At 44.7% G+C, this 57671-nt stretch carries 56 protein-coding genes and 2 other annotated features (2 of these 58 running past the window's edge); of the genes, 22 read left to right on the plus strand and 34 right to left on the minus strand.

Annotation, left to right across the window (positions count from 1 at the left end):
- The 4 genes from narJ to arfM all read right to left on the minus strand — a co-directional run.
- Positions 1 to 132: the 5' end (the start) of a nitrate reductase molybdenum cofactor assembly chaperone gene (gene narJ, locus GYO_RS41120; protein ID WP_014115536.1), read on the minus strand. 423 nt of this gene lie to the left of the window's left edge; 132 of the gene's 555 nt are visible here — the first part of the coding sequence; its start codon is at positions 130 to 132; the stop codon falls past the left edge of the window.
- Positions 133 to 157: 25 nt separating this feature from the next.
- Positions 158 to 1621, minus strand: coding sequence for a nitrate reductase subunit beta (narH, locus tag GYO_RS41125; protein WP_014115537.1), 1464 nt, complete (start codon positions 1619 to 1621; stop codon positions 158 to 160).
- A complete protein-coding gene (locus GYO_RS41130; RefSeq protein ID WP_014115538.1) occupies positions 1611 to 5297 on the minus strand; it encodes a nitrate reductase subunit alpha in 3687 nt (1228 codons plus the stop codon). The genes narH and GYO_RS41130 overlap by 11 nt, the downstream gene beginning before the upstream one ends.
- Positions 5298 to 5514: 217 nt before the next feature.
- Complete coding sequence (gene arfM, locus GYO_RS41135) at positions 5515 to 5991, minus strand: Crp/Fnr family transcriptional regulator ArfM (protein ID WP_014115540.1); 477 nt, start codon at positions 5989 to 5991, stop codon at positions 5515 to 5517.
- Positions 5992 to 6134: 143 nt separating this feature from the next.
- Between arfM and GYO_RS41140 the strand changes: the two genes are divergently transcribed.
- Positions 6135 to 6854, plus strand: a complete 720-nt coding sequence (locus GYO_RS41140) for a YwiC-like family protein (RefSeq protein WP_014115541.1) — start codon at positions 6135 to 6137, stop codon at positions 6852 to 6854.
- 33 nt (positions 6855 to 6887) lie between these two features.
- Here the strand turns inward: GYO_RS41140 and fnr are convergent, their stop codons facing one another.
- The 4 genes from fnr to GYO_RS41160 form a co-directional block, all read right to left on the minus strand.
- Positions 6888 to 7604 carry a fumarate/nitrate reduction transcriptional regulator Fnr gene (fnr, locus tag GYO_RS41145; RefSeq protein WP_014115542.1) on the minus strand — a complete coding sequence of 239 codons (717 nt, stop codon included), beginning with the start codon at positions 7602 to 7604 and terminating at the stop codon, positions 6888 to 6890.
- A 97-nt stretch (positions 7605 to 7701) separates the two neighbouring features.
- Positions 7702 to 8889 (minus strand): nitrate transporter NarK, encoded by a 1188-nt coding sequence (narK, locus tag GYO_RS41150; protein WP_014115543.1) that lies wholly within the window; start codon positions 8887 to 8889, stop codon positions 7702 to 7704.
- A 134-nt stretch (positions 8890 to 9023) separates the two neighbouring features.
- Positions 9024 to 10694, minus strand: a complete 1671-nt coding sequence (gene argS / locus GYO_RS41155; protein ID WP_014115544.1) for an arginine--tRNA ligase — start codon at positions 10692 to 10694, stop codon at positions 9024 to 9026.
- Entirely contained in the window at positions 10691 to 11119 is a 429-nt protein-coding gene (locus GYO_RS41160) for a YwiB family protein (protein ID WP_014115545.1), read from the minus strand. The genes argS and GYO_RS41160 overlap by 4 nt, the downstream gene beginning before the upstream one ends.
- A 312-nt stretch (positions 11120 to 11431) precedes the next feature.
- On the opposite strand from GYO_RS41160, the gene sboA reads away from it, so the two are divergent.
- The 8 genes from sboA (at position 11432) to GYO_RS41200 (ending at position 18370) form a co-directional block, all read left to right on the plus strand.
- Complete coding sequence (gene sboA, locus GYO_RS41165; RefSeq protein WP_003222002.1) at positions 11432 to 11563, plus strand: subtilosin A; 132 nt, start codon at positions 11432 to 11434, stop codon at positions 11561 to 11563.
- A 131-nt stretch (positions 11564 to 11694) separates the two neighbouring features.
- On the plus strand, positions 11695 to 13041 hold the full coding sequence (gene albA, locus GYO_RS41170) for a subtilosin maturase AlbA (protein WP_014115546.1): 1347 nt from the start codon (positions 11695 to 11697) through the stop codon (positions 13039 to 13041).
- Positions 13042 to 13053: 12 nt separating this feature from the next.
- Positions 13054 to 13215, plus strand: a complete 162-nt coding sequence (gene albB / locus GYO_RS41175; RefSeq protein WP_014115547.1) for an antilisterial bacteriocin subtilosin biosynthesis protein AlbB — start codon at positions 13054 to 13056, stop codon at positions 13213 to 13215.
- A complete protein-coding gene (locus GYO_RS41180) occupies positions 13212 to 13931 on the plus strand; it encodes an ATP-binding cassette domain-containing protein (RefSeq protein WP_014115548.1) in 720 nt (239 codons plus the stop codon). The genes albB and GYO_RS41180 overlap by 4 nt, the downstream gene beginning before the upstream one ends.
- Complete coding sequence (albD, locus tag GYO_RS41185) at positions 13924 to 15234, plus strand: antilisterial bacteriocin subtilosin biosynthesis protein AlbD (RefSeq protein ID WP_014115549.1); 1311 nt, start codon at positions 13924 to 13926, stop codon at positions 15232 to 15234. The genes GYO_RS41180 and albD overlap by 8 nt, the downstream gene beginning before the upstream one ends.
- Positions 15224 to 16384, plus strand: a complete 1161-nt coding sequence (locus GYO_RS41190; protein WP_079287694.1) for an insulinase family protein — start codon at positions 15224 to 15226, stop codon at positions 16382 to 16384. Before albD ends, GYO_RS41190 begins: the two co-directional genes overlap by 11 nt.
- A 4-nt stretch (positions 16385 to 16388) precedes the next feature.
- A complete protein-coding gene (locus tag GYO_RS41195; RefSeq protein ID WP_014115551.1) occupies positions 16389 to 17672 on the plus strand; it encodes a M16 family metallopeptidase in 1284 nt (427 codons plus the stop codon).
- On the plus strand, positions 17669 to 18370 hold the full coding sequence (locus GYO_RS41200) for a bacteriocin biosynthesis protein AlbG (RefSeq protein WP_014115552.1): 702 nt from the start codon (positions 17669 to 17671) through the stop codon (positions 18368 to 18370). The genes GYO_RS41195 and GYO_RS41200 overlap by 4 nt, the downstream gene beginning before the upstream one ends.
- Positions 18371 to 18507: 137 nt before the next feature.
- On the opposite strand, the gene GYO_RS41205 is transcribed toward GYO_RS41200, so the two are convergent.
- The gene (locus tag GYO_RS41205; protein WP_014115553.1) at positions 18508 to 19863 is read right to left on the minus strand and encodes a YncE family protein; all 1356 of its coding nucleotides are present in this window, start codon (positions 19861 to 19863) and stop codon (positions 18508 to 18510) included.
- A gap of 226 nt (positions 19864 to 20089) precedes the next feature.
- Here GYO_RS41205 and rapF point away from each other — a divergent pair, with 226 nt between their 5' ends.
- The 8 genes from rapF to GYO_RS41250 all read left to right on the plus strand — a co-directional run bounded on the left by rapF (position 20090) and on the right by GYO_RS41250 (position 25667).
- A complete protein-coding gene (rapF, locus tag GYO_RS41215; RefSeq protein ID WP_014115555.1) occupies positions 20090 to 21235 on the plus strand; it encodes a response regulator aspartate phosphatase RapF in 1146 nt (381 codons plus the stop codon).
- Positions 21219 to 21338 (plus strand): phosphatase RapF inhibitor PhrF, encoded by a 120-nt coding sequence (phrF, locus tag GYO_RS41220; RefSeq protein WP_009968329.1) that lies wholly within the window; start codon positions 21219 to 21221, stop codon positions 21336 to 21338. Before rapF ends, phrF begins: the two co-directional genes overlap by 17 nt.
- A 240-nt stretch (positions 21339 to 21578) precedes the next feature.
- Positions 21579 to 22058 carry a DUF2712 domain-containing protein gene (locus tag GYO_RS41225; protein ID WP_041521094.1) on the plus strand — a complete coding sequence of 160 codons (480 nt, stop codon included), beginning with the start codon at positions 21579 to 21581 and terminating at the stop codon, positions 22056 to 22058.
- 149 nt (positions 22059 to 22207) lie between these two features.
- Complete coding sequence (locus GYO_RS41230) at positions 22208 to 22996, plus strand: membrane protein (protein ID WP_014115557.1); 789 nt, start codon at positions 22208 to 22210, stop codon at positions 22994 to 22996.
- Complete coding sequence (locus GYO_RS41235) at positions 22983 to 23657, plus strand: hypothetical protein (protein ID WP_014115558.1); 675 nt, start codon at positions 22983 to 22985, stop codon at positions 23655 to 23657. The genes GYO_RS41230 and GYO_RS41235 overlap by 14 nt, the downstream gene beginning before the upstream one ends.
- A gap of 9 nt (positions 23658 to 23666) precedes the next feature.
- Positions 23667 to 24464 (plus strand): hypothetical protein, encoded by a 798-nt coding sequence (locus tag GYO_RS41240; protein ID WP_238528886.1) that lies wholly within the window; start codon positions 23667 to 23669, stop codon positions 24462 to 24464.
- A 2-nt stretch (positions 24465 to 24466) separates the two neighbouring features.
- Complete coding sequence (locus tag GYO_RS41245) at positions 24467 to 25114, plus strand: ABC transporter ATP-binding protein (protein WP_014115560.1); 648 nt, start codon at positions 24467 to 24469, stop codon at positions 25112 to 25114.
- Positions 25107 to 25667 (plus strand): hypothetical protein, encoded by a 561-nt coding sequence (locus GYO_RS41250; protein WP_014115561.1) that lies wholly within the window; start codon positions 25107 to 25109, stop codon positions 25665 to 25667. The genes GYO_RS41245 and GYO_RS41250 overlap by 8 nt, the downstream gene beginning before the upstream one ends.
- 46 nt (positions 25668 to 25713) lie before the next feature.
- Here the strand turns inward: GYO_RS41250 and speB are convergent, their stop codons facing one another.
- Positions 25714 to 26586, minus strand: a complete 873-nt coding sequence (speB, locus tag GYO_RS41255) for an agmatinase (protein ID WP_014115562.1) — start codon at positions 26584 to 26586, stop codon at positions 25714 to 25716.
- A 60-nt stretch (positions 26587 to 26646) separates the two neighbouring features.
- Complete coding sequence (gene speE, locus GYO_RS41260) at positions 26647 to 27477, minus strand: spermidine synthase (RefSeq protein ID WP_003222027.1); 831 nt, start codon at positions 27475 to 27477, stop codon at positions 26647 to 26649.
- Positions 27478 to 27678: 201 nt separating this feature from the next.
- Here speE and GYO_RS41265 point away from each other — a divergent pair, with 201 nt between their 5' ends.
- On the plus strand, positions 27679 to 29754 hold the full coding sequence (locus GYO_RS41265; protein WP_014115563.1) for a transglycosylase domain-containing protein: 2076 nt from the start codon (positions 27679 to 27681) through the stop codon (positions 29752 to 29754).
- A 321-nt stretch (positions 29755 to 30075) separates the two neighbouring features.
- On the opposite strand, the gene GYO_RS41275 is transcribed toward GYO_RS41265, so the two are convergent.
- Positions 30076 to 30594, minus strand: coding sequence for a YwhD family protein (locus tag GYO_RS41275; protein ID WP_014115565.1), 519 nt, complete (start codon positions 30592 to 30594; stop codon positions 30076 to 30078).
- A gap of 12 nt (positions 30595 to 30606) precedes the next feature.
- Positions 30607 to 31266 carry a site-2 protease family protein gene (locus tag GYO_RS41280; RefSeq protein WP_014115566.1) on the minus strand — a complete coding sequence of 220 codons (660 nt, stop codon included), beginning with the start codon at positions 31264 to 31266 and terminating at the stop codon, positions 30607 to 30609.
- A gap of 108 nt (positions 31267 to 31374) precedes the next feature.
- On the opposite strand from GYO_RS41280, the gene thmT reads away from it, so the two are divergent.
- Complete coding sequence (gene thmT, locus GYO_RS41285) at positions 31375 to 31563, plus strand: 2-hydroxymuconate tautomerase (RefSeq protein WP_003222038.1); 189 nt, start codon at positions 31375 to 31377, stop codon at positions 31561 to 31563.
- A gap of 42 nt (positions 31564 to 31605) precedes the next feature.
- On the opposite strand, the gene GYO_RS41290 is transcribed toward thmT, so the two are convergent.
- From GYO_RS41290 to GYO_RS41315, 6 genes are all read right to left on the minus strand, one after another.
- Complete coding sequence (locus GYO_RS41290; RefSeq protein ID WP_014115567.1) at positions 31606 to 32025, minus strand: MarR family transcriptional regulator; 420 nt, start codon at positions 32023 to 32025, stop codon at positions 31606 to 31608.
- Between the two features lie 119 nt (positions 32026 to 32144).
- Positions 32145 to 34061 carry a threonine--tRNA ligase gene (thrS, locus tag GYO_RS41295; protein ID WP_014115568.1) on the minus strand — a complete coding sequence of 639 codons (1917 nt, stop codon included), beginning with the start codon at positions 34059 to 34061 and terminating at the stop codon, positions 32145 to 32147.
- A 53-nt stretch (positions 34062 to 34114) separates the two neighbouring features.
- Positions 34115 to 34336: a binding site (T-box leader), on the minus strand.
- 31 nt (positions 34337 to 34367) lie between these two features.
- Positions 34368 to 34589, minus strand: a binding site (T-box leader).
- 79 nt (positions 34590 to 34668) lie between these two features.
- Positions 34669 to 34824, minus strand: a complete 156-nt coding sequence (locus GYO_RS43840) for a hypothetical protein (RefSeq protein WP_014115569.1) — start codon at positions 34822 to 34824, stop codon at positions 34669 to 34671.
- A 135-nt stretch (positions 34825 to 34959) separates the two neighbouring features.
- On the minus strand, positions 34960 to 35460 hold the full coding sequence (locus GYO_RS41305; protein WP_003222046.1) for a YwgA family protein: 501 nt from the start codon (positions 35458 to 35460) through the stop codon (positions 34960 to 34962).
- A gap of 35 nt (positions 35461 to 35495) precedes the next feature.
- A complete protein-coding gene (locus GYO_RS41310) occupies positions 35496 to 36797 on the minus strand; it encodes an HD domain-containing protein (protein ID WP_014115571.1) in 1302 nt (433 codons plus the stop codon).
- A 160-nt stretch (positions 36798 to 36957) separates the two neighbouring features.
- Entirely contained in the window at positions 36958 to 37182 is a 225-nt protein-coding gene (locus tag GYO_RS41315) for a YuzB family protein (RefSeq protein WP_003222050.1), read from the minus strand.
- Positions 37183 to 37396: 214 nt separating this feature from the next.
- Between GYO_RS41315 and rsfA the strand changes: the two genes are divergently transcribed.
- Positions 37397 to 38176 carry a prespore-specific transcription regulator RsfA gene (gene rsfA / locus GYO_RS41320; RefSeq protein WP_014115572.1) on the plus strand — a complete coding sequence of 260 codons (780 nt, stop codon included), beginning with the start codon at positions 37397 to 37399 and terminating at the stop codon, positions 38174 to 38176.
- Between the two features lie 143 nt (positions 38177 to 38319).
- Here the strand turns inward: rsfA and GYO_RS41325 are convergent, their stop codons facing one another.
- The 4 genes from GYO_RS41325 to pta form a co-directional block, all read right to left on the minus strand.
- Complete coding sequence (locus GYO_RS41325) at positions 38320 to 39210, minus strand: carboxylate/amino acid/amine transporter (RefSeq protein ID WP_041521207.1); 891 nt, start codon at positions 39208 to 39210, stop codon at positions 38320 to 38322.
- 169 nt (positions 39211 to 39379) lie between these two features.
- Positions 39380 to 40225, minus strand: coding sequence for an octanoyl-[GcvH]:protein N-octanoyltransferase (lipL, locus tag GYO_RS41330; RefSeq protein ID WP_014115574.1), 846 nt, complete (start codon positions 40223 to 40225; stop codon positions 39380 to 39382).
- Positions 40226 to 40272: 47 nt separating this feature from the next.
- Positions 40273 to 41172 (minus strand): cysJI operon transcriptional regulator CysL, encoded by a 900-nt coding sequence (gene cysL / locus GYO_RS41335; RefSeq protein WP_014115575.1) that lies wholly within the window; start codon positions 41170 to 41172, stop codon positions 40273 to 40275.
- 146 nt (positions 41173 to 41318) lie between these two features.
- Complete coding sequence (gene pta / locus GYO_RS41340; protein WP_014115576.1) at positions 41319 to 42290, minus strand: phosphate acetyltransferase; 972 nt, start codon at positions 42288 to 42290, stop codon at positions 41319 to 41321.
- A gap of 269 nt (positions 42291 to 42559) precedes the next feature.
- On the opposite strand from pta, the gene hemQ reads away from it, so the two are divergent.
- Together hemQ and bacG are read left to right on the plus strand one after the other, a co-directional pair.
- Positions 42560 to 43324 (plus strand): hydrogen peroxide-dependent heme synthase, encoded by a 765-nt coding sequence (gene hemQ / locus GYO_RS41345; protein WP_014115577.1) that lies wholly within the window; start codon positions 42560 to 42562, stop codon positions 43322 to 43324.
- A 131-nt stretch (positions 43325 to 43455) separates the two neighbouring features.
- A complete protein-coding gene (gene bacG, locus GYO_RS41350) occupies positions 43456 to 44235 on the plus strand; it encodes an NADPH-dependent reductase BacG (protein ID WP_014115578.1) in 780 nt (259 codons plus the stop codon).
- A gap of 14 nt (positions 44236 to 44249) precedes the next feature.
- Here bacG and bacF read toward each other — a convergent pair whose 3' ends face one another.
- The 11 genes from bacF to rocG all read right to left on the minus strand — a co-directional run.
- On the minus strand, positions 44250 to 45449 hold the full coding sequence (gene bacF / locus GYO_RS41355; protein WP_014115579.1) for a transaminase BacF: 1200 nt from the start codon (positions 45447 to 45449) through the stop codon (positions 44250 to 44252).
- Positions 45450 to 46634, minus strand: a complete 1185-nt coding sequence (gene bacE, locus GYO_RS41360; protein WP_041521096.1) for a bacilysin exporter BacE — start codon at positions 46632 to 46634, stop codon at positions 45450 to 45452.
- Positions 46631 to 48049, minus strand: coding sequence for an alanine--anticapsin ligase (gene bacD, locus GYO_RS41365; protein WP_014115581.1), 1419 nt, complete (start codon positions 48047 to 48049; stop codon positions 46631 to 46633). Before bacD ends, bacE begins: the two co-directional genes overlap by 4 nt.
- Positions 48050 to 48067: 18 nt before the next feature.
- Complete coding sequence (gene bacC, locus GYO_RS41370; protein ID WP_014115582.1) at positions 48068 to 48829, minus strand: dihydroanticapsin 7-dehydrogenase; 762 nt, start codon at positions 48827 to 48829, stop codon at positions 48068 to 48070.
- A 2-nt stretch (positions 48830 to 48831) separates the two neighbouring features.
- Positions 48832 to 49539 carry a 3-((4R)-4-hydroxycyclohexa-1,5-dien-1-yl)-2-oxopropanoate isomerase gene (bacB, locus tag GYO_RS41375; protein WP_003222084.1) on the minus strand — a complete coding sequence of 236 codons (708 nt, stop codon included), beginning with the start codon at positions 49537 to 49539 and terminating at the stop codon, positions 48832 to 48834.
- Positions 49529 to 50143 carry a prephenate decarboxylase gene (bacA, locus tag GYO_RS41380; RefSeq protein ID WP_014115583.1) on the minus strand — a complete coding sequence of 205 codons (615 nt, stop codon included), beginning with the start codon at positions 50141 to 50143 and terminating at the stop codon, positions 49529 to 49531. The genes bacB and bacA overlap by 11 nt, the downstream gene beginning before the upstream one ends.
- A 150-nt stretch (positions 50144 to 50293) precedes the next feature.
- Positions 50294 to 51532: an MFS transporter gene (locus GYO_RS41385; protein WP_014115584.1), complete on the minus strand. Its 1239-nt coding sequence runs from the start codon at positions 51530 to 51532 to the stop codon at positions 50294 to 50296.
- 213 nt (positions 51533 to 51745) lie between these two features.
- Positions 51746 to 53158 carry an amino acid permease gene (locus GYO_RS41390; protein ID WP_014115585.1) on the minus strand — a complete coding sequence of 471 codons (1413 nt, stop codon included), beginning with the start codon at positions 53156 to 53158 and terminating at the stop codon, positions 51746 to 51748.
- Entirely contained in the window at positions 53158 to 54858 is a 1701-nt protein-coding gene (locus tag GYO_RS41395) for a M20 family metallopeptidase (RefSeq protein WP_014115586.1), read from the minus strand. Before GYO_RS41395 ends, GYO_RS41390 begins: the two co-directional genes overlap by 1 nt.
- 72 nt (positions 54859 to 54930) lie before the next feature.
- Entirely contained in the window at positions 54931 to 56478 is a 1548-nt protein-coding gene (pruA, locus tag GYO_RS41400) for an L-glutamate gamma-semialdehyde dehydrogenase (protein ID WP_014115587.1), read from the minus strand.
- A gap of 239 nt (positions 56479 to 56717) precedes the next feature.
- Positions 56718 to 57671 carry the 3' portion of a glutamate dehydrogenase gene (rocG, locus tag GYO_RS41405; RefSeq protein WP_014115588.1) on the minus strand. It continues 321 nt past the right edge of the window, so only the last 954 of its 1275 coding nucleotides appear in the window; its start codon lies off the right edge, out of view — the gene reads right to left on this strand; it ends in the stop codon at positions 56718 to 56720.

A 57671-nucleotide genomic window follows, 5' to 3' on the forward strand; every position in this document is an offset into this window, starting at 1 on the left:
CCGGATTTGCTGGTTGCTGATTTCATGGATAAGAGCCTTCCAATCGGGAAGCTCGGCTCTCCACTCTTCATCCGGATAGGAAAGAAGACAGGAAAGAGCGGAGAACGTGATTTGCCGGTCTGTGGTGTTCATCTTGTTACACCTCGTTTATCAAAAGTTACAAACAAGAGCCGGGGCCGCCTGAAAATGATAAGCCGCAGCTCCCTTGTTCAGCGTATAAATCAGACACTTCTTCTCGGTGGCTGCTCGGAATTACAAAGCGGTCATCATATTTGGCAATCGCAAGCAGCCGATACATGTCTTCAATTTGCTGTTCTGTTAAGCCGACACTGGAGATCAGTGCCGGGTCGATGGATTTATTCGTCTGGACTGCTCTCATATACTGGCGCATGACAGACATTTTCTTTAACGTTGACCGAATATGATCCGTATCACCGGCCGTTAATAGCTGCGCCAAATAGTCAATTGGAATTCTCATTTGGTCGATAGCCGGAAAAATATCTTCCGCAGATTGCTGGCTGCCTTTTCCTTCAAAGAGATTCATAATCGGGCTCAGCGGCGGAATGTACCAAACCATCGGCAGCGTACGATACTCAGGATGAAGCGGCAGCGCAATCTTCCAGTCGATGATCATTTTATAGATCGGCGATTGCTGTGCAGCCTCTATCCACTCAGCCGGGATGCCTTGTTCTTTTGCCAGTTTGGCAACCTCAGGGTCCTTCGGATCAAGAAAAACGTCCAATTGGGAATGGTAGAGATCCTTTTCATTTTCAACAGATGCCGCTTCCTCCACTTTGTCCGCGTCGTACAGCATGACGCCGAGATAGCGGATTCTACCTACACAGGTTTCGGAGCAGATGGTCGGCAGTCCCGCCTCCAAGCGCGGAAAACAGAGGGTGCATTTTTCCGCTTTGTTCGTTTGCCAGTTAAAATAGACTTTTTTATAAGGGCAGGATGAGACACAATATCTCCATGAACGGCATGCGTTTTGATCCACAAGCACAATGCCGTCTTCCTCGCGTTTGTACATGGCGCCGGACGGACAAGAGGAAACGCACGCCGGGTTGATGCAGTGCTCACAAATACGCGGCAGATACATCATAAAGACCTCATCGAATTCTGTTTTGATCGATTCCTCCATCTTTTGCACGTTTGGGTCCTCAAGCCCCGTAATGTGGCCGCCTGCAAGATCATCCTCCCAGTTCGGGCCCCATTCGATATTCATGAAATCCCCCGTCAAGGATGATTTCGGGCGCGCCACAGGCTGGTGCTTTTTCTGTGGGCTGTTTGTTAATGTTTCATAATCATAGTTCCAAGGTTCATAGTAATCATCAATCGACGGCTGATTCGGGTTATAGAAAAGGCCAGCAAGCCGATTGGTTTTCGGGCCTGATTTCAGCTCGAGCTTTCCTTTTTTCAATGTCCAGCCGCCTTTATATTTGTCCTGGTCCTCCCATTGCTTCGGGTAGCCGATGCCCGGCTTTGTTTCTACATTATTAAAGTACATATATTCCGCACCGGCACGGTTTGTCCACGTGTTTTTGCAGGTAACGCTGCACGTGTGGCAGCCGATGCATTTATCCAAGTTCATGACCATACCGATTTGCGCTTTAATCTTCAAGCCAATCGACCTCCTTCAGCTTGCGGATGACGACGTTCAGGTCGCGCTGATTCCCTGTTGGACCGTAATAGTTAAAGCCGTAGCTGAGCTGGGCATAGCCCCCGATCATCTGAGTCGGCTTGACGTGTATCCTTGTCGGGCTGTTATGGGTGCCTCCTCGGTTATTCGTTAGTTTTGTGCCGGGCACGTTGATGTGGCGGTCCTGGGCATGATGCATAAACGCCATTCCTTTAGGAATCCGGTGAGACAAAACCGCTCTTGCGACGACAACACCATTTCTGTTAAAGCATTCAATCCAATCGTTATCTTTGATATCTGTGTCCTCTGCATCATCTTTATTCATCCACACAGTCGGCCCTCCGCGGAATAGCGTCAGCATCGGCAAAGAATCAAAATACATGCTGTGGACAGACCATTTATTATGCGGCGTCAAATAATTGAGGACGATTTCTTTGCCCTCTTGATCAGGCCGCTTGCTCAGAAACGGACGATGCTGGAGGATCGGTTTAAATGTCGCCATTGTTTCACCGAATTCCATCATCAGTTCATGATCGACATAATAAGATTGCCTTCCGGTCAGTGTTCGCCACGGGATTAATTTTTCTACGTTCGTTGTAAACGGCGAGTACCTGCGTCCGCCTTTTTCTGAGCCTGTAAATGCCGGAGACGTGATGACCGTTTTCGGCTGGGCTGTAATTTGCTCGAACGTAAAGCATTCTTCCTCCCGTTCTTCCGCCAGGTCTTTCAGCTTCAGGTTTGTGATGTCTTCAAGTGATTCCCATGCTTTCACGGCGACTTTTCCATTTGAAGTGGACGAAAGGGTTAAAATCGCTTCTGCCGCCTGCTTTGCTTCACTTATATTCGGACATCCCTTTGCAACGCTGTCCGAGGTGATTTCTCCCAGTCTCTTTTTGAGTGATTCATATTCATCGGCTATCGACCAGCTCATCCCTTTTGTGCCGCTCGGTTTTAAACCGGCCTGAGGTCCGAGCGCGGTCATTTTATGAAAAATGTGCTTGTAATCCCGTTCAACGACTTGGATGTTCGGCATCGTTTTTCCCGGAATGGCTTCACATTCACCCCTGCTCCAGTCATTGATTTTGCCGAACGGCTGGGCCAATTCCTGCATGGTGTCATGGAGGAGCGGTGTCGCTACAACTTCTTTCACCGGCTCCATATCGACTTCTTCTGCCAGATCAGAAACGGATTTTGACAGTGCTTTAAAAATATCCCAGTCTGACTTCGATTCCCACGGAGCCGAGATCGCCGGAGCAAAAGGATGAATGAACGGGTGCATATCTGTGCTGCTGAGATCGTGTTTTTCATACCATGTCGCCGCCGGCAGCACGATATCGGAATACAGCGCCGTACCGGCCATTCGAAAATCGAGATTGATTAACAAGTCGAGCTTTCCTTCCGGTGCCTGCTCCCTCCAATTGATTTCTTCAGGGCGGATGCTGTCGCTGTCGTCATTCATCAAGCCATTCGTCGTCCCCAGCAGGTGCTTGAGAAAATATTCATGCCCTTTTCCTGAGCTGGAAATCAGATTTGCCCGCCATACAAAGAGATTTCTTGGGAAATTCACTTCATTGTCAGGATCTTCAATTGCAAATTTCAGCTTTTTCTCTTGAAGCTGTGAGGCCACGTACGCACCAACGTCTTCAGGTGTTGTTGCACCCGCTTTTTCAGCTTCTTTGTACAGATCAATGCCATTTTGATTGAACGTCGGATAAGACGGCAGCCACCCTAATCGCGCTGCCAGCACATTGTAATCGGCGTGATGCTTGTAGCGGGATGAAGCAGCGATCGGTGAAGCCAAGTCACTGATCGGCTGGTCCTCGTAACGCCACTGGTCTGTCGCAAAGTAGAAAAATGAGGTGCCGTTTTGCAGCTTGGGCACGCCCTCCCAGTCCTTTGCATTTGCAATCGTCTGCCACCCTTCAGCAGGACGGAGCTTTTCCTGCCCCACATAATGGGCCCAGCCTCCGCCGTTTACGCCTTGGGCGCCTACCAGTAATACGAGATTTAACACTGCCCGGTAGATCGTGTCGGAGTTGAACCAGTGGTTAATCCCCGCCCCTACGATAATCATGGATCGGCCGTCTGTATCGATCGCATTTTGGGCAAACTCTCTGGCTATCTTAATGACGGCTTCTTTTTTGATTCCTGTCATCTGTTCCTGCCAGGCAGGTGTGAACGGCTCAGGATCATCATAAGAGACAGCTGATTGTTCGCCGAAGCCTCGGTTCACGCCGTAGTTGGCCAGTATCAAGTCAAACACGGTCGTGACACAAACCTCTTCGCCGTTCAGGTTCAGTTTTTTTATAGGAAGATCCCGCTCAAGCACTTTGTTTCCGTCATTTGAAAAATATGGGATGCGCACCGTGCCGATTTCGTCCTCTATTCCCAGCACAGAGAGACGGGGTTCAATCGGGTCCCCGGTTTCTTCATCGATCATGTGCAGGTTCCATTTCTGCTGTCCGTCCCAGCGGGAGCCCATTGTCCCTTGCGGTATGGCAAATGCGCTTGTCTGTTCATTCCAGACCGCAGGCTTCCACTGATCATGCTTTGTCTGCCGCCCGATGTCTTTCGCATGCAGAAAACGCCCCGCTGTGTATACGCCATTTTCTTTTGACAGGGTGACGAAGAACGGAAAATCCGTGTATTGCTTTGCGTACTCAATGAAACGTTCCGTCTCTTGGTTCACGTAAAATTCCTGTAAAATGACGTGGCCCATCGCCATCGCAAGCGCACCGTCAGTCCCTTGGCGGATACTCAGCCAGTCATCCGCGAACTTTGAGGATTCCGCAAAATCCGGACTGATCGAAATGACTTTAGCGCCTTTATAGCGGGCTTCCGCCAAAAAATGCGCGTCAGGCGTTCTCGTTAACGGAACGTTGGAGCCCCATGTGATGATATAGCCTGAATTGTACCAATCACTGCTTTCCGGAACGTCCGTCTGGTCCCCCCAAATTTGCGGGGACGCCGGAGGAAGATCCGCATACCAGTCATAAAAGCTGAGCATAGGGCCGCCGATTAAAGACATAAAACGGGAGCCTGACGCGTGGCTGATCATGGACATGGCCGGAATCGGGGAAAAGCCGACGTTCCGGTCAGGCCCGTATTTCATGACTGTATAGAGCAGAGAGGCTGAAATCAGCTTCAGCACCTCCGGCCATTCAGCGCGTACAAAACCGCCTTTCCCTCTCGCCTGTTTATAGGACTTTGCTTTTTCAGGATTTTCAACGATCGATTTCCAAGCATCCAATGGATTTTGATGGGCCTGCAGTGCTTCCCGCCATAAATTGATCAGCACACCGCGCACGTATGGATATTTCACACGGAGCGGGCTGTAGATGTACCATGAAAAACTTGCCCCCCGCGGACAGCCCCTCGGTTCGAAATCAGGCATATCCGGGCCTGTTGATGGATAATTCAAGTTTTGTCCTTCCCACGTGACAATTCCGTTTTTCACATAAATATTCCAGCTGCAGGACCCCGTGCAGTTGACGCCGTGGGTGGAGCGAACGACTTTGTCGTACTGCCATCTGTTTCTGTATACATTCTCCCAATCGCGATCTTCGCGGGTGGTTTGGCTATGTTTATTTGAATGGTGTTCTATAGGAGAGAAATAGTTCAATCTCCTAAACAACGGACTCATTTTCTTTTTCTTCATGAGAGTTCACTCCTTCCGAGTCAGGTGATGCTAAGTTCACTATAAACAGAGACAGCGTGTTTCCTTGTGAACTATGTCACACACTTTGCTTTTTTCACAAAATGTTCACATAAAGGAGAAGGAAGGGCTTTCACAGCATGTGATGAAGGCGGCGTTCAGGCAGGACGCCTGAGTCATTAGCCGCCTTTCATTCAAAGATCAAAAAAACCGGCTCTGTTTAAGAACCGGGCTCGGCATTTTCATCCTGTGATGTGTGCAGATAACGCAAAAATAATTGATAGGAACAAAAGACATTTTGCTGAAGCATGCCCAAAAAATTCATTTGCAGCTGCGGATTGTAAGACATCATTTTTTTAAATGTGCAGTAAGGGATATTGAGAATCAGAATGTCTGAAGTGGCATTGACTGAGATAAAAGGCGATAAATACAGCCCGCCTTTTTCATCAATCGGAAACACATCGCCTTTTTCCCACAGCGCAACGGTTTTCGATCCTTCAGGGAGCCTGCTGTCCATAAAACGGACACTGCCTTTTAATACAATATAAACGGATTGAGAATGAAGAAAGGATGGAGACTGCTCAGATGTTCCGCGGATAAACGTCCCGTTTTTCAGCAAGGTTTCGACAATGGATAGAGGCACTTCATTAAACATAGGAAGTTGTTTCAGAAATAATAAATAGTCACACTGATTCATAGGAAAGCCTCCTGTGCTAAGGATAGCTTTAGTGTAGCTCGATTGAGCCTGTACAGCAGTGATGTATTTCACAGCCTGTATGATGAATGTCACTTATCGGGAGGATGACTGCATCTATAATGAAATAAAAAAGGAGGATTTCGATGAAGGCGCTGATTCCGAAGCAGCACGGCGCATGGGCAATGCTGCTGATTCCATTTTTACTCGGGATGATCAAGGGAGGCCCCGTTTTCTGGCATATTCCGCTCTTCTTAGGCTGGCTTTTCCTTTACTTGGCAGTTTATCCCATCACGCTTGCTTTGAAAAAGAGGCAGATCAAATCCTATCAAAAGTGGATATATTATTACAGTGTTCCGGCCTGCTGTTTTTTGATTATTCCTGTCTTTCATAAGCCGCCGCTCATCTGGGTTGGCGTTTCTTTATTGCCGCTGTTCCTCATTCATATGTATTATGCCCGCCGAAAAAACGAACGGGCGCTAGTGAACGATATTGCGGGTGTCTTGTTCTTTTGTTCAGGCGGGCTTGCGAGCTGCTGGCTGGGGACGGGAACCCTTGACGGCTGGGCTTGGTTTATTTTTTCTCAATCTGCTTTATTTTTTATCGGAAGTTCCTTTTATGTGAAGTCGGTGATCCGGGAGAGAAAAAACAGCGTATTTGCATACTGGTCATGGGGATACCATCTGCTGCTCCCCTTTCTATCCGCTCTTCTCGGAGCAGGATGGGCATTTCTTGCTTTTATCCCAAGCAGTTTGCGGGCATGGTTTTTTCACGGAAGGGACTGGCCCGCGAAAACGATCGGCATTCTAGAAATCGTGAATGCTTGCTTCTTTTTTGCCGTCATTTGTATGTTTATCACTAGATAAAAAACCAAGGACCGCCGGCGGTCCTTGGTTTTTTCAGTCAATATTGCAAATCTCCAGCGGACAGTTTTCACACTCGATCTCGCATCGCAAATAGTCCCGCTTGTGCAAAATAATTTTTCCGGATTCTTCTATCGAAATCACCCCTTGTTTGCGGAGGTCCCCCAGCATACGGTTGACGCTTTCCCTTGCCGCTGCGCAAAACTTTGCCAAATCTTGATTTGTCAGCACAATGTTAATCAGAATGCCATCGCTTCGTTCCACACCGTAGCTGTTTGATAAGCGGATAAGGGTGGAGTAGAGCGCCCCCTTTTTGCCGTGAAGAAGCAGATCCCTTATTTTGGACTGGATTTTCCGGAGGTGAGTGCTCATCCATTTCATAAATTCAAATGTCAAAGCACCGTTTTGGATTAATTCCTTTTCCAGCTTGTTTTTATTAATGACGAGCACCTCGCCATCCTCTAGCACTTTTGCACTGAGCATATATCTCGGCTCTTCAGTGAAAAGTGTTAATTCCCCGACGATATCATGCTTTTGGCAGATTCTAAGTGTCAGGTCTTTTCCGTCAGATGTCAGCTTGCCGATTTCAATGAGTCCTGATTGAATCAGATAAAGCTCTTCTGCATCCATTCCTTCCCGAAACAAATACGTGTGTTTTTCCATTTTTCTTTTCGTACTAATCGATTCCAGCAATTCATGCAGATCGCTGGAAATAAGATCACTATCAGATGGTCGAACAGAGAGAAAATTCATGAGCTCACCTCGAAGAAAGTCACGTTGTGTATTTATTGTAACGTGAATTGATTTGCACCCATCCAGAAAAAACTAACAATCTTGTGAATGCCCAGTGTTAGTTGACGCTCTGACTGTTTCTCTCCGTGTGCGTTTTCATTCTTTCCTGCCAATACATCCATATGACAAGGACAAAGCTGGCTAACGCCACTTCCGAAAGCGCCATAAAACCGATCGCGTATTGGCCTGTTGCCTGAAATACACTCGCCAATATCAGCGGAGGGAAAAAACCGCCTAATCCGCCCATAGCAGACACAATACCATTGGCAATCCCCGCTTGCTTCGAAAAATAGAAAGGCACCAGTTTAAAAACGGTCCCGTTTCCTATGCCTGAGCAGACGGCCACCGTTAATGACCCAAACGTATAAAGGCCGATCGTCGGCGAGAACGATAAGATAATGCCTGATAATGTAAGTCCCGCAAAAACGAACATCAAGATGCGGAGCGGGCTCATTTTATCAGCCAAGAGTCCTCCCACAGGCCTGAGCAGCGTTGATACGGCAATAAAGCCAGCCGTCCGCAAACCGGCGTCCGCAGGATTCAGCCCAAAGTACTCCACCAGAAAGTTCGGCAGATAGATGGTGAAGGCGACAAAGGCGCCAAACGTAATAAAATAAAACAGGCTCAAAAACCACAGGATATGATTTCGGTAAACGACTTTGATTTGAGTTTTTACGGAAACATTCACTTTCTTCTCATGCCGGTCGCCGAACAATACGTGCAGCAATGCAAAGACAGCCAGCAGAACCATATACATCTGCACGGTTGCTTTCCATCCCACAGCTTGAGCGATAACCGGCGCCGCAAATGTGGTAATGGCGGTTCCGATGTTTCCGGCCCCGTAAATCCCATTGACGACACCGTGCTTTTCTTTCGGATAATATTTCGGAAGGGATGTCACCCCAATGGAGAATACCGCTCCCCCGATCCCTAAGAAAAAACCGCCCGCGATTAAATCAAACAGAGAATCCGCGATACTGATCCAAAAGACAGGAAACAAAAGCAGGATGAAGCTGATCATAAACATCAGCCGCGCGCCAAACCTGTTCGTTAAATACCCTAAAGGAATGCGAAGAAGCGACCCGAGGATAACGGGAATCGCCGTCACCAAAGAAATCTCGCCTTTGCTTAAATGAATATCTAATGTAATTTGGGAAATGAGTGATGAAATCAGCACCCAAACCATAAACCCTGCCACCAAGCTTAATGACTGTAACGATAATTGAATGTGTTGACGGTTGATCATTTGGCTTGCCCCTTTCAATGATTCAATAATCAGTCTTATCATACAAAAACTCAGCAAACAGGATTGTGAATTACATCACACGTTTTACGCATAAAAAAAAGACAAAGTCCGAAGACTTTGCCCTTTGATCATGATTACATTTTTTCCGGAGCCGATACGCCGATCAGCTGAAGCGCATTGTTCAGCGTAATTTGCGTTGCCTTCATTAAAGCCAGGCGCGCGCGGCTTTTCTCTTCATTTTCAGGGTCGATGACTTTCTCTGCGTTGTAGAAGCTGTGCAGTGAAGAAGCCAGATCATAAATATAGTTTGTGACACGGTGCGGAATTCGTTTTTCCGCTGCTTCCGCCACCGCCTCTGGGAAGCCGCCGATTGTTTTCAGCAGGTCATACTCTTTTTCTGATTGAATATGGCTGAAATCAAGGTCCGCCGCAGGCTTAAGTCCCTGCTCTTCCCCTTGGCGAAGCATGCTGCAAATACGGGCATGTGCGTATTGTGCATAATACACAGGGTTTTCGTTAGATGTTGATACAGCAAGATCTAAGTCAAAATCCATATGCGTATCAGCACTGCGCATCGCAAAGAAGTAACGCACGGCATCCAAGCCGACTTCTTCAATCAGGTCGCGCATCGTTACCGCTTTACCTGTCCGTTTGCTCATTTTCATTTTCTCGCCGTTTTTGTAAAGGTGAACGAGCTGAATGATTTCTACTTCAAGCGTTCCATTTTCATAGCCCAGCGCTTCAATTGCTGCTTTCATACGCGGGATGTAGCCGTGGTGATCGGCGCCCCAAACGTTGATCAGCTTATCAAAGCCGCGGTCAAGCTTGTCCTTATGATACGCGATATCAGGCAGCAGGTACGTATACGTGCCGTCCTTCTTGATCAATACGCGGTCTTTATCATCGCCAAACGTCGTAGAGCGGAACCAAGTCGCGCCGTCTTCTTCATAGACATGGCCTTTTTCGCGGATCGCTTCAAGCGCCTTATCGATTTTTCCGTTTTGGTACAGAGACGTTTCGGAATACCACACATCAAACGGCACACGAAAGTTTTCCAAGTCCTTGCGCAGCTTTTCTAGCTCGTATTTCAGACCGTATTCACGGAAAAATGCGAGGCGTTCGCTTTCCTCTTCATTGACGAAACGGTCGCCGTATTCCTCAGCGAGACGCTTTCCGATCGCAATGATATCCTCGCCGCGGTAGCCATCCTCAGGCATCGGTTTTTCCAAGCCGAGCGCTTCAAAGTAACGGACTTCAACAGATAGCGCCAGGTTATTGATTTGGTTTCCGGCATCGTTAATGTAGTATTCGCGGCTCACATCGTAGCCCGCTTTTGAAAGCACATTGCACAAAGAATCGCCGACAGCCGCACCGCGGGCATGGCCGAGGTGAAGGTCTCCCGTCGGATTCGCTGATACGAATTCCACCTGGACTCGTTCACCGTTTCCGATGTTCGTTTCCCCGTATGCTTCCCCTGCTTCTAATACAGACGGAATCAGCTTCGTTAAATATTGATTGTTCATATAAAAATTGATAAAACCCGGGCCAGCGATATCTAGTTTTTCAATCGAAGCCTTTCCTTTATCAAAATGAGAGACAATCTCTTCAGCAATTTGGCGCGGCGCTTTTTTTGCGATTCTTGCCAGCTGCATCGCCATATTTGTTGAATAATCGCCGTGTGTTTTATCTTTCGGTGTTTCTAAAACGACATTAGGAATCTGGCTTTCTTCAGCCAGTCCCGCTTTCAGAACGGCCGCTTTGATTTCTTCTTTCAGCACGTCCTTCATTTGTTCCGCAATGTTCATGCGTGAGTTCCTCCCTCATACGTGATCGTCATATTATGTAAATGCTGCTGTTCGTCTCCGACATGCATGTCATATGCGATGCTGACACGGCCTTTTTCTTCACCGAGATCAGATTGAATCGATTTTGTGCTTGTTTTCAGCTCAAGCTCACCAAATGACATTTTATATTTAGCAATTGTGGAAGCTCCCGTTACGAAACGCTGATTCATTTTGACAGCGCCTGACCTCATGACCAGGACTTCGCCTTCGCTTACTTTCACAATCGTTTTTACTTTGCCTAAGTCGTGTTCTTCATAATAAGATAGATACACTTTATTTTGTTTTACATAGTAAAATCCGGTGGTGCGGAATTCGATGACTTCCTGGTTTCCGTCATCCTCGATCACAGACTTCACATGGAGTGTTATCGGTGTCTCTTGCTTCATTTTGACACGTCCTTTTCATCATTCCACTTTGACTTGAATAGTATAATCATTCCGTTTGTAAACTTCAACTGCTTCTATCTTACCATCATTGCTCAACAGATTTGAAGATAAACCTCATAAAAAGCATTTCCTTAATAGAAGAGAAAATGATATCACTAATTCCCTTTAGGAAATGTTACATTTTTCCGAAATCTATCATTTCTATTTCACATTTTCTTCAAAATATATGTATTGAATTGGTAATTTAATAGTTTTATCATAAAAGTACAACATAGATCTGCTAGAAAAAACAAAAAAAGGGAGGATTCAATTATGAAAAAAGCTGTCATTGTAGAAAACAAAGGTTGTGCAACATGCTCGATCGGAGCCGCTTGTCTAGTGGACGGTCCTATCCCTGATTTTGAAATTGCCGGTGCTACAGGTCTATTCGGTCTATGGGGATAAGATTCTCCAAAAGGGCATAGTCATTCTACTATGCCCTTTTTAGTAAATTACAATTTTTAACTAAAATCTACCTCTTGGTTATACATACACAATCGTTTTTTATTTGAATCATATGTATAGGGGATGGTATTTTGTTTATAGAGCAGATGTTTCCATTTATTAATGAAAGTGTAAGAGTTCACCAGCTCCCTGAGGGCGGCGTGTTAGAAATCGACTACTTGCGCGATAATGTCTCCATTTCTGACTTTGAGTATTTGGATCTTAACAAAACGGCTTACGAGCTCTGCATGCGAATGGATGGGCAAAAAACGGCTGAACAGATTTTAGCGGAACAATGCGCCGTGTACGATGAATCACCGGAAGACCATAAGGATTGGTATTACGACATGCTCAACATGCTCCTGAACAAGCAGGTCATCCAGCTTGAAAATCGGTCTAGCCGTCATGCGATCACCACGAGCGGAAGCAACGAATTTCCGATGCCGCTGCACGCCACCTTTGAGCTGACGCACCGCTGTAATTTGAAATGCGCCCACTGTTATTTGGAAAGCTCGCCGGAAGCGCTCGGCACCGTGTCGATTGAGCAATTCAAGAAAACGGCTGATATGCTGTTTGACAACGGTGTATTGACATGCGAAATCACGGGCGGAGAAATTTTTGTCCACCCGAACGCCAATGAGATTCTTGACTATGTGTGCAAAAAGTTCAAAAAGGTCGCTGTCTTAACAAACGGAACACTCATGCGAAAAGAGAGCCTGGAGCTTTTGAAAGCTTACAAACAAAAAATCATTGTTGGCATTTCTCTCGATAGTGTGAATTCCGAGGTCCATGACTCCTTTAGAGGGAGAAAAGGCTCTTTTGCCCAAACTTGTAAAACGATAAAATTGTTGAGTGACCACGGTATATTTGTCAGAGTCGCCATGTCTGTTTTCGAAAAAAACATGTGGGAAATCCACGATATGGCCCAAAAGGTTCGGGATCTCGGGGCAAAGGCGTTCTCTTACAATTGGGTTGATGATTTCGGAAGAGGCAGAGATATTGTCCACCCCACAAAAGACGCCGAGCAGCACCGCAAATTTATGGAGTACGAGCAAAATATCATTGATGAGTTTAAAGATCTGATTCCGATTATTCCTTATGAGAGAAAACGCGCGGCAAATTGCGGCGCTGGCTGGAAGTCCATTGTGATCAGCCCGTTCGGAGAAGTACGTCCGTGCGCGCTCTTTCCGAAGGAGTTTTCATTGGGAAATATCTTTCATGATTCATATGAAAGCATCTTTAACTCCCCTCTCGTCCATAAACTGTGGCAAGCGCAGGCGCCGCGGTTCAGCGAGCATTGCATGAAAGACAAATGCCCGTTCAGCGGCTATTGCGGAGGCTGTTATTTAAAAGGGCTGAACTCTAACAAATATCACCGGAAAAACATTTGCTCTTGGGCGAAAAATGAACAATTAGAAGACGTGGTCCAGCTTATTTAGGAGGGAAACGATTTGTCACCAGCACAAAGAAGAATTTTACTGTATATCCTTTCATTTATCTTTGTCATCGGCGCAATCGTCTATTTTGTCAAAAGCGATTATCTGTTTACGCTGATTTTCATTGCCATTGCCATTCTTTTCGGGATGCGCGCGCGGAAGGTTGACTCGCGATGAGCATTTTGGATATACACGATGTATCCGTTTGGTATGAACGGGACAACGTCATCTTAGAGCACGTGGACTTACACTTAGAAAAAGGCGCCGTTTACGGATTGCTTGGGGTAAACGGTGCCGGAAAAACAACACTGATCAATACGCTTACAGGAGTGAACCGCAATTACAGCGGGGGCTTTACGCTGTGCGGCATTGAAGCGGAGGCCGGCATGCCGCAGAAAACATCAGATCAACTGAAGACTTACCGTTACTTCGCCGCAGATTATCCGCTGCTGTTTACAGAAATTACGGCGAAGGACTATGTGTCTTTCGTCCATTCGCTTTATCAAAAGGATTTTTCAGAGCAGCAGTTTGCCAGTTTGGCTGAGGCCTTTCATTTTTCAAAATACATCAACAGGAGAATCTCGGAGCTGTCCTTGGGGAACAGACAAAAGGTTGTGTTGATGACAGGGTTATTGCTGCGGGCTCCCCTGTTTATTTTGGATGAGCCGCTCGTCGGTTTGGATGTGGAATCAATAGAGGTCTTTTATCAGAAAATGCGGGAGTACTGTGAGGAAGGCGGAACCATTTTGTTTTCTTCCCATCTGCTCGATGTCGTGCAGAGATTTTGTGACTTTGCGGCCATTCTTCACAACAAACAGATCCAAAAGGTCATTCCGATTGGAGAGGAGACCGATCTGCGGCGGGAATTTTTTGAGGTGATCGGCCATGAATAACATATTCCCCATCATGTCTTTGCTGTTCAAACAGCTTTACAGCCGGCAAGGGAAAAAGGACGCTATCCGCATTACTGCAGGGCTTGTGATTCTCGCCGTGTTTGAAATCGGGCTGATCCGCCAGGCCGGCATTGACGAATCGGTGTTGGGAAAAACATATATCATACTCGCGCTTCTCTTGATGAACGCATATATGGTGTTTCTTTCCGTGACATCTCAATGGAAGGAATCCTATATGAAGCTGAGCTGCCTGCTGCCGATTTCTTCACAGAGCTTTTGGGTCGCCCAGAGTGTCGTTCTGTTTGTCGATACCTGTTTGAGAAGAACGTTATTCTTTTTTATTTTACCGCTGTTCTTATTTGGAAACGGAACGCTGTCAGGGGTGCAAACATTGTTTTGGCTTGGCAGATTTTCGTTTTTTACCGTTTACTCGATAATATTCGGAGTTATGCTAAGCAACCATTTCGTCAAAAAGAAGAACTCGATGTTTCTGCTGCATGCGGCGGTATTCGCCTGTGTATGCCTCAGTGCCGCTTTTATGCCGGCCGTCACGATCCCGCTATGCGCGGTTCACATGCTGTGGGCAGTGATCATTGACTTTCCGGTCTTTCTGCAGGCGCCTCCGCAGCAGAGCAAGATGCATTCTTTTATGCGGCGATCTGAATTTTCGTTTTACAAAAGAGAATGGAACCGATTTATTTCTTCTAAAGCGATGCTGTTAAATTACGTGGTGATGGTGGCGTTCAGCGGATTCTTTTCGTTCCAGATGATGAACACCGGCATCTTCAATCAGCAAGTGATTTATATTGTGATTTCCGCCCTTTTGCTAATTTGCTCGCCGATCGCCCTTTTGTACTCTATTGAAAAAAACGATCGCATGCTGCTCATCACGCTTCCAATTAAACGAAGAACGATGTTTTGGGCGAAATATCGCTTTTATTCAGGCCTATTGGCAGGCGGATTTCTCCTTGTCGCTATCATTGTGGGCTTCATCAGCGGCCGCCCGATTTCAGCCCTAACTTTTGTGCAGTGTATGGAATTGCTGCTGGCGGGCGCGTTTATCCGGTTAACCGCAGATGAAAAAAGGCCGTCCTTCGGCTGGCAGACGGAGCAGCAGCTCTGGAGCGGATTTTCAAAATACCGGTCTTATCTATTTTGTCTTCCCCTTTTCTTAGCCACATTAGCCGGCACCGCTTTCTCCTTGGCGGTGATTCCAATTGCGGCGCTGATCATAGTTTATTACCTGCAAAAACAGGATGGTGGTTTCTTTGATACAAGCAAAAGAGAACGGCTTGGAAGTTAACCTGCTGAAGACTCATCAATTTTCAACAATCTCAATCGCCGCGAGCTTTCTGAAGCCGATCGAAAGCGCGGCGGAGCCTGAAGAAGAAACAATCTATTTTTACGGCGCGGCTGCACACCTGAAGCAGCAAATCATTGACGCTTTCGGTTACGCCGCCGGCAGCCGCTTTATGTATTCAGCGAATCTCTTTTTTGACCAGCAGCTAAAAACCTGCGGAACCCGTTTGATTCACCCGTCATTTAACAAGAATCTTCAAGTTGATGCCCTGATGAAGACATTTGCAGACATGACTTTTCCTTCTTCTCTTTCAGCAGATGCTGTTGAAAAGTCAAAGGATGAACTGCTGCTCAAAATCGAAAAGAAATTCGCTGACCCCTTCTCCTACTCGGCCGCCCGCTTGGCGGAGGAAGCATTCGGAAACCCGATGTACGGCACAGCCATGTTTGGCCGAAAAGACAAGATACAGGCAATCCATCCACAACGGTTTCTTAATGCAACGGATTTCATCGTTGATTTATTGTCCCAACAAAAACAGCTGAACATATTGGGACATGTACAAGCATGTGATATTCCGGGACATGCATCGCAAACGTCCGCCGTAACGGCCGGAAGATTCCTCGTGAACCGGCATGTTTTTGAAACAGAGACACGCAGCGCAACAGGTCCTTCCGTCTTGACTCTCGGATTTGACTGCGGGGAGTTGAAAGATGCCAGCGATTATATCAAAATCCAGCTAATAGACGGATTGCTCGGAAAGTACGGACATTCCGCTTTATTCAAGCATTTCCGCGAAAAGGATCTGGCAGTCTATCATGTCATCACCCGATACGACATCATGAACAATTTGCTGCTTGTTTCAATATGTACGGATCAGCTTCATGAGAAAGAGATTCCCCCGCGCGTTTTGGAAGCTGTCTCACATTTTTCAGCCGATGAGCGGGAACTAGAACAGGCAAAGCAATTTTTACGCAATGAAATGCTGCTGCAATTCGATTCTCCCGAAGGGCTTTTAGCCTATATGGGAATCCTGCGCCGCTTCTCCTGCACGAAAGAAGACTTGCTGGATGGCATCTCAGCGGTTACGTGCCGCGATGTATTGCCATTCATAGCGACTATCAATTATATCGGAGCTCATGTAGTAAGGGGATGAAGAGATGGAAAAGAAAGCCTTTTTTCAACAACTGGATGAACGAACCGATATCAGATACACAGACAGCGGGCTGAAAATATTCAGATTGAAGTTCCCCCGCGCCCATTTGCGGCTGTGCAATGTGAAAATCGATTTTGGAAGCCGGGATATCCGCTTACAGGCAGAATCAGGTGACACGCTTCTCCCGTATGGCACAGCGCATTTTTTAGAGCATCTTCTCTTCTGGCATAATGGCCGCAATCTGTACAGTGATTTTTTTGCGCATGGCGCGCTTTTAAACGCGTTCACCACCTACACCGATACCAATTTCATGTTTACCTCATTGCCGGATCGGCTCAGACAGACGATCCCCATCCTGCTTGATGCGTTATGGAACCACTCATTTGACAAGAAGATGATCACTCAGGAAAAAGCTGTGATTACAAGTGAAATTCAAACAGCACACCTCAATCATCGACTCTCTTACCATTATCAGCTGATCAGCATGCTTTCTCCCGCCTCACCTGCTGCCGTCTTCCCCGCAGGCAGAATCGAGGACATTAAGGCGCTGGACATCTGTGATTTACAAAAAGCCTACAATGCCGCCTATCAGCCCCAGCGGATGACGCTGTTTTTGATCGGAGGCTCAGAAGACACGGAAGCCCTTTTGCCTCCTCACCTCCGGCTGGAAAAGCGTCCAGATCATAAAGCAGAAAGAAAAATCATCTCCGTTTCCTCTCCACCAGCACTCTCACAAAAAATGGTGCTTGGTAATGAGGAGCGGATGGAAGACACATGGACCGGATTACAGATCGGCGCAATTCCCGGGGAAAACAATCTGTTGACGTTAAAGCTTTATTGGGACATCGCGTCTCGTATTCTATTTCAATTAGATTCACCGTTTTTTCAAGAGATTCAGCAAACGTACCGTCTGGAAGTCGATCGCTTATCGGCCGAGGCTCACATGTATGAGAATGGCGGTTTTTTGATCCTTCACAGTCAAGGGGCGCATTCTTCGGCTTATATTGATGTCGCTTCCTACTATGTCACACAGCAAAAACAACAGATTGAGGCCTGGCTCCAATACGGCAAGGATTCTTTGACTGACGCGATCATTTATGACAGCGATTATGTTCGTAAATGCTTCGAATGGGCGGCAGAGTGTGACAGGTGCGATTGCACGTTTCTCGACATGTACCGAATCATTCACGGTATGAATAGTCAAGATTTCTTGTCTCTCATTGATGCATTGGCATCTTCTAAAAAAGCGGTCATTCATGTTTCTCAGAAAGAGGCGATCGGACAATGAGAAAAAGCAATGTCTTTACCGTGTTGCTGCTGCTCTTAGGTATGGCGGCTTATTCCTTCGGCTGGGTTCAGGCCGTCGCCGAAGCCGCAGCGCAATATGTACAGATATTTAATAACGATGCTTTGCAGCTCGGACTGCTGGCTTGTATCGCTGCCGTTCTGATGCTGCCTGCTTTTCTCTATCTTCACTATGTCATCCAATCCGTAAAAAACATGACAGCAGCTTTTCAGAAACTCACACAGTCTCATCAAAGCTGCTGTGACTTCCAGCATCACAGATTGTGCAGCCGCTATGCAGAAGACGTCAAATCGCTGCGTGACAGCTATAAAAATGTCCGCCAAACATACGTGATGGCTGCTGTATTATGTCAAGTCATCATATTCGGCTGCATGTTCGAAATCGTTAAAGCCGTCCCTTTCCGCCTTCACACGCCCCCTGCCGTTTCAATGGGACTGGCATTGTTGCTGATTTTATATTTATTGTTTTACATGCGAACATACTTGCTGCAGCTTTTCCAGCATGGTACCCTGTTCAAAAAAATTCTTGCGGGAGTGCTGACAGGAGCCGGCATTTGGTGGATGCTAAGTTTCACCATAAGTGAACTGCTGTTTCTGATCTTCCTGGCTGCCATCCAGCAGATCGGATCATTTATTTATAAACGATTCTCTAATCGCGGATTCGCTTCTCTCGATCTGTGAAATAAGCTACATCACAATCACAGACGGACCCGTGCCAACCAGAATCACCGTCACAGCTGTATCATCACTTGTGCGGTACACGGTTACGGTATTATCGTTAGGCTGTGCCGCATAAATATACTGATTGTAGGTGTTGATTAAATTGCAATGGCACCCGGTGAAACCCCAAGAGATATCACAGTTTCCTCAGAATAATCATCTGTGTTGTAAACAATGATGCTCTGCTCTATAAAACGAGTTGCATACAGAAATTCGCCATTCGGGGTAAACGCATAGTCTGTTGCTGATTGCGGAAGATTTCCAATTACGCCTGCTCCATTCGGACTGACAGAATATAAATTGCCAGTGAAGCTGTCATGTAAATACACCTCTGATCCACTCGTAAACATTACATATAGCCCGTCAGGCTCCAGCTCTTGGGTATTGCTGATCGTAAACGTATTTAAATCAATAACCGTCAAATAATTGAATAAGAATTCTTGTTCTAATACATACGCATACCGCTCCGGAGAATCTGTTTCTATGGATGATACGATAAGCTCTCGTTCAATCGTTCCTGTGACTTCGCCGGTGAATAGGTCCACTTTTTGCACTAAACCAAAATTAAGAACATAGGCGAATAACCCATTGGGATCAATTGCAATATCAAAACCTTCTACAGGAATAGACCTCTCGACAGCCAACGTATCAATTCTAATCACATAAATGACAGTGCCGGCGAAAGCATAAGCAAATTCATGATTAGGGATAAATGTAATCGATTGAGGCTGCTGATCCAGCAAAATAGATGCTGTCACCGTTAATGTCTCATAGTCGATGACAGAAATCACATTATTGTTGAAATGCAAGACAAACACAGCGCTTTTATCCGGAGTTATTTCAATACCTGTCGGCCGGTACGGAAGAGCAATCGTTGTCACAACAGTATGAGTGTTTGTATCAATCACAGAAACTGATTGATCATTTGGATTCGCTGTAAACGCATAAACAGGCTCCGGTTCCGGTACAAGCACAATCGTCCCCGTCACCGATAAAGGACTGCCGTAGAACGGCGGAACGACAACAAGGTTCTCGATCGTGATGCCACTGAAATCCGGGCAATCATCCGGGTTATCAGAATAATAGACGACTTGATCGATCTCTGCATTGTGAATGACAGAAACGGCCCCGTCCCCTTGTCCATATTGATTTCGCACTGGTGAGACACTGACGAGAAGCGTAACGGTTCCCTGCAGGCGTACTGCAAATTGAACACCGATTTCATCAGGCTCAGGCCCCGTCTCAATTAAGCAACGTTCACTGACACAAGAAAGGCTGTCTGCATTCCACGTGACGTTTGCAACAGCTTCAGCCGGATCAACAACAAACCCCTCAGGCAATTCAATCGGCGCTTGAAACATTGCTTCACGGCTAGCTTCTTCCTCACAAAAACATAAACATTCTTCTTGTGTGGCTCTTGCTTTTTCTTTAAAGGAAAGCTTGTTTTTTCTCATACCTTCACTTCCTTTTCAGAAATACACTGCTCACGCAGATACAACAGAATATGGAAGGTGAATGTGTTTGCTTGTACAAATTGCTGAGGGCAAAAGCAGTTTTTGAAAAAATCCCCATCAATGCGGTGTAACGAAAGAAAAGATTGCGGTTTTTTTGCGCTTCTCACAAGAATGATGATGATAAAATATGACATATATAGAATAATGAAGGGAGGGATTTACAAACGTGACAGGTGTCATATCTTCTTCTTCCGTCGGAGAAAAGATTAACGAATGGTATATGTACATACGCCGATTCAGCATACCCGATGCAGAGTATTTGCGAAGAGAAATCAAACAAGAGCTGGATCAAATGGAAGAAGATCAGGATCTTCATTTGTACTATTCACTGATGGAATTCCGGCACAACCTGATGCTTGAGTACCTTGAACCACTAGAGAAAATGCGGATCGAGGAACAGCCGAGATTGTCAGATTTGCTGATTGAGATTGATAAAAAACAGGCGCGTTTAACTGGAGTCCTTGATTATTACTTTAATTTCTTCAGGGGCATGTATGAGCTAGACCAGCGGGAATATCTGTCGGCTATTAAATTTTTTAAAAAGGCCGAAAGCAAGTTGGTATTTGTTAAGGATCGGATAGAGAAGGCTGAGTTTTTCTTTAAGATGTCTGAATCTTATTACTATATGAAACAAACGTATTTTTCAATGGACTATGCACGGCAGGCATATGAAATATACAAAGAACATGAAGCTTATAATATAAGATTGCTGCAGTGTCATTCTTTATTTGCCACCAATTTTTTAGATTTAAAACAGTATGAGGATGCCATCTCACATTTTCAAAAAGCTTACTCTATGGCAGAAGCTGAAAATCAGCCCCAATTAATGGGAAGAACATTGTACAATATCGGGCTTTGTAAAAACAGCCAAAGCCAATATGAGGATGCCATAACTTATTTCAAAAGAGCAATAGCTGTTTTTGAAGAATCAAATATTCTTCCTTCCTTACCTCAAGCGTATTTTTTAATTACACAGATCCATTATAAATTAGGAAAAATGGATAAAGCCCGTGAATATCATAGTAAGGGAATGGCTTATTCTCAAAAGGCCGGAGATTTAATATATTTATCGGAGTTTGAATTTTTGAAATCTTTATACTTATCAGGCCCTGATGAAGAAGCAATTCAAGGATTTTTTGATTTTCTCGAAAGTAAAATGTTGTATGCTGATCTTGAAGATTTCGCTCTTGATGTGGCAAAATATTATCATGAACGTAAAAATTTTCAAAAAGCTTCTGCTTATTTTCTGAAGGTGGAACAAGTGAGGCAACTTATTCAAGGAGGAGTGAGATTGTATGAAATTGAAGTCTAAACTATTACTCTCTTGTCTGGCTCTAAGCACTGTGTTCGTGGCAACAACTATTGCAAATGCACCTACACACCAAATTGAAGTTGCACAACGAGGAATGATTTAATGATAACAACCGGTTTTTACCGGTTGTTTTTTGTTAAATAAAAGGCCAAAACAAAAGTTTTGTAAAATATTAATTACTAAGTTATTTTAAATTGGTTTTCCAACCCAGAAACATAATATATAAGATAATTTTTATTATCATAAATGAAAAACCTGTTTACTTTTCCTTTTTATTGAATTATTATATATAAGACTTAAGTTCAGTACAACTTCAATTGAAGGTTAAAATGGAGGATTTATTTTGAAAGTTCAATTCAAAAAAAGGATTAGTTTACTCATCATCATGTTTGGGCTTGCTGTTTCCTCACTAGGTGTTTCACAGGTGGTTCATGCAAAAGCCAATACGAGCGATTCAAGGGTACATTTTACTTTCAGATGGTACAGCCCTTACGACTATACAACTGCTCGAAGAAAACAAAATAGAAGTTACATGTATATGCATCTCCTAAAGAAAGATGACGGAGGTAAATTTGATGTATGGGCAGAGGCAGATAAAAACGTTCACTCTGGCGGGCGCGACTGGCACAACGTATCCGGTGGTGGAACTCACGAAGGAACAGTACACCCGGGTCATACATACTTATTTTCCAACACTGCTGTTGAAGATTACGGGAGAAATGTACCCGTAAGGTTTGGTGGCTACAGCCGCAGCAATGATTCCTTTTCAACTGATTGGAGTCCTGACAGCGTAAAACCTAAGGGAAATTACACAATCTATTAATACCTTTCTCAAAACAAAGCGATCTTACATTAAACAGTAAGATCGCTTTTTAAGGTAAAAATAATATCCATTCTTAAAAATTTTTTATTAAAATAAAACTATCCAAAACTCACATAGAGTTTTAATAAAAAAAAACAGGAGCATTGCACATGATTTCTTTCTTTTTAAAGCGTTTATTAAAAAATAAAGAGATTTATTTCTCTTTATTCATTAGTATCGTTCTTATGATCGTCAGTTATCTAGGTATTCTCTTCTTTCATAAGAAGATCAATCTTCCTTATGAAATACATAACTCACCGTTTTTATCGAATATTGCAGAAGGAAATACAACCTCAGCTCAGACTGTCTGGATTCTCATTCTTCCGTTATTAGCATCACTTCCAATGTCCGGTATGTACCGTGAAGATAAAAATACCGGATTTTTTATGAATGTTATAACAAAAACAACTAAAAAGAAATACTTCACAGTATTATTCGGGTTCAACTTTGTAATTTCGTTTTTCGTCATTATCTTACCATTATTATTAAATCTTTATTTGCTATCGATGACATATCCTTCGGTAAACCCAGACGGGATCGTCAATTACATGGACCCAATCGTTACAGGCGGAACAGACTTAGCAAATCTGTATTACGAACACTCATTAATATATACTCTTATTCTTTTTGCATTAAATGGGATGTATGGAGCTGTTCTTTCTTCCATTGGATTGGCTTTATCATTTTTTATTAAAAAGAAATATTTTGTTTATATCACACCTTTCTTAATCAATTTAATAGGCTTTACTTTACTCAACAACAATTACAATCCAATGAAATATATCGTTAATGATGGAGGGTTTTTGAGTTTAGATAAGTTTATATATTTGAACCTTAGCGTGTTCATTGCAACTACTTTACTTTATATGTGGGGAAAAAAACGCCGTGTTTTATTATAATACTCTAAAATCAACATTAAGAATGAAGTGGCCGGGTATCATCGCCGCTTTACTGTTACAGTTAATTGCTGTTTATTTCTTTTTTTATCAAGAAAATGGTAGTGGTGATGGTTTTGTACTGGAAAATATTTTTTCCTATTGGCATCTCGTTTCTATTTTATGCCCTGCTGCCGTTGTATTTTCTGTTTTGATCTCATCCGATTACTTTTCAATTTATACTGTAATTCGAGTAAACAATGCACCTTATCTAACACTAATATACCTGTTCAAAACACTTTTATTTTCAACAGTATATGGGATTATTATTATGGGTGAATTGTATACTTTATGTGTATTCAATAATACGGGACTATTGTATTTAACCCCTATATCTTTTATCACTCATGTGTTTGCATTTATTTTCATTTGTTATGTTGTTTCATTTACTTTACTGTACTTGAATCAAATCATCGTAGTTTTTCTTTTCATTCTTTTATTTTTGATTGATTACCTTGTATGTAATGGTATGCTCTTTTTAAATGGTTTTGTGCTGGAATTTAGTGATTTGGCTGAATTATTATTGTTTAGATTAGGGATTATGTTGTTATTATTCGGAATTTCTATAGAATCTGTAAAGCGACGTAATTATTTACAGCAGGTTGAAGAGAAAGGAGCAAACTGATTGTCTTTTATGAATATGCTTAAACGTGATATTGTCATGCGTTTCAATGAAAGTAAGATTACATACTTTGTCATTAGCTTAGCTATCGCCCTCCTTCTTTTATGCTTCCTCTGGAATAGCAATAAGACGGGACAGCTAGGCCATCAAAGTTTTTCAGACAGCCTGACCACACTATTTCATTCGATGAATTTCTTTGATCTACATATCTTGTATACACAGCATAGATTATCTATCCCTCTACAATGGATTAGTTTTCAAGTGCTGCCTTTGATGATTGTGGGTAATTTTATGTTTCGTGACATTCAAATTTCTGGAGCTTATATCCTTCCGAAACTCCCCAAAAAAGGAGTATTTATATTCAGCAAACTTTTATCACTGTTTGTTCTGATTGTATCTTTATGGTGCGTATGGCTTTTTATATACATTATGTTATTTACCTCATTTAAAGGCTTTACAGCAGAACTGAACAGCAAGGTAATATTATTTATGTTAATTCAAATCTTAGTCTCGTTTATGTATGCAGTTTTGCTAGAAACCTTAACTTTCATGATATCTTTTATATCAGCATTTATTATTATTGTTGCTTATGTTGTAATATCTATTTTTTTTCACAGCTCTTTATTCATTGCTTCATTTGCTATGGCTGGAAAGTGGGCTTTTATTGATTATTCGCGCATGAACATTAACTACTCAGATGGCCGTTTTTTTCATGCCTCCGATTTTTTATTAATTGCATTTATTTTCTGTGCAGCTTGTACCTTTATCAGCCTAGTTTTTATTAAAAAAACAGATATTTTAGGAGAGTAATTATGACGTCGTATATCGAATGTAAAAATATAGTTAAAAAATTGAAGGGAAATCATGTATTAAATGATATCAGTTTTTCAATTAAAGAAAACGAATTTGTCGTGTTAAGAGGCCATAACGGATCTGGAAAGACAATGATTTTAAGAGCCATCGCCGGACTGTTAACATTAACAAAAGGCGAAGTTTCTGTTAACGGCCTCGTGATCGGAAAAGATATTGACTTCTCTGAACATACAGGTCTGTTAATTGAATACCCAAGCTTTATCCCTGTCTATTCAGGATTTCAAAATCTGAAATTCCTTGCTTCAATCAAGAAAAAAGTATCTGATGAAGAAATAAAAGAAGTAATACGAAAAGTTGGGTTAGACCCTGAAGATAAGCGTAAAGTCAAACGATACTCATTAGGAATGAAGCAGCGCTTAGGAATTGCTCAGGCAATAATGGAAAAACCCAAATTACTTCTTTTAGATGAACCGACAAATGCCTTAGACAAAAAAGGGATTAATCTTATACTGGATATTCTAAAAACCGAAAAAGAAAACGGCACAACAATTGTAGTGGCTAGTCATGATGATACACTATGTGAAAATAGTGTTGTCGACAGAATTATTGATATTAGTGAAGGTAAACTGGAGGATGCAGATGAATAAGCGTTGGATTTTCTTTATTGTTTTATTAATAATAGTAACATTCAGCTGTGTTCGTATCTATACAGTGAACGCTCAAAATGATAAATACACTCCAAAAAATATTAATATTGTTGCAAACCAAACAATCGATACAGGGAAAGGAATAAAATTACATATACTAAAACCATTAAAGCCAATCAAATCATTTGATAAAGAAACAAATTCCATAAAATATATATACATTTTGCCTTTTAATGCTGAAAATACTTCTAATCATAAAATTACTCTAGAGGAGCTTTCACCGGACGGAAAAAACTTTTTATTTTTTGGTCAGTATCAATATAATAAACAATTGATGCCTTATAATTATGATTTGCCGGATAAGTATCAATTCAATACAGAGATTCCATCAGGGAAAACAGTACTAGGATATGTAGGATTAAGTTTGTATCCCGACGAAAAAGTAAATTATAAAAATTTCAATCCTGAATCATCAAAAGTATTTGCTTATTATACTGTAATAGACGACGAATCTAATAAAAGAATTTCTTATAAAATGACTTTAAATAATTAAAAGATGAAAAAGGGTCTGAATTACATTCAGGCCCTTTTATTAAAAACTATTTCACAAACCCAAGCAGCATTTCACGGATGATTTTGCTGGCTGTGTTTGCCGTTTGTTCTGAGTGGTCATACACCGGTGCGACTTCCACTAAATCAGCGCCTTTCACGTTTACCTCTGAACGCGCGATTTCATGAACAGACGCAAGCAGTTCTTTAGACGTGATGCCCCCGGCGTCAACGGTGCCCGTTCCCGGTGCGTGTGCAGGGTCTAATACGTCAATGTCGATTGTGACATATACCGGACGGCCCGCAAGCTTCGGAAGCACTTCTTTCAGCGGTTCAAGCACTTCAAATTTTGAGATGTGCATGCCGTTTTCCTTCGCCCATTCAAACTCTTCCTTCATGCCGGAACGGATTCCGAATGAATACACATTTTGCGGTCCGATCAATTCTGCCGCTTTGCGGATCGGCGTGGAGTGAGAAAGCGGTTCTCCCTCATAGTCAACGCGAAGATCTGTATGTGCATCAAAATGGATAATCGCAAGGTCTGGGTATTTCTTGTGCATTGCTTTAATGACAGGCCATGACACAAGGTGCTCCCCGCCCATGCCCATTGGGAACTTCCCTTTTTCTAAAATACTGTCCACATATTCCTCAATCATATCAAGGCTTCGCTGCGGATTTCCGAACGGCAGCGGAATGTCGCCGGCATCAAAGAAGTTCAGATCGGCCAGATCACGGTCTAAATACGGGCTGTACTCTTCAAGGCCGATTGACACCTCGCGGATTCTGCTTGGGCCAAAGCGTGAGCCCGGGCGATAGCTGACCGTCCAGTCCATCGGCATGCCGTAAAGGATGGCGTCCGCCTCCTCCCACTCGGGACGGCTCGCAATAAATACTTTTCCTGAATAAGCTTCATCAAATCTCATCTATAATACCCTCGCTTTCCTGTAAAAAAGCGCAAGATTCGCTCCTGCGCCATACCAACATTATTTAATCAGGTCACTCACAAATTTCGGCAGAACAAAGGCCGCTTTATGAATATCTTTTGTGTAATATTTCGTATCGATTTCAAAGAAACGGCTATCTTCTACTGCAAGTGGATCATATTTTTTCGAACCGATCGTAAATGTCCACAAACCGCTTGGGTATGTCGGAATGTTCGCCGTATACAGCTTCGTAATCGGGAAGATTTCCTTCACGTCTCGCTGTACATTTGTGATTAATTCCGGTGTAAACCATGGGTTGTCCGTCTGAGCGACGAAAATACCGTCTTCTTTCAGCGCCTTCGCGATTCCCGCGTAGAATCCTTTTGTAAACAGATTTACAGCTGGTCCGACAGGTTCAGTTGAATCTACCATGATCACGTCATATTGATTTTCAGATTTCGCAATGTGCATAAATCCGTCATCCACCTGCACGTCAACGCGCGGATCATCCAGTTTTCCTGCAATAGAAGGAAGGAACTTTTTAGAGTATTCGATGACCTTGCCGTCAATATCAACTAGTGTCGCTTTTTTCACGCTCGGATGCTTCAGGATTTCTCTGATGACGCCGCCGTCACCGCCGCCGACTACAAGAACGTGCTCCGGATTAGGATGCGTAAATAATGGGACATGCGCTACCATTTCGTGATAAACGAATTCGTCTTTTTCAGATGTCATCACCATGCCGTCCAAAAACAGCATGTTGCCGAACTCTTCTGTTTCCACCATTTCTAAATGCTGAAACTCCGTTTGTTCTGTATGTAACGTTTTGTTAACCTTCATTGTAATGCCAAAGTTTTTCGTCTGCTTTTCTGTGTACCAAAGTTCGCTCAATTGTCATCTCCCTTTCAAGGCTGTATTTATTTATTGTAAGCGTCTTATCAGCTTTTATTCTCGGTTGAAATCTCATTTTCACCTAAGGAAAAAGTATAGAGGATGGCGGGGAAAAAGTAAAGATACGTCCTGTTCTGCGATGTTTAAAAATGATCTTTTTTTCTCATAATAGTAGAAACATAAAAAAAGGGGGAACCCGTTGTGGATGCAATGACAAATAAACGGCTGAGACTGACGCTGAAAACCGTTCGCGCCTTTATCTTTTTAGGGGCTTTGGCGGCCTTAGCGGCAGCTGCTGTGTTTATGACTGTCATTTTGATAGCCAAATACCAGGGCGCTCCCTCCGTGCAAGTGCCGCAATCCACGATTTTGTATGCGAGTGACGGCTCAAAGCTCGGGGAAACGAATTACGGTGAAAAGCGCTATTGGGTCCCCTTAAAGGACATGAATCCGACGATTGTAAAAGCGACAGTGGCGGTTGAAGACCAGAATTTCTACGATCATCACGGCTTTGATTATAAACGCATGGCCGGTGCGGCGCTTGCTGACCTGAAAGCATTTGCCAAGGTTCAAGGCGCAAGCACCATCACCCAGCAATATGCGAGAAACTTATATCTTGAACACGATAAAACGTGGAAACGAAAATGGAATGAAGCGTTCTACACGATCCGTCTGGAACAAAACTATTCTAAGGACGAGATATTAGAAGGCTATTTAAATACGATTTACTACGGCCATGGTGCCTACGGCATTGAAGCCGCTTCCCGCCTGTATTTCGGCAAGCATGCGAAAAATCTGACAGATGCGGAGGCGGCGCTTTTGGCGGGTATCCCAAAAGGCCCTTCCGGCTATTCGCCGTATGTCAATGAAACAAAGGCCAAGGAGCGCCAGAAAACGATTGTGCGGATGATGGAAAAGCAGCGGATGATCAGCCATAAGAAAGCGGATGAACTGATGAAAGAACCTCTTTCCTATCAGCCTTTGAATAAACAAGTTTCCAAGAGAAAGGCCCCTTATTTCTATGACAATGCGATGAGAGAGCTGGAGAAAAAGCTCGGCCTGACGAGGGAGCAAATTGAAACGAGCGGGTTAAACGTCTATACGACAGTAGATAAACGGATGCAGCGCATCGCCGAGGAGACCATTACCGAAACGGTTAACGCCGGCTCTGACATTCAAGTCGGATTTTCAGCTATTGATCCCCGCACAGGAAACGTTCTCGCCCTTGTCGGCGGCAGGGATTATCAAAAAAGCCCGTTTGACCGGACGACGCAGGCGAAGCGCCAGCCTGCTTCGACGATCAAGCCGTTACTGTACTATAAAGCGATCCAGAGCGGATTTACACCAGTCACCTTGATGAAAAGCGAAGAAACCGAGTTTCAAATTGATGCAAAGGGAGAAACCTATTCTCCAAGCAACTATAACGGATACTACGCCAACAAGCCGATTACGCTTCTGCAGGCGCTGGCGCTTTCCGACAACATTTACGCTGTGAAAACACATCTCTTTCTTGGCATGAACAAGCTCGTACAGGCGGCAAAGGAATTCGGTATCACTGCGCAGCTTCAAGCACTGCCGTCCCTGGCGCTCGGCACCGAACCCGTGCGCCCAATTGAGATGGTCAATGCCTATGCCATGCTCGCAAATGGCGGGAAGCAAATCGAACCGACCTTTATTTCGAGGGTCACGGACGCAGCGGGACATGTGCTGTATGAAAGCCCTAATCAGCATAAACAAGTGCTCGATGAAAAAGCCGCTTTTGTCACGGCGAGTATGATGACAGGCATGTTTGATACGGATTTAAACGGCTATACGTCGGTAACCGGACGGACGATCGCCAACCGCCTGACAAGAACGTATGCGGGAAAATCAGGAACCACCAGCGCAGACAGCTGGATGATCGGCTTCAATCCAAAGCTGGCTGCAGGTGTTTGGACGGGCTATGACAAAAACAGCACCATCGACTCGGTCGAAGAAAAGAGCTATGCCAAAACGATTTGGGCTGACTTCATGGAGAATGCGCTCAAAGGAGAACCGGAAACTGCATTCAAACCGCCAAAAGGCGTAACCGGCGTGTACATTGATCCGGCAACGGGCTACACGTCCGGCCCCGGCTGCACAGCCAAGCACTACACGTATTTTGTGAAAGGCACTGAGCCATCAAACGTATGCTATGGGGCAGAACCTGCAAAACAAACAAAAGACCTGCATCCAGTCAAAGAGAAGCCTGCTTCACCGAAAAAGTGGTGGGACAAATGGCTGGGGCGAAATCATTGAAAATAACCCGTCTCCTCGGAGGCGGGTTATTCGTATGGTTCCTTCATAATGGATGGAAGCAATGTTACGCAATCGAGCTAAACAATCAGTTCCGGGAATCCTTCGAGGATAAAGTGGTGATTTCTCATTTCTTCGACGTCGGCTTTAATCTCCCAGTCACCGACTCGAATGGTTTCGTACATCATCTTACACTTGAAAATGAAAAACCCCGAGTCTTGTTTCGGCTCGGGATTTTCCATGTCCTATTTCTGTATCACCAGTTTACTCAATGTTTACGAAAAATAGTTCAAATTTTCTAAAAGTTCACAGAAAGTTCACAAATTAATTGTCTTCCGGAAGCAGGCCTGTTTTTAATTCATCTGAGGACCGGTCCCATAGGTCCTGATCATGATTTTTCAGAAACTCGCCGAGCACACGCTTCGAGCTGTCGTCCATTTTATCAATGATAATTTTCCGTTTCATTGATTTATCCATTAGATTCACATGCTCAGGCAGCGATTTGTAGCCTCTTCTGATGCTTCTGTCGACCGTCAGTTCACAAGCTGTCACCCCTGCGTAATAAGGCCCCTCTTCTCTTCTGTCAATCGTCACCCACACAAGCCAGTATGGTTTGCCGTTTGGAACTTCTTCTTTATTCGGCAGAAATTTAATTCCTTTTTCAACGGTGCTGCGGGCGTGCATAGCACCGATGTCAACGAACGCTTCTTTTTCCTCTACATCGACGAATACAGGGGAAATGTTATCGAGGCTGAGTGCCCCTACACCGAAACCGCCGTGTCCGTCTGTCGGATCACTTTTGATAATATTAAACCCGATTGATTTTTTCTTTTTTTCTTCCATGAGTTCTACCTCCTACAAAAGCGGTTGAAATATCGCTGAAAACAGCTCTAAAATCGAATCTCTTCCGGCATTGAGCATCGGCCAAAGCACGTAAGATCCGAGCGGTGTCACAAACAGAACCAAAAAGACGATAAAGCCGTAGTTCTCCGCCTGCGTCATCTTGGCACGCACCCCCGGCGGAACAAGATCTTCGATTATTCGATAGCCATCGAGCGAAGGAAGCGGCAGCAGATTAAATAAAAACAAAACAAGATTCAGCTGTATCCAAATGGAAAAGAACTGATCAAGTCCCGTGCTGAATGCCGCAAGCAGCTCCATTCCGTATGCATGCATCAACACTAACAAAAAGAAACCGATAAACGCAAGAATCAGGTTACTGACGGGTCCGGCAATAGATACAAGCACGCCGGCAAGCCGCGGTTTCTTAAAGAAGCGGCGATTGACGGGAATAGGGCGCGCCCATCCGAAGCCGGCCACCAGAATCAAAATGGTTCCGAACGGATCAAGGTGTTTAATGGGATTGAGTGTCAGTCTTCCTTGTTTTTTCGCCGTATCGTCACCGAACTTGTATGCGACATAAGCGTGGGCAAGCTCATGCACCGTAAACGACACAATTAACGTGATGACGAGGTATGGCATTAAAGATAACGGATAATATAAAAAACGGTCCAAGTGAGATATCCCTCTTTCTAAAAATGCAAGAATTTACTTTATTCAGTATACTATAAGAAGCCTCTTTTTCTAAAGAGAGGAAACGAGATAAAGGAGGATTCAGCACCCATGCCATACGTAACCGTCAAAATGCTCGAAGGCCGTACAGACGAGCAAAAACGCAATCTTGTCGAGAAAGTAACAGAAGCCGTAAAGGAAACAACCGGTGCTTCTGAAGAAAAAATTGTTGTATTTATAGAAGAAATGAGAAAAGACCATTATGCCGTCGCAGGCAAACGCCTGAGCGATATGGAATAATCTCTATAAAGCCGGCGCTTCGCGCACCGGCTCTTTCTATCCCTATTGGGCCAGCTTCCCAATAATCGCTAGGAACGTCTTTTTCTCTTCGATTGTTAAACGTTCAAACATGCTGTCAATCAGCTGCTGGCGGTTTTCGATCATTTGCTCAGCTGTTCCCCGGCCCGATTCAGAAAGCGTAATCCATACAGTACGGCGATCATTGTTATTTCTGGATCTCTTAATAAACCCCTCCTGTTCTAAATGATTCAGGGCGGTGGTTGTAGCAGAGGGAGACAGTGTGACCTCCTTCAGAATATCCTTTATGGTGCAGCTCCCATGTCTGTATATAATCCGCAGAATAAATCCTCTTACATTATTCACGTGTTTCGGAACAGTGGCTTCATCTAATTGCTTCGTGCTTTTCAAGTATTTTGTAAGTGCGTGATCCAGCAAATTTGCTTCCAGTTTGTCATGGTCCATGTAGATTTCCCCATTTCGAGATGCATTCATAACATACGAACGATATGATTTACTTATTATTTTACTGATTCCGGATAGGGAAAGTCAAAAAAGCAAAATGAGAATTTACAGCTTTTCTCCTAGATACTGCGATTTTTCACCTGTTTGACCAGTTTATCTTTAAACGACTGAAAAGGAACGTGTTTATTCTGCTGATCTCCGAATTGGCGGACGTTTACCGCACCTTCCTGCTCTTCATGATCCCCAAGCACCAGCACGTACGGGATTTTCTGCACCTGCGACTCTCTGATTTTGTAGCCCAGCTTCTCATTGCGCTCATCTATGCAGGCTCTTATCCCCAGCTGCTTCAGCTCTGCCTGCACCTTTCTGCAATAGTCCAAATGAACGTGCGAAACCGGTATGATTTGAACCTGGATCGGTGCAAGCCAGACTGGGAATGCCCCGCCGAAATGCTCGATCAAAATGCCGAAGAACCGGTCGATCGAGCCGAATATTGCTCTGTGTATGACAACAGGACGAACTTTTTCATTGTGTTCATTGATATATGATAAATCAAATTTTTCCGGCATTTGAAAATCAAGCTGTATTGTCGCGCATTGGTGGCTTCGTTTCAGGGCATCTTTTATGTGAAAATCAATTTTCGGCCCGTAAAACGCCCCGTCACCTTCATTAACCTCATAAGACAGGCCAAGCTCCTCAAGGACGTATGCTAAGGCACGTTCCGACGCTTCCCAAAGGCTGTCATCGCCTAATGAATCCTCCGGGCGAGTCGAGAGTTCGACCGAATACTCGAAGCCAAAAGTACGATATACCTCGTCAATCAGCCGAATCGCTTCTTTGATCTCACTCTCAATCTGATCCTCTCGAACGAAGATATGGGCATCATCCTGGCAGAACGTCCGGACGCGAAGCATTCCGTTTAAAGCACCGCTGTACTCATGGCGATGCACCTGGCCGAATTCCGCCATTCGAATCGGCAGATCCCGATACGAATACAGGCTGTTTTTAAAGATGAGCATATGGCCGGGACAATTCATCGGCTTCATTGCGAATCTTGTATCATCCACTTCTGAAAAATACATATTGTCGCGATAATGATCCCAGTGGCCTGACTGCTCCCATAACCGCTGATTCATCATAAACGGCGTACGGACCTCCTCGTAGCCAGCCTTTGTTTGCAGCTCACGCGAGAAGCATTCCAGCTCATTGCGGATAATCTGCCCTTTCGGCAAATAAAACGGCATCCCCGGCGCTTCTGCAGAAAACATAAACAGCTCTAATTGTTTGCCCAGCTTGCGATGGTCTCGTTTTGCCGCTTCTTCCAGCATATGAAGATGTGCATCGAGATCTTTTTTCTTATGAAACGCAACCCCGGACACCCGCTGCAGGACTTCATTTTCGCTGTCTCCGCGCCAATAAGCGCCCGATACTCTTGTCAGTTTGAACGCCTTGATCATTCCTGTAGAAGGAAGATGCGGCCCGCGGCACAGGTCAACGAATTCTCCCTGCTGATACAGCGTGATATCCTCTCCGCGCGGAATATCCTTCAAAATCTCCAGCTTAAACGGCTCGCCTTTTTTGGCAAACAGCTCTTCAGCCTCTTCGTAAGAAACCTCAATTCGTTTGATTTCAAGGTTCTCATTTATAATATTCTTCATTTCTTTTTCGATGGCCTCTAAGTCTCCTGATGTCAAGCTTTGCTCCAGCTTCATGTCATAGTAGAAGCCGTCTTCAATCACTGGACCTATCCCCAATGACACTTCTCCGTACAGACGTTTCACTGCTTGAGCCAGTACGTGCGCTGATGTGTGGCGAAGCACCTGCAAGCCTTCTTGGGAATCAAGTGTGACAATCGAAAGCTCAGCATCCTCCTCCAGCTTAAAGCTGAGATCAACGAGCTTGCCGTTGACCCGGCCCGCAGCCGCCTTCTTTTGCAGACTGGAACTGATAGAACCAGCCGCTTCTTTGATTGTGATGCCTTTCGGATATTCCTTGATCTGTCCGTCCGGAAGCTGAATGTGCACTTGTTTACTCATTTTTAAACACTCCTTCATAATTGTTGGATATAAAAAAACACACCCGTCCCGCTGTAAGGGACGAGTGTGTGATGTACCCGTGGTTCCACCCAAATTCCCGACAAACGCTATGTTGTCGGCTTGGTGCTGTAACGCAGCATAGACGGCATTGGATACTTCAGTTCCCCAATGCTGCTCCAAGGCGGTAAATGATCATCCTAAGCTGGGAAGCTCCCACCTTTCCTTCCCTCTCTGAAAACCGTAACGATCATTCATGTCCTTTTCATCGCATGTATTCAATTCATAAAAAAACACACCCATCCCTCTAAAAGGGACGAGTGTGTGATGTACCCGTGGTTCCACCCAAATTCCCGACAAACGCTATGTTGTCGGCTCGGTGCTGTAACGCAGCATAGACGACATTGGATACTTCAGTTCCCCAATGCTGCTCCAAGGCGGTAAATGATCATCCTAAGCTGGGAAGCTCTCACCTTTCCTTCCCTCTCTGAAAACCGTAATGATCATTCATGTCCTTTTCATCGCATGTATTTAGTTCATAAAAAAACACACCCATCCCTCTAAAAGGGACGAATGTGTTTATCATCCGTGGTTCCACCCAAATTCCCGATCAACACACATGGTGTATCGGCTTTGAGGTGCTGTAACGCAGCATGACGGTATCAGATACTGGATTTCCCCGATACGGCTCAAAGGCGGTAAGCTGCTTCCCCTGCGTTAGGAAGATCTCAGCTGTCCTTCCCTCTCTGGAAACCGTAAAAAGCATCTCATGTCCTTATCAGTGCCTGTATACATTACTGATTGTTTATGATTTCATATATTTTACAATACATTTTCTGAGACCGCAATCTGTTTTGTAAAAAAAGCAAAAGAAACGGTTCATTTCTTTTGCTTGGTATGGTTAACAAATCTGCTTCAGTTCTTCTATGTATTGAAGCGCTTCGTCATATTCTTCATTTGTATATTTTTGCTTGCTTTTGATTGTAAAGACTTTTTCTTTCTTTTCCTCAGCCTCAAGCCCGTCAAAGTAAAGGATCGTGGAAACCAGCTCTAAAAACCGTGATGAACGGCTGTTTACACTGTCGATATAGCCTTTGATATCCGGCATATCCAGATCAGCATGGTCTAAAAATGCAGAGCCTGTCTCAGTCAGCGAATAACGGTATTGAAAGTAGCCGCCCTTTTTTTCCTTCACCTCATGCAGAAATCCAAGGTTGCACAGCTCTTCAATCTGGAGCGTCAGTTCCTCTGAATACGGTCCATAAAAGTGAAAATCATATTTCTCATAGAAAGGAAACTGCATTTTCTTTGCGATATAAATCATTTTCTGCAGCTTCTTCCGCCCGATGATTTCTCCAGAATCCGAGAACACCTTCATCAGTTTTGCATGTTCTTTCAACAAATTCCCGACATCTCCTTTTTCCTTCTTTCCAATTTCTATGTCAGTCCCAGCAGCTGCCGGATTTTCATTTTCGTTTCCGGATGTTCAGAGCCGTCACAAATCAGGTCCTTCGGATAGTACAGCTTGTGGTCCGTCCGACGTTTCCCGGAGATGGATTCCACAATAGCCGACTGTCTGGACAGCTCTTTAATTTGGCCGTTTTGCGTCAAGAGATGGATCGGCAGACGCTCCTCTTCCTCTCCAGGACGGTAAAAATCGTATGGCAGATCTGAAGAAGAATCGACGACCAAATAGTAACTCGGATCGATTCCCGCCTCTTTGAACAATGAAGTCAGCTCAAAATAAGCCGACATTTCTTCATTCGGATTGAATTCAACGTATTGGAACAGCTGGCGGTTAATGAATCTTCGGCACAAATCAGATAAAATCGCGTCTTCTTCATCCTCCCAGGCCTGGAAGTAATACAAAATAATAGATTCATCAAGCTTCAAATAATCCTCCAGCGTCAATTTCCCTTCAAAAATAGAATAGAAATGAACCGGAGCATGAGTGAAGACATAGCCTTCATCGTGCAGCTGCTTCGCCCTGTGAAGAATCTTCGTTAAAATAACCTCTGCGCTTCTTGTCACAGGATGGAAATACACCTGCCAGTACATTTGGTAGCGGCTCATGATATAGTCTTCGACAGCGTGCATCCCGCTTTCTTTAATGACGATCTGATCCTCGCGCGGTCGCATCACCCGAAGAATCCGCTCCATATCAAAATGGCCGTAGCTGACGCCCGTATAATATGCGTCGCGCTGCAGGTAATCCATGCGGTCTGCGTCTATCTGACTCGAAATCAGGCTGACCACTTGCTTGTTTTTATATGTTTTGGCAATGACTTCAGCAACATCCTGCGGGAAACGCGGGCTCACCTTTCTGAGCACCTGATTGACCTCTGTGTCCCCCAAAATGATATCTCTTGTAAAATCTTCGTGGTCAAGGTGAAAGACTTTTTCAAATGAATGCGAGAACGGCCCGTGCCCGAGATCATGAAGCAGCGCCGCGGCCAAACAGAGTTCGCGCTCACTGTCATCCCATTCAGGGCGGCCTTTAAAGACGTCATCAACCATTCTCCTGACAATTTCATAGACACCGAGAGAATGGTTGAACCGACTATGCTCAGCGCCGTGGAACGTCAAATATGTCGTGCCGAGCTGCTTAATTCTGCGGAGACGCTGAAATTCGCGGGTTCCGATCAAATCCCATATCAGCTTGTCCCGAACATGAACATAGCGGTGCACCGGATCTTTAAACACTTTTTCTTCTGATAATTTTCCATTTGGATACGCCATCGTCATTCCCTCTTTTTTTTAGCCGTGTTTCTATTATATCGACTCTATTCTTTGAAAACATCCTTGAATTTGCCCGGCGATTTGTTCCATCTTTACGAAAAACACGTTATGTGAAGCAAAAAAGCCTGACCTGAGGGCCGAGGCTATAAAAAATATGTTTTTACTTTTTTATTTTCTTTTTTACTTTGTCAATCAGCTCATCCTCTGTCGGAGCTGACAGCGGGCGATTGTTCACAAAAGCAAATGATTTTTTCCGTCCGGGTCCGCAATAAGATTGGCATCCTACCTCAACTTTTGCGTCCGGGTCCACTTCTTTTAAACGCGGCAGCAATGTTTTGATATTAGTGGCTTGGCAATCATCACACACTCGAAATTCATTAGCCATGACGTACGCTTCCCTTCATTTCTATGTTCATCTATGTGAATAACCTAAAATCGCTTTTCAAAAAAAATCACATCACTCTTCATTTTACAAGGATTCGACTGTTCCTGCAAGCCGCTCCATCCTTCGTATCTCCTATTCTTTCAGCCAACTTGTATAAATATTTTCCAAACTGGACATTCTAATACCATGAAAAGAAAAATGGGAGTTGAGATAAATGACAAAACAGCGACAAGACGCTTGGTCAGAAGAAAATGATCTGCTTTTAGCCGAAACAGTGCTTCGGCATGTGAGGGAGGGCAGCACTCAGCTGAACGCCTTTGAAGAAGTCGGTGATAAATTAAACCGGACATCTGCAGCCTGCGGATTCAGATGGAACGCGGTAGTCCGCCATCAATATGAAAAAGCGCTTCAGCTTGCGAAAAAACAGCGAAAACAGCGGATGAGAGCGCTCGGAAACGGGCAGCCTGCGAAAAAAAGGCTATTATATCAGCCTCCTGCGGTTGATCCTGAAATCGTTCAAGAAACCGCTGCAGAGGAGCCGGTTAAAACAGACGCACCATCAGCTGAAAATGAGCAGCAGCCTTTCATGTCAGGCGAACACATGCCTTTTGTGGATGAAAGCTTTAAGGAAGAGTTAGCTAGTCTATCACACTTATTGTCTCCCCAAACACCTGCAGCCGCGCCAGAGATGACGATGAATGATGTGATCCGCTTCCTGCAGAATTACGAAGGCAATAACGAGCAATCATCGGCATTAAAAATGGAAAATGAGCGTTTAAAGAAAGAAAATCAGGAATTGCAAAGCAAAACGGAACAGCTTGAGGCAGAAGTACAAAAGCTTGAAAAAGACCAAAAAACGATCCAAGAAGATTATGAAACCTTGGTGAAAATTATGAATAGAGCCAGAAAGCTAGTTTTATTTGAAGAAGATGAACATGCCTCTCCGTCCTTCAAAATGGACCGAAACGGCAATTTAGAAAAAATGGCAGAGTAAGTTAGAAAAATCCCAAAACAGCTGTTGGTTTTGGGATTTTCACCATGTACAAAATCCCCTTTTCCATTGAGAAAAGAGGATTTTATTATTTTGCAGCCGGCTCCGCTATTCTTGTAAAATGAGGCCAAGCTTATGTGAATCTATCAAGACATGTGAGCTGCCCCGGCCGTTTTTTGTTTCCGAGGCGCAGCGGAAATGACCAGAAGCCCTAGCATCATCAGTGCAATGCCGAGCCACGAGGAAAGTGAAAGCATTTCCCCTATGAAAAACACGCCCAGCAATGAGGCCGTCAGCGGTTCAGCTAAAGACAGCGTGACCGCCGCCGAGGCCGGAACCCCGGTAAGCCCTTTCGCAAACAAAAAGTATGCGGCGCATGTTGCAATTAACCCGATGTAAAGGCTCGTTCCCAATCCTCTCGGTGTCAATATCCACGAGATATCTGACTGCCATAAAAGCGGCGTCAGCAGGATGGCACTGATCATAAAGACAACGGCTGAAGTCGCTCGCGGAGGCTGGGTTTTCATCATCGCTTTACTGATGAGCGTATAGCCCGCAAAAGAAGCACCCGCTCCGAGCGCCATAAGAACGCCAGCCACATCAATCCGAACATTCGAACCGTCGGAAAACAGGAGCCAGCAACCGGCTAAAGCCAGTACAGTCGCGATCCACCAAGAGTTTCGCGGACGTTTTTTCAATACGGCCCATTCCATGCTTCCGGCAATGATAGGTGCACTGCCGATCGCAATCACTGTCCCCACTGCGATTCCGGTTTCTTTAACGGCTGTGAAAAACAGCGGCTGGTAACACGCCATACAAACTGCAGCTGATAATACGAGCGGCCATGACCAATTTTTCACGTGAAGCTCCCGGCTGATCCAAACCGCAAGCAGCATGGCGCTTCCTCCTATTAATAATCTGAACGCTCCGAATGCCAGCGGTGTGGAGCTTTCTGGAGCCATCGCCTGAACGGTTCCCGTGGTTCCCCAGAAGAAAGCCGCGATCAGCACAAACAGGCTGTAAAAATTCCCTTTCATCTGCCTCTCCCCTTTGTATATGGATGCTGAGGTCATTTTATCGTTTTTCTTTTTGTCAGGGTTATCTGAATGTAAGAAGGATTTATCTGAAAATAAGATTGTTGAGGATAAAATACCGCTTGAAATAAAAATTGCATGCCGGCCGATACAGCTGGCATGCGAAGAACGTTCACCCAAATACCTTTGCATTCCGCTCAGCCATCCGGACGAGGTTTTTCTCAAATGCCATTTCCTCATCAATGGACAGTCCGGCTGAGTATAGATGGGTGCTTAACGCTTTTAATTCTGTCAGTAAAGCGAACATTAAGTCTTGTACGGAGATGTCTGTTTGCAGTAGCTCGCTTAAGGACGCCATCGTTTCGGGACGTATCTCAGGATAGACGCCTTTTTTATCGTTTCGTTTGTCCTTCAGCGCCGCTTGGTAGAATCGTCTGATCAAATCGGCTCTTTCACTGCCGCTTTTATCTGCGCAGAGATAAATTTGAACAGCAACTCCGCCGCGAACGCGTCTTTGAGAAATGCCGGCGAATTTTTTGCCATTTATGCTAAGGTCATAGCTGCCGGGACAATAAGATCCTTCAATTTCATAGGCTTCGATCTTTGCATTGTACGGTTTTAGCATTCGTCTCATCAGCTCAACCATCGCTTCATATCCTTTGTCTATATCGATGCCTTTCTTTTCGTCTTCGAATATGAGAGAAATATTTAAAACGCCTTCATCCAAAACGACGGCAAGACCGCCGGAATTGCGTACAATCACACGGTATCCTTCGTTTTCCAGCAAGGAGATTCCATCCTGCAAAAACGGGAGACGCGTATCCTGTATTCCAAGGACAATTGTATTGTGATGAACCCATGAGCGCGCTGTCGCCGGCGACACGCCTTTTCCGACGGACATGCACAGCGTATCATCCATTGCGAAGGATTGCTTCGCATCAAATAAAGGGCCGAGACTGGATTGGTCAATGACTCTCCATGTCGGCTGCATCAGTAAATCAATCGGTTGGTTTGCCATCTATGTAAAACCCTTTCATGTTAGGCTTATAAACGAATACTATTATATCATTTCAGCCGCTGTGATTGATAATTGCTTTTCAGCATCGTAATGAAAATTTCTTTATTTTTTGTATTCTCCATGAGAGGAGAATGAATGTAAGACAGCTTGCGCTTTAACGAGAAATCTTTTATATGGAGAATTGAAATTTCACGGTGGATCAAATCCTTATGCAGCACGCTTCTGGATAAAACCGACAGTCCCATGCCGTTGATCACCGCTTCTTTTACACCTTGATTGCTGCTGATGGTGAACATCGACTTTGGCCGCAGCCCGTTTGAGCTGAGAACATGATCGAGATATTCTCTCGTCCCGGAGCCTTTCTCTCTTGTCACCCATGCTTCGTTTTGCAAATCGCTGATCGAAATATCTCTCCGTCCGGCCAGCGGATGCTGATTCGGCGCGGCAATGCACATTTCATCCTCCATGAACGGTTCAATTTCCAGTTCATTCTCGTTTGTATGTCCTTCAATCAGTCCGATATCAGCCTGAAGCATCCGCACACGCTCGCTAACCTCCTCCGTATTGCCAATCATGACATCGAGATTCAGCTCTGGATACAGCTTTTGCAACTGGGCCAAGAGCGGCGGAAGAATATACTCTCCGATCGTAAAGCTGGCAGCAATTTTCAATTCGCCTTTCACATAGTGATGATGCGCATAGATTTCAGCCTTTGCTTGCTCGTAGAGAAATACCATTTGCTTTGCTCTTTGATACAAAATGTCTCCTGTCGGCGTTGTCGTAAAGTGTTTTGGCGACCGATTCAGGAGAGCCGTTTGAAATTCTTTCTCAAGATTTTTGATATGCAGACTGACGCTGGGCTGGGAGATCATCAGCTTTTCCGCCGCTTTTGTGAAGTTTTTTTCTTCTACTACCGCTATAAACGTTTTCAGCACGTCGTAATACAAAAACCCCACCCCTGTCATTAATGAAATATATGGTTATGATCAGTTTTCTTTATTGTACTCATATCATCTGTCTTGGTAAAGAAGGCTATACGGAGACGCAAAAAAGACAGCCCTCCGGAAGAGAGCTGCCATCGTCTTCATTTTTCTTACAGTGCTTGCGCCGCTGTAATTAATGCAAGATTGTAAACATCTTCAGCGTTACATCCTCTTGAAAGGTCGTTTACAGGCATATTTAAACCTTGCAGGATTGGTCCTACCGCTTCAAAGTTGCCCAAACGCTGAGCGATTTTATAGCCGATGTTTCCTGCTTCAAGGCTTGGGAATACGAATACGTTAGCATCCCCTTTGATCTCGGAATCCGGCGCTTTTTTCTCAGCTACAGATGGAACAAATGCAGCATCGAATTGGAATTCGCCGTCAAGTGTCAGTTCAGGCGCTTTTTCTTTCGCGATTTTCACCGCATCCGCTACTTTTTCTGTTTCATCAGATTTTGCTGAGCCTTTTGTAGAGAAGCTGAGCATTGCCACGCGAGGCTCAATGTCGAACATTTTTGCCGTATTGGCACTTTCGATCGCAATCTCGGCAAGATCTTGGCTGTCAGGCGCAATGTTGATCGCGCAATCTGCGAATACGTATTGCTCTTCTCCGCGAGCCATGATGAAGACGCCGGAAGTCTTTTTCACGCCTTCTTTTGTTTTGATGATTTGAAGAGCCGGGCGGACAGTGTCGGCTGTTGAATGAGCCGCTCCGCTTACAAGTCCTTGTGCAAGGCCTTTGTACACCAGCATTGTACCGAAGTAGTTCTCATCTAATAATGCTTTACGAGCCTGTTCTTCTGTTGCTTTGCCTTTACGGCGTTCTACGAATGCTTGTACAAGGTCTTCCATGCCTTCATATGTATGAGGATCATAAATCTCAACGCCATCTAGCGTCAGGTTCAGTTCTTTTGCTTTTGTTTGGATCTCATTTTCATTGCCGATCACAATCGGATTCAGCACTTTGTTTCCTGCAAGCTTGCTGACCGCTTCTAAAATACGCTCGTCTAAGCCTTCAGGAAATACAATTTTAACGTCTTTTCCAGCTACTTTTTCTTGCACTGTTGAAAATAAATCTGCCACAATAAAACCTCCTCAAAAAGTTACAAAAACGCTTTCTTTTACTAGCATACTCTTCTTCCAATCAAATTCAAACAGCCAACTTTCATTATAGCGCTTTCATAAAAAAATCTTATTTTTCTAATTAATTTAAGTGACTCATTCTTTCCTTATAGCTTCTCTTATTTTTATGGAGTTATACGAAAGGGATGTTCAAGGTTTCTCCACAGTAGAATCGGATAAACTATGGTATAGTGAAGGCAACAATGAAAAGATAATAGGAGTGAAGATAAATGAGTGAACAGCAAATGACCAATGAAGCGGCGAAAACGCTTGACGGCTGGTATGCGCTTCATGATTTCCGCACAATGGACTGGACTTCCTGGAAGCTGCTGTCCAGTGATGAGCGCCAATCTATCATACATGAATTCACAGGATTGCTTGAAAAATGGGGCGTTGCCCAAAAAGAAGGAAAAGGATCGCAGACCCTTTACAGCATCGTCGGCCAAAAAGCTGATTTTATGCTGATGATTCTTCGCCCTACAATGGAAGAATTAAATCAAATTGAGCTCGAATTCAACAAATCAAGACTTGCTGAGTTCACCATTCCGGCTTACTCCTACGTATCAGTGGTAGAGCTGAGCAACTACTTGGCAAGCGGCGACGGCGACCCTTACGAAAATCCGCATGTGCGTGCGCGCCTTTACCCTGAATTGCCTGAGTCAAAATATGTATGCTTCTATCCAATGGATAAAAGAAGATCCGGCAATGACAACTGGTACATGCTTTCAATGGAAGAACGCAGAAACTTGATGAGAAGCCACGGCTTAATCGGCCGCAGCTATGCGGGCAAAGTCAAACAGATCATCACCGGCTCCGTCGGTTTTGACGATTACGAGTGGGGCGTTACATTGTTCAGTGATGATGTGCTCCAATTCAAAAAGCTTGTGTATGAAATGCGTTTTGACGAAGTCAGCGCTCGCTACGGCGAATTCGGTTCATTCTTTGTCGGCAACCGCCTTTCGCTTGATACACTTCCTCAATTCCTATATGTATAATATCTCTCCCGCCCAAGCCGGCGGGAGTTTTCCGATCCTCCTTTATCAGAATTTAAATAAAATTTGCTATTTTCTCTGTTTTTTCTTACGATGTAGTTAATAATCCATTTTTTTCAAAGGGGTGCTGTTATTTGTCAAAACGAACCGCATTTATTATGGGAGCCAGTCAAGGGATTGGAAAAGCAATTGCTCTGAAGCTAGCAGACCAGCATTTTTCCGTCGTCATTAATTCGCGAAACTTGGACAATATTGAATCTGTCAAAAAAGACATTTTGGCCAAGCATCCTGAAGCGAGTGTCATTGTCCTTGAGGGTGATATGTCTGACCAGCATACGAGAGCCGATATTTTTCAAAAAATCGAATCTCAATGCGGACGGCTTGATGTTCTGATTAATAATATCCCGGGCGGCGCGCCTGACACATTTGATAATTGTAATATAGAGGATATGACGGCCACGTTTACACAGAAAACCGTCGCCTATATTGACGCTATCAAGCGTGCCGCTTCACTGATGAAACAAAACGAGTTTGGCAGAATCATCAACATTGTCGGAAACCTGTGGAAAGAACCCGGCGCCAATATGTTCACGAACAGTATGATGAATGCTGCTTTAATTAACGCCAGTAAAAATATTTCCATCCAGCTTGCTCCTCACAACATTACTGTCAACTGCCTGAATCCTGGTTTTATCGCTACAGACCGTTACCATCAATTTGTGGAAAATGTGATGAAAAAGAACAGCATATCCAAACGGGAAGCAGAAGAACAGATTGCTTCCGGGATTCCGATGAAGCGTGTCGGATCAGCTGAAGAAACCGCAGCACTCGCCGCGTTTCTTGCCTCTGAAGAAGCCTCCTATATCACCGGACAGCAAATTTCCGCTGATGGCGGAAGCATGAAAAGCATATAAAAACATCCCGCTTTTTAGCGGGATGCTTCTTGTAATGATGCAAACGGCAGGTTCAGCTTTTGAATCCGCATGACAAACTCCCGCAAATCCTCCTGCTTCGACACCATCGATATTCTGACATGCCTTTTTCCGTTGCTTCCGAATATTTCGCCCGGTGTGACAACGACATGGGCATGCTCCAGCAAGTAATCGGAGAATTGGTGAGATGTCTCAAACGTTGTCGGAATTTCAGCCCATACGTAAAACGTTCCTTTTGGCTTTTCCATCTTCCAGCCCAGTTCCTTTTCACACAGCTCCGTAAAAAAGTCAATTCGTTCCTCGTAGATTCGTTTTAAGGATTCCGTTTGCTCCGGATCTCCTGAAAGCGCGGCACTTGCCGCCTGCTGCAATCCGCCGAACATGCCGACAAATACATGATCCTGAAATTCATTGACGGCCTGAATGATCTTCTCATTCCCGACGGCAAACGCCATTCTCCAGCCGGCCATGTTAAATGTCTTTGAAAATGAATAAAGCTCTGCTCCGACAGCTATGGCATCCTCTGCCTCAAGAAAGCTGGCCGGCTTTTTATCGAATTCAAACGCGCCGTACGCAAAATCATGAATCAAGTGGATGTTGTGCTCTTTCGCAAAAGCAGCCGCTTTTGCATAAAAAGCTACATCGGCCACAGCTCCCGTCGGGTTATTCGGATAGTTCAAAAACATGAGCTTTGCTTTTTCCAGCACAGCGGGATCGATCTTTTCAAAATCCGGCAGATAGCCATTTTCTTCATACAGCGGCATTTCGTGCAGCTCAGCTCGCGCCATCGTAATTCCTGACAGGTATTCAGGGTAGCCTGGATTCGGGACCAAAGCGATGTCTCCCGGATTAAGCAGGCATTGTGTCAGCACATATAAGCCGGCTTTTCCGCCGCCGAAGAGCGCAACTTCCGTTTCAGGATTGATTGACACCCCGTATTCTCTTTTATAGAAAGCAGCGATCGCTTCCTTCAAAAAAGGATAGCCTCTGAATGGGCCGTATCCATGAAATGAAGGATTCAGAGACGCCTCCCGCAAAGCCTCCACAATATGCGGCGGAGTCGGAAGATCAGGGTTTCCCTGTCCGAGATTAATGATATGGGCCCCCGTTTTTTCCAATTCCTTCACCTTTTGAAAAACGAGAGAAAACTCTTGCTTTGGAAGTGTCTTGATGACGTCGGACGGTGTTATTTCCATCTAAAAGACTCCTTTTTGCTCCGTTTTGTTATCCCGTTCCAAAAACGATTTGTTGACGAGCTTCGTATGCAGAAACAATCCGCTTACGATCACAACAATCAGCCCCATAATGACTGGAGCGTTAAAGACGTTGATTAACATCGAACCAACAGAAATGCATAATCCGATCGACGCTTCCGCCACCGAAAAAATGCGCCCTTGAATCTGGTTCGCCGCGTTCTCCTGAACCTTCACCTTTGCAAGCACTTCCCCGTATTCCATCGCGATGAAAAAGAGGATTGCGGCGATGACAGAGACAGCGAAGATCGGCGTGAATAAAAACAGCGTCAGCGAGACAATGGATAAAACGGTAAAGTACGTCAGGCCTCTATTGTTGTTAAAGCCCCATTTGCTGACAAGCGCTGCCCCAATGAAGCCGCCGAAGCCGATGCAGAATGTGAGAATAAAGTTGCCGATTTCCCCGTCACCCAAAAAGCGGCTGACAATCGGAAAATAGCTGTACACAATTCCCCACAGCAAAGCCATCGTAATCATCGTAAACATGGCGTTTAATACGAAAGCATTGGTTTTGATTTCCTTGAGTCCTTCTTTAAAAGACTGAAAGGCCTCTTTTATGTTTTCAGATTGAATCGGCACGAATTGCAGCTTAATGCGGCTGATAAAAATGGCCGAAATCAAGTATGTCACACCGTTAAAGGCAACAGCCAGCTCTACAGAACCGCCTAACAGAAAAAGCCCTCCGGCAGCTGCCCCGACGATGATGGAGATGGTCGTCGCTTTTGCAAATAACGTGTTGATGCTTTTAATATCTGATTCCAATGATGACATGACAGCGAGACGGGCCGGGTTAAAAAACACGCCGCTTCCATAAGAAATAAACAGCAAGGCCAGAAAAATCAGCGGATACTCGCCTTTTGGAAGAAATGTGAGCCCCAAAAAGATGATGCCCCTGATGATATCCGTCCACAGCATGATCTTAATTCTGTCTAACCGGTCGACCAGAACCCCCAAAAATGGCTGGAACACCATCGGAATGCTTCTGACCACGATGACCCCCGACGTCACCCAATAATCGTGATAATATGTAGACAAAATGAGCAGTGCAGGGAGAACACAATAGTCTCCCATAAACGATAGCGCCTGCCCGTAAAGCAAGTATTTAGAGTTGGGTTTTAACTGTTTCATACTGGCAGCACATACTTTGCCGTCAGCTTCGCATGCTGCTGAATTTGTCTGATTGATTCAGCCACATCCTGTGAATTGCTGCCTTTCAGTTCAAATGCAGCAATGGAGTTGAAGGCTTCAAACAGCGTCAAATCAACTGATGTGCCTGGTGCCGCAGCCGAAAAAGAAACGATTTCTGTATCACCCTTCAATAGCCCGTCCGGAATATCGATCGCTTCGATCACCAAATCCTCAGCAGTTTCAGGGATCTGGCCATTTTGTTTGAAATGCTGAGGGTACAGATGGCAGTCAGCAACATAGTAAGGCTCTTGATCCAATAACCCGTCCGGCAGATCAGCATCTTTTCCGAAACAGAGAACATCTAATAATAATTGCGCCATATCAAGGCCGAAAACCTTTTTAATGTTAGGAATCATATTCCAGCCGGCGAATCTGGCTGCCGACTCTATTAAACCCGGTTCTCTGTTTTTCATTAGCTTGATTTCTGTATGTGTTGCGCAATTTTGCAGTCCAAGCCCTTCATTTGCCTTTTTAGCAGCTTCGACAATTTTCTTTTTCGCCTTTTCATCCAAAATGGACGGCGTAATATGTGATGTTTCTGTAAATCCAATTTGCGGCGTTTTGTCATGAATGGCGATTGGAAAATACTCACCATCAGCCATAATGCCTTCTATGCTGATATAGTCGGAGTACCCTTCTGTTTGATACCAGTCTCCGTACTCACCCTGTAAAAATTCTTCAGCAATAAACGGCGCTTCAAATGTGACCGCCTTCGGCACGTTAATCGATTTGAGATAGTCATTGACTCTGTTAAATTCATCTTCTGCCGTCTCCGTGTCGGTTATCAGCGTTACGCCGATTGAACTCGCTAAGTATGTAGGCTTCAAGATAAGAGGTGTGCCGATCTCTTCAAGTGCAGCACGAAAATCCTCAAGAGTTGTGACTCGTTTGTTTTTGATCGATTTGACTCCGGCCGTATTAAAAGCGTCCCTCATTTTATTTTTATCTCTGGCATTTTCGGCTGCCTGCACGCCGGCGCCCCTCAGGCCCAGGCGTTCACAGGCTTTCGCCATCGGAGCAATGAATAATTCATTGTTTGTTGTGATGGCGTCCGCCTCAAACATTTCGGCAACCTTGACGATTTGCTCGACAACCTCTTCTTCAGGCTTGTCATGATCCTCATGCGCCCAATAAATGGAGTCAGGATGCTCAAAATCAGCTAAACTCTTAAAATAGTCTTTATCTTTTATGACCGCGACCGAGTATTTTTCAATCAGTGCTGCATGGGAGGCTGTAATTGCAAAAGGTCTTGGAATAAAGCTAACCAGGTTATATTTTTCAGCAGCGCTTTTATAAAACATGTGTGGCGGGCAGCCTCCAAGATCAGCGATGACCAATACTGTTTTTCTCTCCATATGTAAAACACTCCTTCTTTATTGTGCGGTGTATCCTCCGTCTGCGGTGATGGCGCTTCCGGTCATATAGCTTGATAAATCTGAGGCTAAAAACAGCATCACGTTTGCAATTTCTTCGGGTTTCCCGAGCCTCAGCAGCGGATTTACCTTTGCCTTTTCTTTTTTGATCTCTTCAAGTGTGCCTTCATTATTTTCAAGGAATGATTTTTCATTTAGCGGTGTGTCGATAATTCCCGGGCATACGCAGTTGACGCGAATTTGATGTTTCGCATAATCAACGGCCATTGACCGCGTCAGCTGCAAAACGCCTCCTTTGCTGGCGTTATAAGCAGGAATATCAGGCCATGCCACGAGTCCGCCGACTGAGCACGTATTAATGATGTTGCCCTTGCCGGCAGCGAGCATATGCTTGAGTGCGTGCTTGCTCATTAAAAACATGCCGGTCAAATTGACTTGCAGCACCTTGTTCCAATCGCTGAGCTCCATCTCGTGAATGGGAGCCACGATTTCAATGCCCGCATTATTAATCAATACATCCAGCCCTCCAAATGTATCGACCGCCGATTGAACAGTGTGCTGACAGGCAGCTTCGTCTGTGATGTCTGTTTGCACAAAGTGCAGCCTGTCATTATTTTCTTTCCGGATCATTGCTTCTCCCTGCGCCTCGTCAATATCCGCCACAACCACGTTGGCCTGCTGGTTCAAAAAAGCTTGAACCGCCGCATAACCAATTCCTGATGCGCCTCCTGTTATGAGGACAGTTTTATCGATAAGGTTCATGATTACTCATCCGCCTTTATTTTTTTTGCTTTTGCTCTGTTGTAGCGCGGCGGGAAGAAGATGTTAATTGATTTTGATTCTTTTTCGGAACGGTTGATGGCGCCGTGATCCTCCCGAGGCTCGCAGAAATAGGCTGTTCCGAATTTCATTTCCACCGTGCAGCCTTCGACCGTCATGTCGTAACCTCCGCCGATGCAGATGCCGATTTGTTCATTCCGATGTTTATGGAAAGGCATCTCTCCACCGTTTCCAGGGATTTTGGCCAGCATGATTTCCACCCAGTCCTCAACAAAGAACGTGACTTCCATGCCAGGCAATAGGTCTCTTGTTTTAAAAATATTCAAAAAATAGTCCTCAGGACTTGTATATGTTTCATCAGCTTTCAGCCGCTTGATATCGATCGCAATGACTTCTTGGTCTGTATCGTTTCTTGCCCCGTGAGGCACATGAGGCGGCGCAATATAGGCAGATTCCAAGGCCGTCATTTTTCTCGTCACATCTCCGACAGTCATCATCAGCTCGCCAGAAATGACCATGCCGATTTGGACTTCTTTATGCTGATGGGGTTCAACGTTGGTATGCGGCGGAACGTAAGACATTAATACCTCAGTGTCGCCGCGCACGGTTGAATACTGTCTCACTCCATTTTCCCATTCTATTAATTTCGGTGTCGGGAAATAAAGCTCCTGCATATCTTCTTTAGTTTTCATAATCAACGTCTCCTTTTCCGAATAATGACCAGCTCATAGGAATGCTTTTAAATGTTTTCACAAATGTAAGCCCGTACTTTTGCCGTGCAAGCTCATTGGTTAAGGCAATGTCATATAAGCCTTCTTTTACTTTTCTTGCAGCTTGACTGGTCGAATTGACCAGTTTGAAACGTACATCTTTGCGGGTAAAATATTTGATTAAATTAATGGGTGAAGGATGTGAAACGATAACAGATGAATCAAGCATATCGTCGCTGAATTCAAAATCAGGACGAACAGCCAGGCCGTACATCGGTGTATCGCACCTGAAGATCTGCAAAAGCTGCAAATCCGGCCTCATGTAGAAATGCTTAATGCCGTCATAAGCGTGTGGGACGATGGTATATTCTAGCGGGCTTTGAAGCGTCCTTTCGATACATGATTCAAAAGTATCATGCAAGGACAATTTACTGTTCAGCCCCTGAAGAAGAGTAAAATTGGAAATGAAATGTTTTGCTGCGTACTCACTGCTTGTCCCCTCAGGGCCGAGCGTGTTGACTGTAATGAGTTTGGATATTGAATCAGTTCTTTTTTTTGTCTGAATGCTATTATCCAATATAATCATGAGCACCAACCAATCTTTTAAATTTTAAGTAAATTTTATCCAGCGACAATTGAACTGTCAACATTTTTTGAAAATATTGATAATTATTCCTATACAAACAAAAAAACCCTCAAAGAAGGGTTTTTTATTATAGGAATTTAGAAACTTTGTTTATTGGGATAAGGAATGATCAGCTTTCTGCTCATACTTGCCGTACTTTTTATATGCGAATACACTGAGCACAAATCCGAGCACTGTGATGGCGGCGCAAATCAATCCGACGGCTGCAAACCCGTACCCTACATATACAGGCCCCATCAAAGCAGATCCTAATGTCACAGCCAGATTCGAGGCGAGGCTGTAAAACACCATGATTTTCCCACGATGATGCTCTGAGCAGTCACTCAAAATGGTGCTAAGCAGTGTCACCGTCAAGCTTTGCATTAATCCCCAAATAAACAGGCTGACAATTAACAGAATCATTGAAGCCGGCGCATAGGCTAAACATGCCAGCAGCACGCTGATGACCCCCAGTGCAATCAAAAGGGAGCGCATTTTTCCGATGCGGTCGGCAATCTTTCCTGTAATGACACTCATGGAAAATCCGATGCCGTAAATCATGATAAATAAGCCCGCAGCTGTATTTCCTCCGGTAAAAACGTCCTGAAGATAGGAGCCTAAAAATGAATACATACCGTAAAAACCAATCATATTACAAAAGGTTATCGTGATATAAACGGGTACGCGCGGGACTTTCAGCGCGTCCCGGAATGTTCCAGCCGGCTCTTCTTTTTCTTCCTTGCCACTGTTTTTATGTTCGGCATGACGACGCATTTCAAACAGGATCAGCAGAACAACCAGAACGCCCATCAAGGCGAAGATCCAAAATGTCCATCTCCAATGCAGGACACCGCCGATAAATGATCCGATCGGCACACCGAAGATCAGTGCCAGCGACCAGCTTGAAACAATCAGTCCCATCACCTTGCCCCGATATGTATAAGGAACACGGTCTCCTACAACTGCATAAGCGGTCGGCACAAACGCTCCCGCAGCTAACCCCGACAGCGCACGGCCTAAAAAGAAGAAAAAGATATTTTGAGCCAAAGCGCATATCACTGTTCCTATGATAAAGATCATAAGCCCCGCCATTAAACTTAGTTCTCTGGAGTATTTATCACCTAAAGGAACCAGTAGCGGCGCACCGATAAAAATCATAACGCCGTAAATACTGATAGATAACGCAAGGACACTGACATCTGAATTGAAGGCTTTTGCCAAATCCGGCAGCAGCGGTGAGATGACAAGTTCTTCAGATCCGGCAGCAAATACCCCCATCGTTAAAGCCAATGCTAACAATAGTGGAAAATGATGTTTTGTTTTGATGTCATTGTTTTGTTTGCTGTTCATTCTTTATCAAACACCTCTTCCATAATCTTCTTATCATAAAGTTGAATTATAGTTTAGCATTGTTTTTTCACAATTCACAATACGAACGAAATCTTTATCATTTTTATTATTTTCATTTAAATATCAATATAGATTTATATATTTCATTTAAAAAACTGTTTTCTTGTCAGACGCAACACGTAAAAAAGCTCTCCGGTTTTCCGGAGAGCTTTTTTATTGGACCTCTGCCTGCTCTTGTTCAATCGGTTCATGATTTATGCGTTTTTTGATGCTCAGATGGTAGTACGCATAGCAAAAAATAATGATCGGCACGCCGCAGTACAAGCCGATTCTTTGATCCGGAATGAAAATGAGGCTGATCAACACGCATCCGTATAAACAAAATCCGAGAATCGGGACTAGCGGATAAAGCGGCGTTCTGAACTCCAGGTCATTCACGTTTCCGCCTTCAGCGAGGAAACGTCTGCGAAAGAAAAATTGCGACGCACAAATGGACATCCATGCGACAACTGTCACCATACCAGAGATTGAAATACACCATAAATACACCGTTTCTGCAGCCATGACACTTGTCAGCAGCGAACATCCGGAAATGCCAAGTGTAATCAGCAAGGCATTCATCGGCACGCCTTTTTTTGTCAGCCTGGTAAGAAAGGAAGGGCCCATTTTATTTGATGAAAGTGACCACATCATGCGCGACGCAGCATACAATCCTGAATTGGCAACAGACAAAATCGCCGTTAAGATAACAAAGTTCATGATATCAGCTGCAAATGGGATGCCGATTTGATCGAGCACTACTACAAACGGGCTTTCAATAACCCCCGCCGTTTTGTAGGGAAGAATGGCAACCAGGACGAACATCGCGAGCACAAAGAAAAACAGTGTGCGCCAAATGACATTTCGAATGGACTTTGGCAGTGTTTTTTCCGGATTTTCACTTTCCCCTGCCGCAATGCCGACAAGCTCCGTCCCTTGAAAGGAGAAATTCACCATGACCAGCGTAAACATAACGGCCAGCACCCCATTAGGGAAAAGCCCTCTATCAGTCATAAAGTTAGACAAAAATGGCGTTTCCTGTCCGCCTTTAAAGTCAATCAAGCCAAACACAGCGGCTCCGCCGATCACGATAAATAATACGATCGCTGCCACTTTGATGCTTGAAAACCAAAACTCCATTTCGGCAAAGCTTCTGACAGACAGCGCATTAATCAAAAAGATGACGATGCCAAACAAAAGACACCATATCCAAATAGGAACGGAGGGCAGCCACCTTTGCATCAAAATGCCTGCTGACGTCAGCTCCAAGCCTACTGTATTCGCCCAACTGAACCAATACAGCCACCCGATCATAAAGCCTGTCGACGGTCCCAGAAATTTAGTGGCGTAGGCCTGAAACGATCCGGCCACCGGCATGGCAACAGCCAGTTCTCCTAAACAAAGCATGACAAGATACATTAAAAATCCGCCGATGATATACGCGGCAATGGCACCGAGCGGTCCCGCCTGGCTGATGGTAAAGCCGGAGCCTAAAAACAGCCCGGTTCCAATCACCCCTCCTAATGCAATCATAAACAAATGCCTGCTTTTCATGCTGCGCTGCAATTCATTATGATGATCCTGCATCATCCTTCCCCCTTTGGTTCTTTTGCCGTGATGGTCATCCGGTAGCTCTGCAAAAGATGAACAGTGGTCTGCTGTATGAGGTGAGGCAAAACGTGAAATGTGTACGGTTTATAGACTCGTTCCGTCCATTTATGGCCGTCTTTTCCGTAAACGCCCATGTTAATGGATGGAATATTCAGCTTGCGTATGTCTTTGAACGGAATGGTTCCAATCATATTCCACCCAGGGAAGTTTCTGATAAAGGAATCAATTTCGCCATCGGTTTCGTGCAGCGATAAGAAACTGCCGTCTGCCAAGTAGGGGAAAAACTTTTTGAAGACAAATGTTTCGCCTGTCGATTCAGCGGTTTTGTCAGCCGCTTCTTTAATCACATGCTCCAAAAGCTGATCTCTTGTGCTATCTTCTTTTAAATAGTTATGCGGCAGGTAAGGAGGTGCGTAAAATAGAATGACTTTTGCGCCTTGATCGGGGTCAAGCTTTTGAAGCTCTTCGATTGCCTGAAAGCATCTCATACGAAGTTCGAGGTGCTCATTGGCTTTGAATGCCTGCTCGATACACTGCTCGGGATCTACGCCGCGGCTTCTCAGCTTTTCTAAGTATTGCTCCAGACTGTACACTTGAATGTCCCATGTTAAGTGTTTCTTCGGCAGATTGGTTCTCTTTACATATTCTTCATAATAATCTGATAATTTTTGTTCTGTGTCCCGGCATGCTTCCTCAGTAACTTCGATAAGCAGATCCATAATTTCCTTTGCTGTTCTTTCATAAATAAAATAATTGAAATACAAGCAGCTGCTGACAGCCGTTTGCACATTATAGGATTCCTTATTATCGCGCTGATACAAACAGGATGGGGGCAGTACCAACTCTCCTTCGATCTTTTCTGCCAGCTGAATGTTATTGTGGAGACAGCGTGTGATTTCTGATGAAATCAAATTTGGATCAATGCCTGCCAGCGTATCGCCAACATGTACTTCTCGCCCGTAGATGTAAAAGCAAGGCAGCAGTTTCCCCGCGGCTCCGGTGTAGATATACCTTGTCTTATCACCATCGTAAAGCGGCGTAATAAAATCCGTATTAATGGCAGCCAGATAATGAAGCTGTTTTTCTTTTTTTAGCCGGTTCAGCTCTGAAATGCTGGCGAGAACGCCGGAATGCTGACTCTCCTCATCCGGATTTGCCATAAACAATAGGTTTCCCGGCAGTGTATGGAGGTTCTCTGAAAAATGCAGAAGGTTGGCTAAATGAACAGCGATGCCGCTTTGCATATCGACAGATCCTCTTCCGAACATCCACTCACCTGATTCGGCATCCCGCTGAACATCTTGATCGAATTCATAACGGCTGAAGTACTCGGCCAATTTCTCGCAATCAAAAGCAATATCCTTTAAAGGGCCGAAATCTTCTATTCCGACTGTATCCAGATGGGCATGGTAAATGACAGTATTTCGGCTTTCTCCATGTCCTTCAATAAATGCAAAAATATTTTTACGATTGTATGGGTCGTTAGGAATAGCCTGTTCCCACACATGTTCAGGATTTTCCTGAAAATAAGGATAGCTCATGATCACTTCTTTGATAAAATTTGCCTTTGTCCCCTCTCCGACAGTGCCGTTCACACTGCTGAGACTGACCAGAGACGTTGTCAGCGCCTCCACTCTTTCAGCCGGCTTCATGTGACTGATTTTTGTATATAGCATAAATTGTCCTCCTGATCAAAAGTTGAAATCGTGCGATCCGCTCAAGGATCGCACGATTTTATTTCTCTCAAATCAAAAAGCTTCGGACGTTGTTTTGGCCTGCATGTGAAGAATTAAATAATCCGGGCCGCCTGCTTTTGAGTCTGTTCCAGACATATTAAAACCGCCGAACGGCTGATAGCCGACAATCGCCCCGGTACAGCCTCTGTTGAAGTATAGGTTTCCGACATGGAAATCCTCACGCGCCCGTTCAATGTGTGCGCGATTTTTCGTCAGCAGAGCGCCTGTTAATCCGTATTCCGTGTTATTTGCAATCTCCAGCATATGATCGAAATCACGCGCTTTGCAGATCGCCACAACCGGGCCAAAAATTTCTTCCTGCATCAGGCGCGCGTTTTCATCAACATCTGCAAAGATCGTCGGCTGAATAAAGTAGCCTTTTGAATCATCGCCTTCACCGCCGGTCAACAGCTTGCCTTCAGATTTGCCGATTTCAATATATGACATGACTTTATTGTAGGACGCTTCATGGATCACGGGACCCATATACGTATCAGGATCTTCCGGATTGCCTACAGCCAGCGTTTTCGTCAGCGCTACAGCTTTTTCCACCACTTCATCATAAACATCCTGATGGATGACCGCGCGGGAGCCTGCTGAACACTTCTGTCCTGAATATCCGAATGCTGAATACACGATAGAGGAGGCAGCAAGGTCAAGATCAGCGTCCTTGTCGACAAGCACCGTGTCTTTTCCGCCCATCTCAGCAATCACCCGCTTCAGCCATTTTTGGCCAGGCTGCACTTTGGCGGCACGCTCATAAATCCGGCAGCCGACTGCACGGGAACCTGTAAATGAGACAAACCGCGTTTTCGGATGCTCCACTAAGAAATCACCGATCTCCGCTCCATCTCCCGGGATGTAATTCAGAACGCCGTTTGGCAAGCCCGCTTCCTCCATGACCTCGACAAATTTTGCAGCTACTACTGGGGCTGCGTCAGCCGGTTTTAAGAGAATCGTATTCCCTGTCACAATTGCAGCCGCCGCTGTACCTGCCATAATCGCAAGCGGGAAATTAAATGGAGAAATGACGATGCCGACGCCAAGCGCTTCGTAATGGTATTGATTGAACTCGCCTGCACGGCTCTTCACCTGAGACCCTTCCTTGAGGCTTAACATTTGCCGCGCGTAGAACTCTAAAAAGTCTATCGCTTCAGCCGTATCCGCATCAGCTTCCTTCCACGGTTTTCCTGCTTCCTTTACAAGATAGCTTGAAAATTCATGCTTTCTTTTGCGCAAAATAGCCGCTGCTTTAAAGAGGATATTCGCGCGGTGCTCCGGTCTTTGTTTTTTCCAAGATTCAAATGCCTGCAGTGCAGCTTGCATCGCTTTTTCAGCAAGCTCTTGATCCGCTGTAGACGCGTACCCAATGATCTCTTCTTTATTTGCCGGATTAATGGAAACAATTTTGCGGTCCGTTTCTATTTTTTCTCCATTTATGACAAGCGGATAATGCTTGCCGAGCTGAGTGTTTACAAATGCCAATGACTCTTGAAATGATGTTTTATTCTTTGCTTCCGTAAAATCAGTAAATGGTTCGTGTGCGTATGAAACTGTCATATGTAGTCCCCCTTATGTCATGAAATATGTTTTCGTATGAATAAAAATGCAAGAACCATGCCATTTTTTTGTCTTTTGCTGAAAAAACTTGTTGAATCAAATGGAAATTTGTCTATTAGCCGACACCTTTCTCTTTCTCCGACCATGAAACGCAAATTTTATTTGCAGGTCTCACTCTTCCTGCAAAGGATAAACGCAAAATTTCTTTGCATCAGAAGAGGATATCTCCCCTTCCGAATTTATACCCACCCGCGGAATCGCGATGCCTCTGCCGATTTTCTGATGCCTGTCATGTAAGCCGCCAAGCGCATATCGACTTTATGTGTTGCCGCTGTCTGATAAATTGTTTCGAACGAATTGACCATGACGTTTCTCAGTTTTTCTGCGACCTCTTCTTCTGGCCAATAATATCCTTGGTTGTTTTGCACCCATTCAAAATAAGAAACCGTGACGCCGCCGGCACTCGCCAGGATATCAGGCACGAGGAGCACGCCTCTTTCATTCAGGATCTTCGTGGCATCAATGGTTGTCGGACCATTTGCCGCTTCGACGACGATTGACGCCTGAATGTTATGTGCGTTTTTGGCTGTGATTTGATTGGCGATTGCCGCAGGCACTAAGATATCGCAATCCTTTTCAAGCAGCTCCTCATTTGTGATGACGTCTGTAAATAAGTTGGTGACCATGCCGAAGCTGTCCCGCTTATCGAGCAAATAAGGGATATCAAGACCGTCCGGGTTGTAGAGACCGCCATGGGCATCCGAGATCCCGATCACCTTCGCGCCCGCATCATGCATGAATTTCGCCAGAAAGCTTCCCGCATTTCCAAAACCCTGTATGATGATCCGCGCGTTTTGCAGCTTAATCCCTTTTTTCTTCACCGCCTCTTCAATACAAATCGTGACCCCCTGTGCCGTTGCTGTTTCCCGGCCTTGCGATCCGCCTAAAACGAGCGGTTTTCCTGTGATAAAGCCCGGAGAATCGAATTCCCGCAGCCGGCTGTACTCATCCATCATCCAGGCCATAATTTGCGAGTTGGTGTACACATCGGGAGCCGGAATATCCTTTGTCGGGCCGACGATCTGGCTGATGGCACGGACATATCCTCTGCTCAGCCTTTCCAATTCTCCAAAAGACATTGTCCGCGGATCACAAATAATACCGCCCTTTCCGCCGCCGTAAGGAAGATTGGC

Source organism: Bacillus spizizenii TU-B-10, from assembly GCF_000227465.1.
GTDB classification, from domain to species: Bacteria; Bacillota; Bacilli; order Bacillales; family Bacillaceae; genus Bacillus; species Bacillus spizizenii.

What these genes read in the sequence shown, in the direction of transcription:
- GYO_RS41315 (WP_003222050.1), bottom strand. Translation starts at nt 37,182, where the DNA reads ATGGCTAATGAATTTCGAGTGTGTGATGATTGCCAAGCCACTAATATC.
- GYO_RS41310 (WP_014115571.1), bottom strand. Translation starts at nt 36,797, where the DNA reads ATGGCGTATCCAAATGGAAAATTATCAGAAGAAAAAGTGTTTAAAGAT.
- arfM (WP_014115540.1), bottom strand. Translation starts at nt 5,991, where the DNA reads ATGAATCAGTGTGACTATTTATTATTTCTGAAACAACTTCCTATGTTT.
- GYO_RS41390 (WP_014115585.1), bottom strand. Translation starts at nt 53,158, where the DNA reads ATGCAGGATCATCATAATGAATTGCAGCGCAGCATGAAAAGCAGGCAT.
- fnr (WP_014115542.1), bottom strand. Translation starts at nt 7,604, where the DNA reads ATGAATTTTCTCTCTGTTCGACCATCTGATAGTGATCTTATTTCCAGC.
- narK (WP_014115543.1), bottom strand. Translation starts at nt 8,889, where the DNA reads ATGATCAACCGTCAACACATTCAATTATCGTTACAGTCATTAAGCTTG.
- GYO_RS41195 (WP_014115551.1), top strand. Translation starts at nt 16,389, where the DNA reads ATGGAAAAGAAAGCCTTTTTTCAACAACTGGATGAACGAACCGATATC.
- argS (WP_014115544.1), bottom strand. Translation starts at nt 10,694, where the DNA reads ATGAACATTGCGGAACAAATGAAGGACGTGCTGAAAGAAGAAATCAAA.
- phrF (WP_009968329.1), top strand. Translation starts at nt 21,219, where the DNA reads ATGAAATTGAAGTCTAAACTATTACTCTCTTGTCTGGCTCTAAGCACT.
- GYO_RS41290 (WP_014115567.1), bottom strand. Translation starts at nt 32,025, where the DNA reads ATGGACCATGACAAACTGGAAGCAAATTTGCTGGATCACGCACTTACA.
- GYO_RS41275 (WP_014115565.1), bottom strand. Translation starts at nt 30,594, where the DNA reads ATGGAAGAAAAAAAGAAAAAATCAATCGGGTTTAATATTATCAAAAGT.
- bacE (WP_041521096.1), bottom strand. Translation starts at nt 46,634, where the DNA reads ATGAAACAGTTAAAACCCAACTCTAAATACTTGCTTTACGGGCAGGCG.
- GYO_RS41385 (WP_014115584.1), bottom strand. Translation starts at nt 51,532, where the DNA reads ATGAACAGCAAACAAAACAATGACATCAAAACAAAACATCATTTTCCA.
- GYO_RS43840 (WP_014115569.1), bottom strand. Translation starts at nt 34,824, where the DNA reads ATGCTTTTTACGGTTTCCAGAGAGGGAAGGACAGCTGAGATCTTCCTA.
- sboA (WP_003222002.1), top strand. Translation starts at nt 11,432, where the DNA reads ATGAAAAAAGCTGTCATTGTAGAAAACAAAGGTTGTGCAACATGCTCG.
- pruA (WP_014115587.1), bottom strand. Translation starts at nt 56,478, where the DNA reads ATGACAGTTTCATACGCACACGAACCATTTACTGATTTTACGGAAGCA.
- GYO_RS41180 (WP_014115548.1), top strand. Translation starts at nt 13,212, where the DNA reads ATGAGCATTTTGGATATACACGATGTATCCGTTTGGTATGAACGGGAC.
- bacC (WP_014115582.1), bottom strand. Translation starts at nt 48,829, where the DNA reads ATGAACCTTATCGATAAAACTGTCCTCATAACAGGAGGCGCATCAGGA.
- GYO_RS41140 (WP_014115541.1), top strand. Translation starts at nt 6,135, where the DNA reads ATGAAGGCGCTGATTCCGAAGCAGCACGGCGCATGGGCAATGCTGCTG.
- rsfA (WP_014115572.1), top strand. Translation starts at nt 37,397, where the DNA reads ATGACAAAACAGCGACAAGACGCTTGGTCAGAAGAAAATGATCTGCTT.
- thrS (WP_014115568.1), bottom strand. Translation starts at nt 34,061, where the DNA reads ATGAGTAAACAAGTGCACATTCAGCTTCCGGACGGACAGATCAAGGAA.
- bacD (WP_014115581.1), bottom strand. Translation starts at nt 48,049, where the DNA reads ATGGAGAGAAAAACAGTATTGGTCATCGCTGATCTTGGAGGCTGCCCG.
- GYO_RS41200 (WP_014115552.1), top strand. Translation starts at nt 17,669, where the DNA reads ATGAGAAAAAGCAATGTCTTTACCGTGTTGCTGCTGCTCTTAGGTATG.
- GYO_RS41130 (WP_014115538.1), bottom strand. Translation starts at nt 5,297, where the DNA reads ATGAAGAAAAAGAAAATGAGTCCGTTGTTTAGGAGATTGAACTATTTC.
- GYO_RS41205 (WP_014115553.1), bottom strand. Translation starts at nt 19,863, where the DNA reads ATGAGAAAAAACAAGCTTTCCTTTAAAGAAAAAGCAAGAGCCACACAA.
- GYO_RS41395 (WP_014115586.1), bottom strand. Translation starts at nt 54,858, where the DNA reads ATGCTATATACAAAAATCAGTCACATGAAGCCGGCTGAAAGAGTGGAG.
- albD (WP_014115549.1), top strand. Translation starts at nt 13,924, where the DNA reads ATGAATAACATATTCCCCATCATGTCTTTGCTGTTCAAACAGCTTTAC.
- GYO_RS41230 (WP_014115557.1), top strand. Translation starts at nt 22,208, where the DNA reads ATGATTTCTTTCTTTTTAAAGCGTTTATTAAAAAATAAAGAGATTTAT.
- thmT (WP_003222038.1), top strand. Translation starts at nt 31,375, where the DNA reads ATGCCATACGTAACCGTCAAAATGCTCGAAGGCCGTACAGACGAGCAA.
- bacF (WP_014115579.1), bottom strand. Translation starts at nt 45,449, where the DNA reads ATGGAAATAACACCGTCCGACGTCATCAAGACACTTCCAAAGCAAGAG.
- GYO_RS41325 (WP_041521207.1), bottom strand. Translation starts at nt 39,210, where the DNA reads ATGAAAGGGAATTTTTACAGCCTGTTTGTGCTGATCGCGGCTTTCTTC.
- GYO_RS41250 (WP_014115561.1), top strand. Translation starts at nt 25,107, where the DNA reads ATGAATAAGCGTTGGATTTTCTTTATTGTTTTATTAATAATAGTAACA.
- GYO_RS41160 (WP_014115545.1), bottom strand. Translation starts at nt 11,119, where the DNA reads ATGAAGCAAGAGACACCGATAACACTCCATGTGAAGTCTGTGATCGAG.
- GYO_RS41245 (WP_014115560.1), top strand. Translation starts at nt 24,467, where the DNA reads ATGACGTCGTATATCGAATGTAAAAATATAGTTAAAAAATTGAAGGGA.
- hemQ (WP_014115577.1), top strand. Translation starts at nt 42,560, where the DNA reads ATGAGTGAACAGCAAATGACCAATGAAGCGGCGAAAACGCTTGACGGC.
- bacB (WP_003222084.1), bottom strand. Translation starts at nt 49,539, where the DNA reads ATGAAAACTAAAGAAGATATGCAGGAGCTTTATTTCCCGACACCGAAA.
- bacA (WP_014115583.1), bottom strand. Translation starts at nt 50,143, where the DNA reads ATGATTATATTGGATAATAGCATTCAGACAAAAAAAAGAACTGATTCA.
- speB (WP_014115562.1), bottom strand. Translation starts at nt 26,586, where the DNA reads ATGAGATTTGATGAAGCTTATTCAGGAAAAGTATTTATTGCGAGCCGT.
- lipL (WP_014115574.1), bottom strand. Translation starts at nt 40,225, where the DNA reads ATGGCAAACCAACCGATTGATTTACTGATGCAGCCGACATGGAGAGTC.
- GYO_RS41240 (WP_238528886.1), top strand. Translation starts at nt 23,667, where the DNA reads ATGAATATGCTTAAACGTGATATTGTCATGCGTTTCAATGAAAGTAAG.